The sequence below is a fragment of the Streptomyces sp. NPDC005898 genome, from assembly GCF_040629635.1.
Lineage (GTDB): Bacteria > Actinomycetota > Actinomycetes > Streptomycetales > Streptomycetaceae > Streptomyces.
The window spans coordinates 1-42259 of sequence record NZ_JBEXWC010000039.1; the positions used below are offsets into that span (position 1 = coordinate 1).

Below are 42259 nucleotides of genomic sequence, written 5' to 3' on the forward strand. Positions count from 1 at the left end.
GGTTCCCGCTCCGGCCTTTCGGCTTTCGCGTTTCCCTTTCCGGCGGTTCCGACTCTATCAGATCCTTTCGGGCCTGATTCCCGGTCAGAGCGGGTTGTCTTCGCGGCTGTTGGGCCGTTCCGACGAGTGAGACTTTAGCGGAATCCTGGCTCCCGACCTAATCGGGGGCGCCCTCTCGAACGCCGATTCCTCATTTCGCAAATACGCATGAAAACGAGCCGAAGGCGGATCCCGTGAGGGAACGCGACGTCGATCGCTTGAATGGTTGTTGCGGAATGGCCGCCCGGGGACCGACCAGCTGGTGGTCGGCGCTCACGTCGGGCAACTCGGAGAACACTACGTACCCCCTCCAGGAGTGTCAACTCCCTGCCGGGGCGCCCTCCCGGCGCTACCCTGGGGCCCATGACAACGCACGCGTGCACCCAGCTGTGGTGGGCCGCCTGACGGCGGCCGTACTCACGCGCGTGTACCCAACGGCCGCCGCCTCGGCGGCCGTTCGTGTCTCTCCCCGCGGAGGGCCCGGAGCCCGGTCGTCGGGCCGGCGGCCCGGAGCAGGAGGCGGAGAGATGACGAGGATCTTCAGCGGGGTCAAGCCGACGGGGCATCTGACCCTGGGCAACTACCTGGGGGCCGTCCGGCGGTGGGCCGAGGTCGACCAGTACCGCGCCGACGCGCTGTTCAGCGTCGTGGACCTGCACGCGCTGACCGTGGACCACGATCCCGGCCGGGTGCGCAGGCTCAGCAGGCAGGCGGCGACGCTGCTGCTCGCCTCCGGGATCGATCCCGGACGGGCCACCGTCTTCGTCCAGAGCCATGTCGACGAGCACGCCCGGCTCTCGTACCTGCTGGAGTGCGTCGCCACGGACGGCGAGATGCGGCGGATGATCCAGTACAAGGAGAAGTCCGTGCGGGAGCGGGCGCGGGGCGGGAGTGTGCGGCTTTCGCTGCTCACCTATCCCGTGCTGATGGCGGCGGACATCCTCGCGTACGGGGCCGACGAGGTGCCGGTGGGTGAGGACCAGACGCAGCACGTCGAACTCACCAGGGATCTGGCGGTGCGGTTCAACCAGCGCTACGGGCAGACCTTCGTGGTGCCGCGGGCCACGCCGCCCGAGGTCGCCGCGCGGGTCATGGACCTCCAGGATCCAGCGTCGAAGATGGGCAAGTCCCACGAGGCCGGGGCGGGGATCGTCTATCTGCTGGACGAGCCGGACGTCGTGCGGAAGAAGATCCTGCGGGCGGTCACCGACAGCGGGAGCGAGGTCGCGTTCGACCGTGCGGCCAGGCCCGGGGTCTCGAATCTCCTGGAGATCCTCGCCGCCTGCCAAGGGGCGGCCCCGGAAGCGCTCAGCGGTGCGTACACCTCGTACGGCGCGTTGAAGAAGGACACCGCCGATGCCGTGGTGGAGCTGCTCAGGCCGGTGCAGGAGCGGCACAAGGAGCTGATGGCGGACCCCTCCTATGTGGAGGGGGTGCTGCGGCAGGGGGCCGAGCGGGCCCGGGGGATGGCGCGGCCCACGGTCGACGGCGCCTATCGGGCGATCGGTCTGCTGCCCCCGGAGAACGAGGCGCGGTAGGCGCGGGGGCTGGTGGCGAGGCGCGACGCGAAGTGCTGGCGCATCGTGACCTCGCTGCCGAAGCCGGCGCGGCGGGCGACCTCCGGCATGGGCAGGTCGGTGCGTTCCAGCAGCTTCTGGGCGGCGGCGACGCGCTGGTCCAGGAGCCAGCGCAGGGGCGTCGTGCCGGTCGCCGCCGTGAAGTGGCGGGCGAAGGAGCGTGCCGACATGCCCGCGCGGGCGGCGAGGCCGGCGACCGTGAGCGGTTCGTCCAGATGCCGGAGCGCGTACTCGCGTACGGCGGCCAGGGTGTCGGCGTCGCGGTCGGCGCGCGGGGTGGGGTGCTCGATGAACTGGGCCTGCGTGCCCGTGCGGAAGGGGGCCGTGACCATGGAGCGCGCGATCGTCGCCGCCGCTTCGGAGCCGTGGGCGGTGCGGACCAGGTGCAGGCACAGGTCGATGCCGGCGGCTGTGCCCGCCGAGGTCCAGATGTTGTCGTCCTCGATGAAGAGGGCGTCGGGCTCGACGCCGACGCGGGGGTGATGGGCGCGCAGCAGGTCGACGAGGTTCCAGTGGGTGATCGCGCGGCGGCCGTCGAGGAGGCCCGCCTGGGCGAGGGCGAAGGCGCCGCCGCACAGCGCCGCGACGGTGATGCCGCGCGCGTGGGCCGTGCGCAGGGCGTCGAGGACCGGCGGCGGTACGGGGGCGAGGTGCGCGTCCAGGCCCGGCACGACGACCAGATCGGCGCCGGTGAGCCGGGTCAGCCAGGCGAGGGTGCGGTCCGGGGTGAGGGTGAGGCCGCCCCGGAGGGGGACGGGCGCGGGGTCGGCGGCGACCCGGCGCAGCTCGAAGCGCGGGACGCCCCGGTCGGTGCGGTCGGTCCCCCAGACCTCGTTGATGACGGATACGTCGAAGGCGCGGATGCCGGGGAAGGCGAGGAGGGCGATGCGCTGAGCGGGGCGGGCGGTCGCCGCCGCCGTGGAGTTCGTCGGGGTTTCCGTCGGGGCGGGCACGGTGGCAGTAAACCATCGATCGCTGGCTTTTGTGGCTCTGGGGCGGCGGGGGCGGGCGCGGCAGCATCGTGGTCATGGAGATCGCGGAGAACGCAGCACTGGTCGTGGTGGACGTACAGAAGGGGTTCGAGGAGGAGGAGTTCTGGGGGCCCCGGAACAATCCGGGGGCCGATGACAACATCGCCGCGCTGATCGACGCCTGGCAGGCCGCGGGGCGCCCGGTCGTCTTCGTACGGCATGACTCGCCGAAGCCGGCGTCGCCGTTGCGGCCGGGATACGCGGGGAACGGCTTCAAGGCATATGTCGAGGAGCGGCGCGGGAAGGGCGCGGGGGCCGAGCTGCTGGTGACGAAGACGGTGAACTCGGCCTTCTACGGGACGCCGGACCTGGACGCGTGGTTCAAGGCCGAGGGGATCTCGCAGTTCGTGGTGGCCGGGATCCAGACGAACATGTGCGCGGAGACGACCGCCCGGATGGGCGGGAATCTCGGCTATGAGGTGTTGTTCGCGCTGGACGCCACCTACACCTTCGACCTGGAGGGGCCTTTCGGGTGGCGGCGCGAGGCGGAGGAGCTGGCGCAGGCCTCGGCGGTCACCCTGCACGGTGGTGGGTTCGCGCAGGTGGTGACCACCGCGGCGCTTCTCTCCTCGGAGGGCTGAGGGGGCCCTGGGCGGGCGGTGTCAGCTGTTGTTGCCGGAGGCCAGTTCGCGGCTGCGGTCGCGGGCCGCTTCCAGGGCCGCGATGAGGGCGGCGCGCACGCCGTGGTTCTCCAGTTCGCGGATCGCGTTGATCGTCGTGCCCGCCGGGGAGGTGACGGCCTCGCGGAGTTTCACCGGGTGCTCGCCGCTGTCGCGGAGCATGACGGAGGCGCCGACCGCCGCCTGGACGATCAGGTCGTGGGCCTTGTCGCGGGGCAGGCCGAGCAGGATGCCGGCGTCCGTCATGGCCTCGACGAGGAAGTAGAAGTAGGCCGGTCCCGAGCCGGACAGGGCGGTGCAGGCGTCCTGCTGCGTCTCGGGCACCCGCAGCGTCTTGCCGACGGCGCCGAAGATGCCCTCGGTGAGGGCGAGCGCGTCGGCGCTGGCGTGGCTGCCGGCCGAGATGACGGACATGCCCTCGTCCACGAGGACGGGGGTGTTCGGCATGACGCGCACGACGGGCGTCCCGTCGGCCAGGCGCTCCTCGATGAACGCGGTGGTGATGCCGGCGGCGGCGCTGATGACGAGGCGGTCGGGGGTGACGTGCGGGGCCAGTTCGTCGAGCAGCTTCGCCATGTCCTGCGGCTTGCAGGCGAGGATCAGGGTGTCGGCCCGCGTGGCGGCCTCGGCGTTGCTGACGGGGGCGACGCCGTAGCGGGTGCGCAGCTCGTCGGCGCGTTCCTGGCGGCGGGTGGTGACCAGCAGGTCGGCCGGCGCCCAGCCGCTGCGGATCATGCCGCTGAGCAGGGCTTCACCGATCTTTCCGGTGCCGAGGACTGCGACTTTCTGGCTCGTGGTGCGGCTCATGGGCGGGGCCTTCCGGGGTTGCGTCGTCCGGGGGCCATCCTCGCATCGGGCGGCGGCGGTCCGAGGGTGCGTCCGGTGGGCGGACGCGGCCCCGGGGGGCTCGGGGGAGGCGGGGGTCAGGCCGTGCGGCGGCGCAGGGTGGCGGCGCCCAGGCCGAGGACCAGGACGGCGCAGCCGGCGACGATGACGGCGTCGCGCACGAAGTCGCCGGTGACATCGGGGTGGCGGAGCACTTCGTTCATGCCGTCGACGGCGTACGACATCGGCAGCACGTCGGAGATCTTCTCCAGGACCGGCTGCATGGCGTCCCGGGGTGCGAACAGGCCGCAGAGCAGGAGTTGGGGGAAGATCACCGCCGGCATGAACTGGACGGCCTGGAACTCGGACGCGGCGAACGCGGAGACGAACAGGCCGAGGGCGGTGCCCAGCAGGGCGTCGAGCAGGGCGACCAGGAGCAGCAGCCAGGCGGAGCCGGTGACGTCCAGGCCGAGGGCCCACAGGGCGAGGCCGGTGGCGAGGGCGGACTGGACGACGGCGAGGGCGCCGAAGGCGAGGGCGTAGCCGGCGATGAGGTCGCCCTTGCCGAGGGGCATGGCGAGGAGGCGTTCGAGGGTGCCGGAGGTGCGTTCGCGCAGGGTGGCGATCGAGGTCACCAGGAACATGGTGATGAGCGGGAAGATGCCGAGGAGCGAGGCGCCGATGGAGTCGAAGGTGCGCGGGGCGCCGTCGAACACGTAGCGCAGGAGCAGCAGCATCACGCAGGGGACCAGGACCATCAGGGCGATGGAGCGGGGGTCGTGGCGCAGCTGGCGCAGGACGCGGGCGGCGGTGGCGAGGGTGCGGTGGGTGTTCATCGGGGGCTCCTTGCCGTGTCCTGGTCGACGAGGTGGAGGAACGCCGCCTCGACCGTGTCGGATCCGGTGCGGGCGCGCAGCGCCTCGGGGGTGTCCTCGGCGAGGATGCGGCCCTCGCGCATGAGGAGGAGGCGGTGGCAGCGTTCCGCTTCGTCCATGACGTGGGAGGAGACGAGGATGGCGGCGCCCCGTTCGGCGGCGATGGCGTGGAAGAGGTGCCACAGGTCGCGGCGGAGCACGGGGTCGAGGCCGACGGTCGGTTCGTCCAGTACGAGCAGTTCGGGGGTGCCGAGCAGGGCGACGGCGAGGGAGACGCGGCTGCGCTGGCCGCCGGAGAGCCGGCCGGCGAGGGCGTCGGCGTGGGTGGTCAGGTCGACGTCCTCGATGGCGCGGGTGACGTGTGCGCGGCGGCGTTCGGCCGCGGGGCCGCGGCCGGGGTCGAGGACGGCGGCGAAGTAGTCCAGGTTCTGGCGGACGGTCAGGTCGTCGTAGACGGACGGGGCCTGGGTGACGTAGCCGATGCGGGAGCGCAGGGCGGGGGCGCCGGCGGGCCTGCCGAGGACGCGCAGGGTGCCGGTGACCCTGGCCTGGGTGCCGACGATCGCGCGCATGAGGGTGGACTTGCCGCAGCCGGAGGGGCCGAGGAGGCCGGTGATCCTGCCTCGGGGGACCGTGAAGTCGAGGCCGCGCAGGACGGTGCGGGGGCCCCTGGTGACGGTGAGGCCTTCGGCCTGGATGGCGGGGCCGTGCGGGGTGTCGTCGGCGGACGGCGGGTCGGCCGACGGGGGCTTTTTATTCATCATGCGATGAATACTCCTCCGGGCGGGGCGGCTCGTCAAGGGTTATTCACCGGGCGATGAATAAAGCGCCCGGTTGGGTCTGCCGGAGGGGTGTCGGGGGCGGAGGCCCGGCGGGGCGGGGGCCTGGGTCTGCTGGCGCCGGGGGGTCTGGCGGGGCCGGGGGTTGCCGGAGCCAGGGCTCTGCCGGGCCGGGGGCCTGCCGGGGCTGGGGGTCTGGCGGGGCCGGGGCTCTGCCGGGGCCGGAGGCCTGCCGGAGCCGGGGGTCTGCCGGGGCCGGAGGCCTGCCGGAGCCGGGGGTCTGCCGGGGCCGGAGGCCTGCCGGAGCCGGAGGCCTGCCGGAGCCGGGGCTCTGCAAGAGCCGGGGGCCCGCCGGGGCCGGGGCTCTGCCGGGGCCGGGGGCCTGCCGGGCCCGGCCTGCCGGGCCGGGGCGTCTGTCGGAGCCGGGGCTCTGCCGGGGCCGGGGGCCTGCTGGCTCCGGGGGGCTTGCGAGGCCGGGAGCCTGCCGGGCCGGGGGCCCGCCAGGCCAGGGGCCCGCCAGGGTGAGCGGACCCGGTCAGGGGCTCGCCCAGGCCGGGCGGCCGGTTCAGGGCTTGCGCTTTTTGCGGGACGGGTTGCCCGCGCGGCGTGCGGCGCGCTTCTCGTACTGGGCGAGTGCCGCCTCGTACTCCTCGCGGTGCAGGCGCTCGCCCGGGGCCTCGGTCAGGGCGCGGAAGAAGTACGCGAGGAGGCCGCCGATGAAGCCGATGGTGAGCAGGCCCCGCAGCTGCGCCTGGGACGCCGGGTCGTGCCGCTTGGTGAAACCCTCCCAGGTGCGGCGGAAGGCGATCGCGCTGCAGATCGCGAACATCACGACGACGAGGAGATTGACGACCGTCCCCACCTCCGCGATGACCAGCCCCTCGTAGGCGAAGCGCAGCACGAGGCAGCCGGCGGCGGCCGCGAGCAGCGAGCCGGCGGCGGCACCGGCCCGGCGCGCGCCGTAGCCGCCGTCGTGGGCGACCCACGTCGTGCCGAAGAAGCGGAGGGGCTCGGGGCGCGGGCCGGGGGCGGTGGTGTCTTCGCTCACCGTTTGATTATCGCCCCGCCCGTCACACAGCGGCGCGCCCTATTCGTCCCCCTCCTTGTCCTGCCCCTGTACCCGGCCGCTAGTTTGGGCGGCGTAAGCCGTAACGGGGGATCACGGGGAGGTCGGACCATGTCACTCCGTGGAGGAGATCCCGAGGAGATCGGCGGGTATCCGCTGGAGGCGCGGCTCGGCTCCGGCGGCATGGGCACGGTGTTCCTGGGGCGTACGGCTTCGGGGCGGCCGGTCGCGATCAAGCTGATCCACCAGCAGTTCGCGGATGACGAGGAGTTCCGGATCCGCTTCCGGCAGGAGGTGGCCGCCGCCCGGCGCGTCAGCGGCGCCTTCACCGCGGCCGTGATCGACGCCGACCCGGAGGCCGCCCACCCGTGGATGGCCACGACGTACATCGAGGGCCCCACGCTCGCCCAGCGCATCGCCCGGCACGGCCCGATCGGCGGCGCCGACCTGCGCAGGCTGGCCATCGGGCTCACGGAGGCGCTGCGGGACATCCACCGCGCGGGGGTCGTGCACCGGGACCTGAAGCCGTCGAACGTGGTCCTCTCCCCCGAGGGGCCGCGGGTCATCGACTTCGGCATCTCGCGCGCCGCGGACCAGCAGACACTGACGATGACGGGGCGGGTCATCGGGACGCCGCCGTTCATGTCGCCCGAGCAGTTGCAGGCGCCGCGCGGGGTCGGGCCGCGCTCCGACGTGTTCTCGCTGGGCACGCTGCTCGTCTACGCGGCGACGGGGCAGGGGCCCTTCGACGCGGACAGCCCGTACATGACGGCGTATCAAGTCGTGCACGAGCCGCCGTCCCTGGGCTCGGTGCCGGCCGCGCTGCGCGAGGTGGTCGAGCCGTGTCTGGCGAAGGACCCCAAGGACCGGCCCTCGGCGGACGAACTGCTGGTACCGCTGCGGGACCTGCCGGCGGACCTCGGGGGCGCGGCGGTCCCGGGCGGGCCGCGCCGCACCCGGGAGACGGACACCCAGCACCATCTGGCCACGGACGACGCGACCCCGCCGCCGACCACTGCCCAGTCGTCCGGCGACGGTGCGCCCGGCGCCGAGCCGGGCGCCGTGCGGCGGCCCGCCGGTGGCCGGCGCCGGCTGCGGACCGTGCTGGCCGCCGTGGTCGCCGTCGCGGCGATCGGTACGGGCGCCGCGCTGATGCGGGCCGACGACACCGACAAGCCGGAGAGTGCGAACGGCCAGGGCGGGGGCCGCGCTGTCGCGGCGACCGGGGCGCCGCTGCCGGACGGGTTCCGGCCGTGGCTCGAGAAGGTGCCGGGCGGGCGGGCCGACATCCCTGACGAGCTGCGGTGCGAGGCGCGCGGCGACGCGCTGTTCTGCGGGGGCGGCGGGGTCGTCGCGACCCGGATCGACGCCTCCGACGGCTCCCGGGTGTGGACGGAGAAGAGCCCGGGCGTCCCGGTCCAGGGCATGCACCTGGTGGGCGTCGCCGGTGACACGGTGCTCGGCTACCGCTTCGCGGCCGAGGGCGCGCCCGGCCCCGCCACCGAAGTGGTCGCCCTCGACGCGGACAAGGGCGAGGAGCTGTGGTCCGTGCCGTCCGGCGCGCAGTCGACGGCCGTGACGGGGCAGACGCGGGACGCCGTGGTGGTGGGCTCGGCCGTCGTGACGGTCGACGCGGACAACTCCCGCTTCGAGGCCCGGCGGGCGCGCAGCGGCAAGGTGCTCTGGCGGCAGCCGTTCCCCTCCGGCACGCGGTGCGCCCCGCTCGCGTCGGGCGCCCGGCTGTACGCGATGTGCGCGTCGGACGCCGAACTGGCCGAGGGCCCGGTGCGCCGGCCCGCGCTGCGGACCATGGACCCGGCCTCCGGAGGCCTCGGCGGGGCCGTCGCCGTCAAGGGGCCCGTGCTGCCGGCCGGTACGGCGGGCGACAGCCTCGTCTTCCTCCACCAGCGGATGGAGGGGCCGGCCTCGGTCGGCTTCGACGGCGTGACCCGCGTGGACCGGTCGCTGCGCAAGGTGACGTACGCGCGCCTGGCGAAGGCGTACGAGGGGACGCCCGGGATGGCGGGCGGCACCGTCTATGTGAGCGGGCGGACCGGGCTCGTCACGGCCCTCGACCCGGTGAGCGGTCGCGAGAAGTGGGACCGGCAGACGGGCGTCGAAGGGGCGTCGGGGCCGGTGGCGGGCGGCGACGGCGGGGCCCTGTACTTCAGCTCGGCCGGCGGTCGCGTCGTCGCGCTCTCCGCGCGCGGGGGCGAGCCGCTGTGGACGACGGACCCGCGGGCGGACGGTGTCGCGGGCGAGGTGAACGCCGCGCCGCGCGTCACCGTCGCCGGGCGCGTCCTGGTCGTCGCGGCGGCCGAGAACACGGTGTTCGCCTTCGACGCGACGAGACCCCCGAAGCCCGGGTGACGGGCCCCCGGTCTCCGGCTGCTCCTGCGTCGGGGCCCGAGCACAGGTCCGCCGCTGTCCCCCGTAAGGCCTCAGCAGCGCGGCGCCACGTAGCCGTTGCTGCCCGTGCGGACGTAGGTGTCCGAGACGTACCGGCCGCTGCCGATGCGGTCCCAGAGCTTGGAGGTGCCGGTCGGGCCCGTGACCGTCTCGCCCGGCTTCTGGCAGGCGATGGCGACCTGCGAGCCCGCCCTGAGGCGGCCCACCTTGGCGTACGAGGAGCCGGGTCCCGAACGGACGTTGACGTCCGCGGCGATCGTGTAGGTCCTGGCGGCCAGGATGGTCTCGACGGGCTCCGCCGTCCCGGCCAGACCCTCGGGTGTGATGACGTTCTCGCTCACAGTTCTCTCCCCCGTTGACGGACGGCGCGGGCCGTCCCTGGCATGTTCCTCACACCAAGGACGCGCCCGCGCCGCGAAAGGTTTCGGGGGGTCCGCCCGGGTTCAGCCGAGCTTCGACACGTCCCGCACCGCGCCCTTGTCGGCGCTGGTCGCCATCGCCGCGTACGCGCGCAGGGCCGCCGAGACCTTGCGCTCGCGCGCCTTGGGTTCGTACACGCCGCCCAGTGCCTCCCGGCGGCGCGCCAGCTCGGCGTCGTCGACGAGCAGCTCGATCGAGCGGTTCGGGATGTCGATGCGGATGCGGTCGCCGTCCTCGACCAGCGCGATCGTGCCGCCGGACGCCGCTTCGGGCGAGGCGTGGCCGATCGAGAGGCCGGAGGTGCCGCCGGAGAAGCGGCCGTCGGTGACCAGGGCGCAGACCTTGCCGAGGCCGCGGCCCTTCAGGAAGGAGGTGGGGTAGAGCATCTCCTGCATGCCGGGGCCGCCCTTGGGGCCCTCGTAGCGGATGACGACGACGTCGCCCGCAGTGACCGCCTTGTTGAGGATCTTCTCGACGGCCTCTTCCTGCGAGTCGCAGACGACCGCGGGGCCCTCGAAGGTCCAGATCGACTCGTCGACACCGGCGGTCTTCACGACGCAGCCGTCCACGGCGATGTTGCCCTTGAGGACGCCCAGGCCGCCGTCCTTGGAGTAGGCGTGGGCGACGTCGCGGATGCAGCCGTTCGCGGCGTCCGTGTCGAGGGTGTCCCAGCGCTCGGACTGGGAGAAGGCCTCGGCGGAGCGCTTGCAGCCGGGCGCCGCGTGCCACAGCTCCAGGGCCTCCTCCGAGGCGGAGCCGGAGCGGATGTCCCAGGTGTCCAGCCACTCCTTGATGGAGGGCGAGTGGACGGTGTGCACGTCCTCGTTGAGGAGGCCGCCGCGGTACAGCTCGCCGAGGAGCGCGGGGATGCCGCCGGCGCGGTGCACGTCCTCCATGTAGTACGTGGTGGTGGGCGCGGCGTTCGGGGCGACCTTGGCCAGGCAGGGGACGCGGCGCGAGACGGCGTCGATGTCGGACAGGTCGTAGTCGACCTCGGCCTCGCGGGCGGCGGCGAGCAGGTGCAGGATCGTGTTGGTGGAGCCGCCCATGGCGATGTCCAGGGCCATGGCGTTCTCGAACGCGGCGTGCGTGGCGATGTTGCGGGGCAGGACGGAGGCGTCGTCGCCGTCGTAGTACCGCTTGGTGATGTCCACGACCGTGGCGCCCGCGCGCTGGTACAGCTCCTTGCGGGCGGTGTGCGTGGCGAGGACCGAGCCGTTGCCCGGCAGGGAGAGGCCGATGGCCTCGGTCAGGCAGTTCATGGAGTTGGCGGTGAACATGCCGGAACAGGAGCCGCAGGTCGGGCAGGCGTTCTCCTCGATGCGGAGGATGTCCTCGTCCGAGATGCTCTCGTCCACCGCGTCGCTGATCGCGTTGACCAGGTCGAGTTTGCGGACCGTGCCGTCGACGAGGGTGGCCTTGCCGGCCTCCATGGGGCCGCCGGAGACGAAGACCGTCGGGATGTTGAGGCGCAGGGCGGCCATCAGCATGCCGGGGGTGATCTTGTCGCAGTTGGAGATGCAGATCAGGGCGTCGGCGCAGTGCGCCTCGACCATGTACTCCACGGAGTCGGCGATGAGGTCGCGCGAGGGCAGGGAGTACAGCATCCCGCCGTGTCCCATGGCGATGCCGTCGTCCACCGCGATGGTGTTGAACTCGCGGGCGATGCCGCCCGCCTCGCGGATCGCCTCCGACACGATGCGGCCGACCGGCTGGAGGTGGGTGTGGCCGGGGACGAACTCCGTGAAGGAGTTGGCGACCGCGATGATCGGCTTGCGCCCGATGTCGGCCCCCGGTACACCGGAGGCGCGCATCAGGGCGCGGGCGCCCGCCATGTTGCGGCCGTGGGTGACTGTGCGGGACCTGAGCTCGGGCATCGTCGCTCGCTCCTTCGGCAGGGATGGGGCTGCTGTCGAGCGTACGCCGCGGCTCCGGGCTCCGGACAGCGTGTCCGAATGGCGGGACGGCCGTCTCACGGCTCAGGCGTCGGCCGTACGAACACTGGGGTGTCGGCCGTACGAACGTCGGGGCGTCGCCCGTACGAACGTCGGGGCGTCGCCCGTACGAACGTCGGGGCGTCGGCCGTACGAAGGCGGGGTGCCGGTCGTACGAAGGCGGGCCCCAGGGGTCGTACGAGCGGTCAGGCGCCGGTCAGGTGGCCCTGCACCACGGGGGCCACCCGGGCCACGATCTGCTCCATGTCCGCCGAGGCCAGCGGCTCGACCTTGATCACGTACCGCAGCATGGCGACGCCCACCAGCTGGGCGGCGGCCAGTTCGGCGCGCAGCTCCGCGTCCGGCAGTTCGAGCCGGCGCGCGATGCGGCCGAGCAGCTGGGCGGCGACGAGGCGGCGGAAGACCGCGGCGGCCGTCTCGTTGTTCAGCGCGGAGCGCACGACGGCCAGCAGCGGGGTGCGGGTGGCGGGGTTCTCCCAGACGCCGAGCAGGAAGCGGGTCAGGCGCTCGCCGACCCCGTCGAGCGGGCCCTCCTCGACGGCGGCGGGCGCCTCCAGGGCGGGCGCGAAGGCCACGGCGACGGCCGCCTCGAAGACCTGCTCCTTGGTGCCGAAGTAGTGGTGCACGAGCGCGGGGTCCACCCCGGCGGCCTTGGCGATGCCGCGCACGGAGGTCTTCTCGTACCCCCGTTCGGAGAATTCGTCGCGGGCCGCCTGGAGGATGCGGTCGCGCGTGGCGGGCCCGGCCTCCGACTGCGTACGGGAGGGGCGCCCCCGGCGGCGCGGGGCGGCGGGCTCCGACGGCGCGCCGGAGGTCATGAGCGGGGCACCCGCACCGCCGACGCCAGGTGCAGCCGGGTGAAGGCGAGCGCCTCGGCGAGGTCGGCCTCGCGTTCGGCGCCGGACATCGCGCGCCGGGTGTTGACCTCGATGACGACGTGCCCGTCGAAGCCGGTGGCCGCCAGGCGTTCGAGCAGCTCGGCGCAGGGCTGGGTGCCGCGGCCGGGGACGAGGTGCTCGTCCTTCGCGGAGCCCTTGCCGTCGGCGAGGTGGACGTGCCCGAGCCGGTCGCCCATGCGGTCGATCATGTCCATCGCGTCCGTGCGGGCGGTCGCGGTGTGCGAGAGGTCGACGGTGAAGTGGCGGTAGTCGTCCTTGGTGACGTCCCAGTCGGGGGCGTACGCGAGCATCTCGCGGTCGCGGTAGCGCCAGGGGTACATGTTCTCCACGGCGAAGCGCACGTCCGTCTCGCCGGCCATCCGCCAGATGCCCTCGACGAAGTCGCGCGCGTAGGTGCGCTGCCAGCGGAAGGGCGGGTGCACCACGACGGTGGAGGCGCCGAGCTTCTCGGCGGCGGCCCTGGCGCGCTGGAGCTTGACCCACGGGTCGGTGGACCAGACGCGCTGCGTGATCAGCAGGCAGGGCGCGTGGACGGCAAGGATCGGGATCCGGTGGTAGTCGCTCAGCCGGCGCAGGGCCTCGATGTCCTGGCTGACGGGGTCGGTCCACACCATGACCTCGACACCGTCGTACCCGAGGCGCGCGGCGATCTCGAAGGCCGTCGCCGTCGACTCCGGATAGACCGAGGCCGTCGACAGGGCGACCTTCGCATCCGGGATGCGCACCACTGGATCTGCCACGAGGAACAGGGTACGGGCCGCGCCCGCACACCGGGGAGGCGGCCTCGCGCCGCTCGCTCAGGGGGTCGGGGGCAGGTGGTCGAGCCGCCGCAGGATCACGCCCTCGCGCAGCGCCCACGGGCAGATCTCCACGGACTCGCACCCGAAGAGGTCCAGCGCGCCCTCCGCCACCAGCGCCCCGGCGAGCAGTTGTCCGGCCCGCCCCTCGGAGACGCCGGGCAGCTCCGCGCGCTCGCTCGTGGTCATCGCGGCGAGCTGCGGCACCCAGTCCTCCAGGGACTTCCGCTTCAGTTCGCGCTGTACGTAAAGGCCGTCCGCCGAGCGCGCCGCGCCCGCCAGCCGGGCGAGCTGCTTGAACGTCTTGGACGTCGCCACGATGTGGTCGGGGGTGCCGAAGCGGGCGAACTCCCCCACCGTACGGGCGATCTGGGCGCGCACGTGCCGCCGCAGCGCCTTCACGTCCGAGGGGTCGGGCGGGTCGGCGGGGAGCCAGGCGGAGGTGAGACGGCCCGCGCCGAGCGGCAGGCTGACCGCGCAGTCCGGCTCCTCGTCCAGGCCGTAGGCGATCTCGAGGGAGCCGCCGCCGATGTCCAGGACGAGCAGCTTGCCCGCGGACCAGCCGAACCAGCGCCGGGCGGCCAGGAACGTGAGCCTCGCCTCCTCCTCGCCGGACAGCACCTGGAGGTCGACGCCGGTCTCCTGTCTGACCCGGGTCAGGACGGCGTCGGCGTTGGTCGCCTCGCGCACCGCGGAGGTGGCGAACGGCAGCACTTCCTCCACGCCCTTGTCCTCGGCGGCCTCCATCGCCGCGCGGACGGTGGCGACCAGGCGGTCGACGCCCTCGGGGCCGATCGCCCCCGCCGGGTCGAGGAGTTGGGCCAGCCGCAGGTCGGCCTTGTGGGAGTGCGCGGGCAGCGGGCGCGCGCCGGGATGGGCGTCGACCACGAGCAGATGCACCGTGTTCGACCCCACGTCGAGGACACCGAGTCTCATGCACGGAACGCTACGCCGGATCGGGCGCTCTGCTGGCCCCGGGCGGCCCACCGCCCGCATACCCTGGAGATGTGCCAAAGACGAAAAAGACGAAGGCCGACAAATCGAAGTCGGGGAAGCCGGAGAAGGCCGGAAAGGCGGAGAAGGAAGGCGCGGCCGGCCGGTCCGGGGAACCCGCGAAGTCCAAGAAACCCGCGGTGTCCGCCAAGCCCGCGAAGTCCGCCGAGGAGTCCACCAAGGCCGGTGGGTCCGGGGTGCTCGGCAGGGCGGAGAAGAACGAGGAGGTCGGGAAGTCCGGGAAGCAGGCGAAGGTCGCCAGGGCCGAGCCGGACGAGAAGGGCCTGGACTTCGCCCGGGCCTGGGTGGAGTTCCCCGACCCCGCGGACGACGAGCAGGTCTTCCGCTGCGACCTGACCTGGCTGACCTCGCGCTGGAACTGCGTCTTCGGGAGCGGCTGCCAGGGCATCCAGGCGGGCCGCGCCGACGACGGCTGCTGCACGCTGGGCGCGCACTTCTCGGACGAGGACGACGAGAAGCGCGTCGCCGGGTACGTGGAGCGGCTCACGCCCGACATCTGGCAGCACCACGACGTGGGCCGGGAGACCGGCTGGGTCTCCACGGACGAGGACGGCGACCGCCAGACCCGCCCCTTCAACGGCTCCTGCATCTTCCAGAACCGCCCCGGTTTCGCGGGCGGCGCGGGCTGCTCGCTGCACATCCTGGCGCTCCGGGAGGGCCGCGAGCCCCTGGAGACGAAGCCGGACGTCTGCTGGCAGCTGCCGGTGCGCCGGACGTACGACTGGATCGACCGGCCCGACGACACGCGCGTGCTGCAGGTCTCCATCGGTGAGTACGACCGGCGGGGCTGGGGCCCGGGCGGCCACGACCTGCACTGGTGGTGCACGTCGGCGACCTCGGCGCACGGCGCGGGCGACCCGGTGTACGTCTCCTACCGCCCCGAGCTGATCGAGCTGATGGGCAAGGAGGGCTACGACCGTCTCGTGGAGCTGTGCGAGGAGCGGCTGCGCTCCCAACTCCCGCTGTTCGCCCCGCATCCGGCGGATCCCGCCCGCTAGGCGGCGGACCCCGCCGGGGTGGCCGACAGGTTCCGTGCGGGTGGCCGCCGGTGGGGCGGGGCGGATCGGTCAGCCGGGGCCCGTGTCCCCGTCGCCGGGAGGCGATGAGGGGCCTCCCGGCCCGGGGTCCGAGGGCGTGGGGTCGGGATCCGTCGGTGTCGGCGTCGGGTCGGGGCCGGGGTCGGAGGGGCCGGGGTCCGAGGGGCCGGGATCGGACGGGCCGGGGTCGGAGGGCCTCGGGTCCACGGGGCCGGGATCGGTGGGGCGCGGCTTCGGCCCTGGGCCGGGATGGGACGGCGGCCGTCCGTCGCCGTGCCCGTCGATGGAGATGACCGCCCCCGAGGGGGCGACGGCCACCCGGGCGCGCCATGGCCCGTACGGCTCGCGGCTGTGGTCGACGTACACCTGGATGGTGACCGACTCTCCCGGTGCGAGCGTGCCCGACGAGCGGCTCAGGTAGAGCCAGTAGACGTCCTCGGCCGCCGACCAGGCGACCGGTGCGCCACCGGACGCCGTCAGCGTGATGAGCGTCGTGTCGCCGATGGGCCGGGCCGTGACGGTCAGGCGCCCGGGGCCCGTCCGGGAGCCGGACGGGGAGCCGCCGCTGATGACCTCGACGGAGACGTCCGGTGAGCGGCCGCCCGTGGTGAAACGGGTGTGGGGTCCCTTGCGGGCGTTGCCCGCGTTCTCGTAGTCGCGGGTGCGGTCGCTGCCGAGTCCGGCGCTGTCGCCCTCGCTCGCGGTGACGGGGTTGCCGTCATGGCCCTCTCCGGTGAGGGGCGCTCCCCGGTAGGCGGCCCACAGGGCGAGCACCGGGGCGGCCACGACGGTGGCGACGACGGTCGTCGTGACGGCACGCGCGCGCAGGCGGTCGCGGCGCGCGGCGTGGTCCTTGGGGTCCATCGGGAAACCGCGCCGGTCGTAGCGGGGGTGGGCGCCGCGCGCGCGGGCGACGTGCGCCATGGCGAGCGGCAGGGCGTCGCGCGGGGCCGCCACGAGGGGGAGCGTGGCCGGGCTCACGGCCGTGCCGGGCCAGGCGCCCGCCCCGGCGCGCTCGGCGGTGCGGCGGCAGCTCGGGCAGTCGTCGACGTGCCGGACCAGCTCGCGGCGCAGGGCGGCGCCGAGCAGCAGCTGATTGTCGCCGGTCAGGCGGGCGACGATGGGGCAGCTGCCGCTCTCCACGACGGCGAGGGCGGCGCGGGTGCGCTCCACCTCGCAGGCCGCGGAGGCGAGCAGGCCGCGGGCCTTGGCGAGGTCCATGCCGAGGACGGCAGCGACCTCGGCCGGGGTGAGCTGGTGGCGTACGGCCAGTTCGAGGGCCTCGCGCTGCTCGGGGGTGGTGCCGGCCGCCTCCGGCCAGGCGAGCTGCGCCAGCTCCCGGTGCCGCCGCCGGGCGGTCTCCTCCGGGAGGGCGGCGGGGTCCTGGGCGGAGCCGCCGGACGCGCCGGACGTGGCGGGGGTGGCGGGCCGGCTCCGGTTCGGTGCGCCGGGTGCGCCGGGTGCGTCCGGTGCGACACACGCGACCGGTGAGGCGCCCGCGCCGAGTGGGACGGAGGAGCCCCTCGCGGCGGACGAGCCCGGTGCGGCGGAGGAGCCCGCCGCGGCAGCCGCGCCCGGAGTCGCCATCGCGTCGGCCGAGACGCCCGCGCCCCTTGAGACACTCGCGTCGGCCGGCGCGGACGCACCCGGCGAGGCAGACGCCCCCGATGAGGCGGACCCGGCGGACCGCGCGGCCCGGGTGGCGGCGGCCGCGTCCCGGCCCGCCCTGCGGCCGGCGCCCGCACCCCGGGCCGCGTGCGCGCCCTGGCGGTTGCGCTTGGCCTCGGCGAGCCGGCGCAGGCAGACCCAGCGCGCGAGGGCGTAGAGCCAGGGGCGCAGCAGCTCGCCCTCGGCGCCGGGGCCCCGCGAGCCCCTGCGCTCGGCGAGCTGGAGCACGTCGCCCAGCGCCGCGGTGGCCGCGTCGTGATCGCACAGGACGGAGAGGCAGTAGGTGAAAAGGCCGTCCAGGCACGGTTCGTAGCGCGCGGGCGGCGCCGTCCGGGACGCCTGACGGGGCGCCGAACGCTTGCGCGAGTCACGGTGCGCCCGGTGTGCGCCGGTTGCGTTCGCGGGAGTTTCCGGCCTGCTGCTCATCACCCGTGCGAAGGTAGGCGGATGATGCAGGCCCCTTCCTCCGTCTCGGGCACATTTAATCCTTACGGGTGAACAGATCCCTCAAAAGGGGACAGGAACCCACCCTTCCGAAACCTCGTTCCCCACCCGGGGCGGGCGCTCGGCGCCCCGGGCCGGGTTGTCAGTGGGCTCGGCTACGGTTCGAGCATGGCTGCCCGTACGAAATCCACCAAGGACCGTCCGTCCTACCGCTGCACCGAATGCGGCTGGCAGACGGCCAAGTGGCTCGGCCGCTGCCCCGAGTGCCACGCCTGGGGGACGGTCGAGGAGTACGGCGCGCCCGCGGTCCGCACCACCGCCCCCGGCCGGGTCACCTCCTCCGCCGTCCCGATCGGCGAGGTCGACGGCCGCACGGCCACCGCGCGCTCCACCGGCGTGCCCGAGCTGGACCGGGTCCTCGGCGGCGGTCTGGTGCCGGGCGCCGTCGTGCTGCTCGCGGGCGAGCCGGGCGTCGGCAAGTCCACGCTGCTGCTCGACGTCTCGGCGAAGGCCGCGAGCGAGCAGCACCGCACGCTCTATGTGACGGGCGAGGAGTCGGCGAGCCAGGTCCGGCTGCGCGCCGACCGCATCGGCGCCATCGACGACCACCTGTATCTGGCGGCGGAGACCGATCTGTCCGCCGTCCTCGGCCACTTGGACGCCGTCAAGCCCTCCCTGCTGGTCCTCGACTCGGTGCAGACGATCGCCTCGCCGGAGATCGACGGCGCACCCGGCGGCATGGCGCAGGTCCGCGAGGTCGCGGGCGCCCTGATCCGCGCCTCCAAGGAGCGCGGCATGTCCACGCTCCTGGTCGGCCACGTCACCAAGGACGGCGCGATCGCGGGACCGCGCCTGCTGGAGCATCTCGTCGACGTGGTCCTCCAGTTCGAGGGCGACCGGCACGCGCGCCTGCGCCTGGTCCGCGGCGTCAAGAACCGGTACGGCACGACGGACGAGGTCGGCTGCTTCGAGCTGCACGACGAGGGCATCACCGGCCTCACCGACCCCAGCGGCCTCTTCCTGACCCGCCGCGCCGAGCCCGTGCCGGGCACCTGTCTGACCGTCACCCTGGAGGGCCGCCGCCCCCTGGTCGCCGAGGTCCAGGCGCTCACGGTCGACTCGCAGATCCCGAGCCCCCGGCGCACCACCTCCGGCCTGGAGACCTCGCGCGTGTCGATGATGCTGGCCGTCCTGGAGCAGCGCGGCCGGATCACGGCCCTCGGCAAGCGGGACATCTACAGCGCGACGGTCGGCGGAGTGAAGCTCTCCGAGCCCGCCGCGGACCTCGCCATCGCCCTCGCCCTGGCCAGCGCGGCGAGCGACACCCCGCTGCCGAAGAACCTCGTGGCGATCGGGGAAGTCGGCCTGGCGGGCGAGGTCAGACGGGTCACGGGGGTGCAGCGCAGGCTGTCCGAGGCGCACCGGCTCGGCTTCACCCACGCGCTCGTACCGGCCGATCCGGGCAGGATTCCCGCCGGTATGAAGGTCATCGAAGTCGCCGACATGGGTGAGGCGCTCCGCGTCCTTCCGCGATCCCGTCGCCGAGAGGCCCCACGGGAGGAGGAAGAGCGCCGGTAGACTTTGCCCTGGTCTCGCCCATCCGTACGAAGACAGACGTACGGAGGAGGCTTGGAGTACGTGCGACCGAGGGAGTGCAGTGGCAGCCAACGACCGGGCAGCGAGTCCCGGCAAGCCCGGCGGAAGCACCGCTGCCGAAGTGCTGATGCGCGCCTCCCTGAGCGCCGTCGCCCCCGGCACGGCCCTGCGTGACGGCCTCGAACGCATCCTGCGCGGCAACACCGGCGGTCTGATCGTCCTCGGCTGGGACAAGACGGTCGAGTCGATGTGCACGGGCGGTTTCATCCTGGACGTCGAGTTCACCGCGACGCGCCTGCGCGAGCTGTGCAAGCTCGACGGCGGCATCGTCCTCGACAAGGACATCACCAAGATCCTGCGCGCCGGTGTGCAGCTGGTGCCGGACCCGAAGATCCCCACCGAGGAGACGGGCACCCGGCACCGCACGGCGGACCGCGTCTCCAAGCAGGTCGGTTTCCCCGTCGTCTCCGTCTCCCAGTCCATGCGCCTGATCGCGCTGTACGTGGACGGTCAGCGCCGCGTCCTGGAGGACTCGGCGGCGATCCTCTCCCGCGCCAACCAGGCCCTCGCGACGCTGGAGCGGTACAAGCTGCGCCTCGACGAGGTCGCGGGCACGCTCTCCGCCCTGGAGATCGAGGACCTGGTGACGGTGCGGGACGTCACGGCGGTCGCCCAGCGCCTGGAGATGGTGCGCCGCATCGCCACGGAGATCGCCGAGTACGTGGTGGAGCTGGGCACGGACGGGCGTCTTCTCGCCCTCCAGCTGGACGAGTTGATCGCGGGCGTCGAGCCCGAGCGCGAGCTGGTCGTCCGGGACTACGTGCCCGAGCCGACCGCCAGGCGCTCCCGCACGGTGGACGAGGCGCTCCAGGAGCTGGACGCCCTCTCCCACGCGGAGCTGCTCGAACTGTCCACCGTCGCCCGCGCCTTGGGCTACACCGGTTCTCCGGAGGCCCTGGACTCGGCCGTCTCGCCGCGGGGCTTCCGCCTCCTGGCCAAGGTCCCCCGGCTGCCCGGCGCCATCATCGACCGTCTCGTGGAGCACTTCGGGGGTTTGCAGAAGCTGCTCGCCGCCAGCGTGGACGACCTGCAGACGGTGGACGGCGTGGGCGAGGCCCGCGCGCGCAGCGTCCGCGAGGGCCTCTCCCGCCTCGCGGAGTCCTCGATCCTGGAGCGGTACGTCTAGCCGCTGGCCGGACAAGGCCCTGGAGGAGCCGGCGGCGGCCGGCCCTCCCGGAATCATCGACCCTTCTTTGGGTCAGTCCTTCTCCAGCACGAACGAGGCGCGGGCGGTGCCAAGTCCGGGCGTCTTCGCCTCGATGAGATAGGTACCGGCCTTCGCCGTCGCCCCCGAAGGCGTGGCGCAGCGCGGCTCGCTGCCCCGCCGGTCCCACTGCACGGTGTGCGTCACGTGCCCCTCGGCCGGCACGCGCAGCAGCAGACTGCCGCCACCGGAGGGGCAGTCGGCCGAGGACCAGAACTCCTCGTCGCCGTCGGCCCGGGTGATCGTCACGACCGTGCCCTTGCCGCCCAGGTCGACCTTGCAGGCCTTGCCGCCGCGGTTCTCGGCGATCAGCTCGAACTTCGGCTTCTCGCCGCGCTCGTACGCGTTCTTGACGCTGCGCAGCTTCAACTTCGCGCTGCTGCCGGTGCAGTTGGGCACCTTCGTACCGGCCGGGAGCCGGTCGCCGGAGCCGCCGCCCCCCTTGGCGTCGTCGGCCGAGCCGCCGCCACCGCCGGAACCCGCCGCCCCTCCGGAGCCCGCGGCGCCCCCGGAACCGCCGGCGCCACCCGAGCCCCCCGACCCGCCCGAACCGGAACCGGAGTCCGAGCCGTCGTCCGACTCGTCGCGTCCGCCCGGGTGTTCGGTGATCGCGGACCCCGATTCGGAGGGGCCCGGCGTGATGGACGTCGCTGGGCCGTTGCCGTTCGGCCCGTCGGCGCCGTTCTCGCCGCCACCACCACCGGAGGTGGCGACCCAGACGGCGAGGAGCACCAGCAGACCGAACACGGACAGCAGGACGGCCCTCCGACGCCAGTAGATGGTGGAGGGAAGCGGCCCGACCGGATTGCGCAGAGATCCCACGCCCAAACCTTACGAGAGATCCGGCGCTTGTCCCGCCCCACCCGCCGCCCTGAGCGACAAAGTTTGCCGATCATCATCCCGGAGAGCCGTTCCGGACCCTTCCGGCACTGTCCATCGTCAGGGGTGCGCACGGAACGATCGCCGGATGTGACGATTCGGACTCACTCCGTACCGTCCGTAATCATGGACACCATGGACGACGATCTCTACCGCGACATCACCGACTTCGCCCACGACACACCGTCGTGGTTCCAGCACCTCGCGGAGGTGTGGACGGAACTCGGGCTGCTTCTCTTCGGCGTGCTCTTCGTCGTCGCCTGGTGGCGTGCCCGGCGCGGTGATCCCCGCGCCCTGGCCGTCGCGGTGCTCGCTCCCCTGGCCACCGCGGTGGCCTATGTGTGCAGCGAGTTGGCCAAGTCCGCCATCGACGAGGAGCGGCCCTGCCGGGCCGTGTCCGGCGCGTTGAAGCCGCTCGTCGAGTGCCCCGCGTACGGCGACTGGTCCTTTCCCAGCAACCACTCGACCATCGCGGGTGCCGCCGCCATCGGCCTCGCGCTCGCCTGGCCGCGGCTGGCGGCGCTGACGGTTCCGATGGCCGTGCTCATGGCCTTCTCGCGGGTCTTCGTCGGCGTGCACTACCCGCACGACGTGGCGGTCGGCCTGGTCTTCGGCGCGTTGATCACGTACGCGGTCGTCCGGCTCGCCACGCGGCCCGTGGCGCGGGTCGCGCAGACGATGCGCGGGTCCTCGACGGGCGTGGTGCGCTGGTTCGCCGGTCCCGGCCCGGCGCTCGCCCCCTCCCCGGCGACGGATCCGGCGGCGTACGACACCCCGACGATGACGTTCCGCCGCCAGGACCCGCACGGGCATGACCCGTACGCAGATGGCTCCCCCACGCACGGCTCGCGTCGCCGCAACTCGCATCGCCGCTGAACCGGGCCCCGTTCGGGGCGATTCGGGGCGCTCGGTGGCAGGGCGGGGCTCAGTCCGGGTCCGGGACGAGCCCCGCCTCGTACGCGACGATCGCCGCCCGCACGCGGTTCTTGACCCCGAGCCGTTCGAGGACCGCGCTCACATAGGCCTTGACGGTGCCTTCCACGAGGTGGAGCCGGGCGGCGATCTCGGGGTTGGACAGGCCGGCGCCGACCAGGGCGAGGACCTCGCGTTCGCGGGGTGTGAGGGCCTCGACGCGGGTGCGCGCGGCGGCGCCTCGGCCGAGCCGGCGCACGCCCGAGCGGTCGATGACGTGCCGGGCCACTTTGGGCGAGAGGAACGCGGCGCCGCCCGCCACGGCCCGGACGCCCGCGATGAGTTCGTACGGATCACCGGACTTCAGGAGGAAGCCGGTGGCCCCGCCGCCGAGGGCGCGGGCCACGTACGCGTCCTCGGAGAACGTCGTCAGCATGGCCACCGCGGTGCCCGGCACCGTACGGACGATCTCCTCGGCCGCCGCGAGGCCGTCCAGGCGCGGCATGCGGATGTCGAGCAGCGCCACGTCGGGCCGGTGGGCCTGGGCCAGGGAGACGGCCTCGCGCCCGTCGGCGGCCTCCGCGACGACCTCGATGTCCCCGCCCGCGGCGAGGATGGCCCGCACGCCCGCGCGGAGCATGGCCTCGTCGTCGGCCAGCAGAACCCGGATGGCCTTGGCCTGATCCACCGCACACACTCCTTGTCGCTCGCGTTCTTCGCTCATCCGTCGGCCGTGGGGATCACGGTCTTGTCCACGAGTCGGCCGCCGTCGCCGCCGAAGCAGATCCTGAAGTAGGGGACGGCGGTGAAGAGTTCACCGCTCGCGCGGTAGTACGCGCAGTCGGCGCCGTCCGGCGGGGGGCCCGGCGCGCGTTCCACGGGCGGGTCCGAGGCGGCCCGGTCCGGCAGCACGGACTCGACGGCGGCGCGGGGCGCCCCGACGCGCAGGCGCGCGTAGTCGGCGGGGTCGAGCACGGAGTGCGTCCGTGAGTACGCGTACCAGGCGAACGCCCCGCCGACGAGCAGGACGCCGGCGGTGACGGCGCCGCCGAAGGCCAGCACGGTCCGGCGGCGCGCGGAGGCGAGGCGGGCGCCGGAGTGCGGGGGCGGCGCGGGGGCGCTCCCCGCGACCGGCAGCCGGGCGGCCACCCGGAAGCCGTCCGCGTGCGGCCCCGCGTCGAAGGTGCCGCCCAGGTCGGTGACCCGGGCCCGCAGACCGCGCAGCCCGGTACCGCCCTCCGAGGGCCGAGCGGGCTGCCGGGGGCGGCCGTTGACGACGGTGACCGTCGTCGCGTCCTCGCCGCGCCGCACGGTGACGGTGACGGGGGCACCGGGCGCGTGCCGGGCGGCGTTGGTCAGCGCTTCCTGGACGACGCGGTGGACGGCGGGGTCGGTCGGGCGCGCCGGCGCGTCGTCGTCGTACGTGATGTCCAGGCCGGACTCCGCGGCGCGTGCGACGAGGTCGGCGGTGCTCTCGCCGGTGGGTGCGAGCGGGGCCCGCTCGTCGTCGTCCTCGCGGAGCAGGCCGATGATCGCGTGCAGGCGGTCCGTGGCCTGCGAGGCGGCGGCGCGCAGGTCGGCGGCGGCCGCGCGGTGCCGGTCCGCCAGGTCGGGGGCGACCTGGAGGGCGCCCGCGCGGACGGCGATGAGGCTCAGTTCGTGGCCCAGGGAGTCGTGCGTGTCCTGGGCGATGCGGGCGCGTTCGCGCAGCCGCGCGCGGTCGGCGACGATGCGCTGCTCGCGCTCCAGCTGCTCGGCCCGCGCCCAGCCGGCGGCGGCCAGCTCGCGGCCCTGGCGCCAGTAGCGGCCGCCGAGCCAGGGGAAGACGGCGCCGAACACGAGCGTCCCCACGAGGACGAGCCACTCGACCACGGGATCGACGTCCCGCACGGCGATCTTGACCGTGCCGACGACGGCGACGCCCGCGAAGGCGAGCAGCGCCGGCCCGGTGCGGGGCGCGCGGCGGCCGAGGAGCAGCGCGAAGAGGGCGAGGGCGGGGCCGTGGGAGAGCGTGAAGAGGGAGGGGGCGGTAACGAGGCCGAGGGCGGCCGCGGCGAGGAAGGCGAGCAGCGGGCGGGCGCGGCGGACGCCGACGGCGGCGGCCAGCACGGCCGACGCGGCGAGCCACGCGCCGACGGACCGGGGCTCCTCCACCCCCAGCCACCCCACCACCACCCCGGGCAACACAAGCCCCACCCACACCCCGACCCCCCACACCCACCTCTCCACACCCCGACGCTACTTCCCCACCCCCCACCCCACCCCTGCCGATAGTCAGTACCGACCCACTTACCGAGCCCCGAACTCCGTGCCCCGACCCCCGAGACCCGGGGTATCGGGTGGGTGGGTGGGAAAACAACCCGCGCGAAGCGCGGGAAAAACCGACGCACCCGCAGACAAAAGACGACCCCACCCCGAGCCACCCCGGAGAACCGCCGAGGCCATGGCAGGATCGACCCTGCCATGACTGCTCCCACCAAGCCCACGCCGAACAGCCCGGCCCCGGGGGACTCCCCCGAGTACGCCGGGGACGCCCTCCACACCCCCGTCATCGCCTGGTTCGACGCACACGCCCGCGACCTGCCGTGGCGGCGCGAGGACGCCGGGCCGTGGGGCGTGATGGTCAGTGAGTTCATGCTCCAGCAGACGCCGGTCAGCCGTGTCCTGCCCGTGTACGAGCAGTGGCTGGCCCGCTGGCCCCGCCCCGCCGACCTCGCCGCGGAGGCCCCCGGCGAGGCGGTCCGCGCCTGGGGGCGGCTCGGTTACCCGCGCCGCGCCCTGCGGCTGCACGGCGCCGCCGTGGCCATAACGGAACGGCACGGTGGCGACGTACCGGCGCAGCACGCGCAGTTGCTCGCCCTGCCCGGCATCGGGGAGTACACCGCGGCGGCCGTGGCGTCCTTCGCGTACGGGCAGCGCCACGCCGTCCTGGACACGAACGTGCGCCGGGTCTTCGCGCGGGCCGTGACCGGCGTGCAGTACCCGCCGAACGCCACCACCGCCGCCGAGCGCAGGCTGGCCCGCGCCCTGCTCCCCGAGGACGAGCGCACGGCGTCGCGCTGGGCCGCCGCCTCCATGGAGCTGGGCGCCCTGGTGTGCACCGCCAAGAACGAGGCCTGCGGGCGTTGCCCGATCGCCGACCGGTGCGCCTGGCTCTCGGCGGGCAAACCGGCGCACGACGGCCCGGCCCGGCGCGGCCAGACGTACGCGGGCACGGACCGCCAGGTGCGGGGCAAGCTGCTCGCGGTGCTCCGCGAGGCCCTGACCCCCGTGCCGCAGGCCGCCCTCGACCGGGTGTGGGACGAGCCGGTGCAGCGGGCGCGCGCGCTGGACGGCCTGGTCGCCGACGGTCTGGTCGAGCCGCTGCCGGACGGTCTGTACCGCCTGCCGCTGACCTGACGGGCGGGGCGCCGCGACCCGCGCCCCGCGCCCCGCGTAACCGAGGACCCGGCAGGGCCCCCGCTTTACGCGCGCCCTACTTCTGTTACACAACCTACGCACAGCCGTGCGCCCGCCGCTGGCTGCTCCGCACAACCCCGTGACACGGCCTCCGTAGCTTCATACCCGTACCGCACGAGCAGGGACGGCGGTCGGCATCGGGGATGGAACGGAGGCGGTTTGATATGGCGCACGGCGAGGTGCTCGAGTTCGAAGAGTACGTCCGCACTCGGCAGGATGCCCTGCTGCGCAGTGCCCGGCGCCTGGTTCCGGACCCCGTGGACGCCCAGGACCTGCTGCAGACCGCGCTCGTGCGCACGTACGGCCGCTGGGACGGCATAGCCGACAAGCGGCTCGCGGACGCCTATCTGCGCCGCGTCATGATCAACACCCGTACGGAGTGGTGGCGGGCCCGCAAGCTCGAAGAGGTGCCCACCGAGCAGCTGCCCGACTGCTCCGTGGACGACTCCACGGAGCAGCACGCGGACCGCGCCCTGCTGATGGACATCCTGAAGGTGCTCGCACCCAAGCAGCGCAGCGTCGTCGTGCTGCGACACTGGGAGCAGATGTCCACAGAGGAGACGGCCGCCGCACTCGGCATGTCGGCCGGAACGGTCAAGAGCACGCTGCACCGGGCACTCGCCCGGCTCCGCCAGGAGCTGGAGAACCGGGATCGCGAGGAACTCCTCGCACGCGCGCTCGAACGTGAGGAGCGGGAGCGTTGCGCGGCCTAGGCCCCCGGGCCACCAGAAACGTGAAGGCGGTGAGCACGGCGGTGGCCGGGCTCACCGCCGTCGGCCTTTCCCTCTCCGCCTGCTCGACGGGCGGTTCCGGCGCCCGTGACGAGGGCCCGGCCCGCAGCGAGCCGGTGGTGTCCGCGTCCCCGTCGCCCTCCGCCTCCACGGTGGAGAAGAAGATCGACGCGGTGCGGCTGGTCAAGAGCGACCCGAAGGTCAGCACGGCGATCAAGCGGGACCTCAAGCCCTGCGCCGGTGAGTCGTATCCGGTGGACGTGTCGTACGGGAACCTCACCGGAGGAACTGCCTCCGATGTCGTGGTGAACGTGCTGACCTGCGCGGACGCCGTGGGCATCGGCAGTTACGTGTACCGCGCCGAGGGCGGCCGGTACGAGAATGTCTTCGCGGCCGAGGAGCCCGCCTCGGTCTACGCCGAGATCGACCGGGGCGACCTGGTCGTGACCAAGCAGCTCTACGAGAAGGGTGACGAGGTGCCCTACCCGTCCGGCGAGGAAGTGATCACCTATCACTGGTCCTCGCGCCACTTCGCCGAGACCGGGCGCACCCGCAACGACTTCAGCAGCGCGGTGAGCGCGGAGTCGCCCCCCGCGCCGTCGGCGTAGCCCCGTACAGCACCCCCAGGCACGAAACGCACCGAGAAGGACTGAGAGCAGCCGATGGCAGAACAGACCCATGTCCTGTTCGTCGAGGACGACGACGTCATCCGTGAGGCCACCCAGCTCGCCCTGGAGCGCGACGGCTTCGTGGTGACGGCCATGCCCGACGGACTGGCGGGCCTGGAGGCGTTCCGCGCGGACCAGCCGGACATCGCGCTGCTCGACGTCATGGTGCCGGGCCTGGACGGCGTCTCGCTGTGCCGGCGCATCCGCGACGAGTCGACCGTCCCGGTGATCATGCTGTCGGCGCGCGCCGACTCCATCGACGTCGTCCTCGGCCTGGAGGCGGGCGCCGACGACTACGTGACCAAGCCGTTCGACGGAGCCGTCCTGGTGGCCCGCATCCGCGCCGTCCTGCGCCGGTTCGGGCACGCGAGCGGCTCCGGCTCGGCCACGGGCGCCGGCGACGACCGGTCGTCGGCGGACGGCGGGGTGCTGCAGTTCGGCGAACTGGAGATCGACACGGAGGGCATGGAGGTCCGCAGGGACGGCACCCCGGTCGCGCTGACACCGACCGAGATGCGGCTGCTGCTCGAATTCTCCTCCGCGCCCGGCACCGTGCTCTCCCGCGACAAGCTCCTGGAGCGTGTCTGGGACTACGGCTGGGGCGGTGACACCCGCGTCGTCGACGTCCATGTGCAGCGGCTGCGCACGAAGGTGGGCCAGGACCGCATCGAGACGGTCCGTGGCTTCGGCTACAAGCTCAAGGCGTGAGCGGGCCCGTGAACGGCTTCCGTGGGGCCACGGACCGGGTACGCGGGGCCCGCGGGGTCCGTGGGGCGGCCGGGCGCGTGCGTGAGGCGCTGCGCTCCCGCCTTCGCACCGGCGGGCGCGCGAACCCGCGCGGGAGTGCGCGCGCGGCCCTGCGCACCGGCGTGCGCTGGAAGATCAGCGCGGCGATCGCGCTGGTCGGCGCGCTGGTCGCGGTGGCGCTGAGCCTGGTCGTGCACAACGCGGCGCGCGTCTCGATGCTCGACAACGCCCGGGACGTGCAGGACGAGCGCATCCAGTTCGCCCTGCGGCTGTACTCCGCCTCGCAGCGCCAGACGCTCCAGTTCGGCACGAAGGTCGACGATCCGGCGCTCCCCGAGGAGCTGCGGCAGACGGTCCTCAAGGGCCGCCGTGCCACCTTCGTGGAGGACAAGCCCGACGGGGTGCCGGACATCTGGGCGGCCGTGCCGCTCGCCGACGGGCATGTCCTGTCGCTGCACTCCCGGTTCACCGACCGCAGCGCCACCGTCATGAAGGACCTCGACCAGGCCCTGGTCATCGGCTCCATCGCGGTCGTCTTCGGCGGCTGTGCGCTGGGCGTCCTGATCGGCGGGCAGCTGTCGCGGCGCCTGCGCAAGGCGGCCACGGCGGCGAGCGAGGTCGCCCAGGGCCAGACGGACGTCAGCGTCCGCGACGCCATCGGCGGCGTGGTGAAGGACGAGACCGATGACCTGGCGAGCGCCGTGGACGCCATGGCCGACGCCCTCAAGCAGCGCCTGGAGGCCGAGCGGCGGGTCACCGCCGACATCGCGCACGAGCTGCGCACGCCGGTCACCGGACTGCTGACGGCGGCCGAGTTGCTGCCGCCGGGCCGGCCGAGCGAGCTGGTCAAGGACCGCGCGCAGGCCATGCGCACGCTCGTGGAGGACGTCCTCGAAGTGGCCCGCCTGGACTCGGCGGCCGAGCGGGCCGAGCTGCAGGACATCACCCTCGGCGAGTTTGTGACGCGGCGGATGGCGTCCCTGACCACGGAGGTGACGGTCACGGTGGTGCACGAGTCGGAGGTCACCACCGACCCGCGCCGCCTCGAGCGCATCCTCGGCAATCTCGTCGCCAACGCCGCCAAGCACGGCAAGCCGCCCATCGAGGTCAGCGTCGAGGGCCGCGTGGTCCGGGTGCGCGACCACGGGCCCGGCTTCCCCGAGGCGCTGCTGCACGAGGGCCCGAGCCGCTTCCGCACCGGCAGCGCCGACCGGGCGGGGCACGGCCACGGCCTCGGCCTGACGATCGCCGCCGGCCAGGCCCGCGTCCTCGGCGCCCGGCTCACCTTCCGCAATGTGCGCCCGGCGGGGGCCGCGCCCCACGCGAGGTCCGAGGGCGCGGTGGCCGTGCTGTGGCTGCCGGAGCACGCGCCGACCAACACGGGCAGCTTCCCGATGCTTCAGCTCCCGGACAACCTCTGACGCGCCGCTAGCAGCTCCACTCCTTGTCGAGGTCGAGGCCGCCTTCGCGGCGCTGGCAACATCAACGCACCGACAACGGCCCCCCGGCGCGAGAGCGCCGAGGGGCCGCTACCGAGAGGCCGTGGGCCCGCCGAGAAACGGCGTGCCGGATCAGGCGATGACGCCCGTGACCGGCTCCTCGGCCGCCCGCGCCGCCGGGTTCGCGTCGCCGTCGCCCGCGGGCTTCTTGTCGGCGGGGCCCGCGCCGCGCAGCGGGATCTCCTTCACGAAGAGGGAGGCCAGCAGCGCGATGACGGCGACGGCCGTGCCGAGCAGGAAGGCCGAGTGCGTCCCGGAGGCCACCGCGAACTTGTAGGCGTCGCTCACCTGCTCCGGGAGCTTCGCGAGGCTGTCCGCGTCGAGCTGGGCCGACTTCTCGGTGACCTTGCCGCCCAGTTCGCCGGCGCGCTCGGCCATCACGTCCTGGACGCGGTCGTTGAAGAGGGCGCCCATGATCGCGACGCCGAACGAGGAGCCGAGCGTACGGAAGAGGGTGGCCGAGGACGAGGCGACGCCCATGTCCTTCAGCTCGACGCTGTTCTGCGCGACGAGCATGGTGACCTGCATCAGGAAGCCCATGCCGGCGCCGAGCACCGCCATGTAGAGGCCCGAGGTGAGCCGCGTCGTCCCCGTGTCCATCTGGGCCAGCAGGAAGAAGCCGACGATCATCAGGACGGTGCCGGCGATCGGGAAGACCTTGTACTTGCCGGTCGCCGTGGTGAACCGGCCGGCGAACATGGAGACGGCCATCATCGACAGCAGCATCGGGAGCAGCAGCAGCCCGGAGTTGGTCGCCGAGGCGCCCTGCACCGACTGCTGGAAGAGCGGCAGGAAGAGCATCGCGCCGAACATCACGAAGCCGGTGATGAAGCCGATGACGGCCATCAGCGAGAAGTTGCGGCTGCGGAAGATGTGCAGCGGCATGATCGGCTCGGCGGCCTTCTTCTGTACGAGGAGGAAGCCGATGAGCGAGACGACGCCGATCGCGATGAGCTCCATGATGACGGCCGAGCTCCAGGCGTACTCCGTGCCGCCCCAGGTGGTGACCAGGACGAGCGCGCTGATGCCGACGGTGAGCAGGGCCGCGCCGAGATAGTCGATCCGCCCCTCGGCCTTCTTCTTCGGCAGGTGCAGGACGGCGGTCACCATGGCGAGCGCGACGGCGCCCAGCGGCAGGTTGATGTAGAACGCCCAGCGCCAGCCGAGGTGGTCGGTGATGGTGCCGCCGACGAGCGGGCCGCCGATCATCGCGACCGCCATGACACCGGTCATCATGCCCATGTACTTGCCGCGCTCCCGCGGCGGCACCAGGTCGCCGATGATCGCCATGACGCCGACCATCAGGCCGCCCGCGCCCAGTCCCTGGACGGCGCGGAAGCCGATGAGCTGCTGCATGTCCTGCGCCATGCCGCTGAGCGCGGAGCCGGCGAGGAAGATGACTATGGAGGTGAGGAAGGCGCCCTTGCGGCCGTACATGTCGCCGACCTTGCCCCAGATGGGGGTGGAGGCGGCGGTGGCCAGCGTGTAGCCGGTGACGACCCACGACAGGTGCTCCAGGCCGCCGAGGTCGCCGACGATCGTCGGCATGGCGGGGCTCACGATCATGTTGTCGAGCATCGCGAGCAGCATCGCGATCATCAGGGCCATCAGCACGACGCGCACACTGCGCTGTCGGGGTTCGCCCTGCGCGGCCGGTCCGGCCTTGTCCGGCTCCGGTTCGGCTCGCGCCGTGGTCTTGTCGTTCATGGTCCCCATTCCCCGCACTTCCCCAGGTCCGCCCTGGCCCCACCGGCGCCTTACTTGCCGACCGGCTAGCTGACTACACTGAGGGAAGGTAGACCCCCAACTAGCCGGGCGTCAAGTAAGTTAACCGGAGTCGAGGAGCACCCGATGGGCACGGGCACAGACAAGCAGCAGCGCCGCGGGAACACCCGCCAGCGCATTCAGGACGTGGCCCTCGAACTCTTCGCCGAACAGGGGTACGAGAAGACGTCACTGCGCGAGATCGCGGAGCGGCTGGAGGTCACGAAGGCGGCGCTGTACTACCACTTCAAGACCAAGGAGGCCATCCTCACCAGCATCTTCGACGACCTCACACGGCCCATCGACGAGCTGATCGCCTGGGGTCACGAGCAGCCCCAGCCGCCGTCCCTGGAGGTCCGCCAGCAGGTCCTGCGCCGCTACAGCGACATCCTGGTCGACGCGGCGCCGCTCTTCCGCTTCATGCAGGAGAACCAGGCCACCATGCGGGACCTGAAGACGGGCGAGAGCTTCAAGGACCGCATGTTCGGGCTCTACGAGATCCTCAAGGACCCCGGGGCGCCGATGACCGACCAGGTGCGGTGCTTCAGCGCGCTGTTCACCATGCACGGCGGGATGTTCGTCCTCAAGGACGTCGAAGGCGACCCCGAGGAGAAGCGCAGGGCCATCCTCGAAGTCGCCATCGACCTGGTCACGCAGGCCCACTCGGGCGGCTGAGCCGCCCCCGGGTCAGACGCGCACGCCGACCGAGCGCAGGAAGGCGACGGGGTCGACGGCCGAGCCGTAGTTGGGGGTCGTGCGGATCTCGAAGTGCAGGTGCGGGCCGCTGGAGTTGCCGGTGTTGCCGGACAGGGCGACGCGCTGGCCGGTGGCGACGTTCTGGCCCACCCGGACGTCGACGCGCGAGAGGTGCGCGTACTGCGAGTACGTGCCGTTGCCGTGCCTGATCACCACGGCGTTGCCGTAGGCCGGACCGTCACCGGCGCCGTTGGGGCCGGCCTTGACGACCGTACCGCCGTGCACGGCGGCGACCGGGGTGCCGACCGGGACGGCGAAGTCCTGGCCGGAGTGCTTGTGGGCCCACATGCTGCCGCCGCGGCCGAAGGTCGCGGAGAGCGTGTAGCGCTCGACCGGGTGGATCCAGGAGGCGGCCTTCGCGGCGGCGGCCTTCTTGATGCCGGCGGCCTTCTTGGCCGCGTCCTGCTGGGCCTTCTCGGCGGCCTTGGCCTGGGCGGCGGCCTGCGCGTGCACCGAGTTCACGGTGACGCCGGGCAGGACACCGCCGCTCCTGGCGCTGTCCGCAGCGACCGAGACCCCGGCTCCGAGCACCGCCGACGCGCCGAGACCGACGGCGAGAACGGCCGCCCGCGTACGGAGCGTGGACGGGCGGGGATGGTGGGACCTGGTGCGCTTCGACATGGGGACGTCCTTCGGGTGACGGGGAGGGGGCGTGCGACGACCCGGCGGACGGGAGCGGGAACGGGCCCCGCACCACCGCGCTTCACCGGGTCGGTCATCCCTTGGTAACCCGTGCTCGAACCCCTGCCAAACCCCCCATCTACTACCGAAAGCCGTAGCGACCCATGATGATTTTGGACCCTTGACACCGCCAAATCCGGACAATTCCCTCGTTGCGTGGCATGTGAATCCTTGGCCCCTCACGCGTTTGACCCCACGGGGGACAGCCTCGCGCCCCGCGCCACCCCTGGATCCCCACCCCGCGCCCCGCGACGCGCTGAAGGTCCCGGGGGTTGCGGGCCGAAGGTCCCGAACCGTTCGCCCCGGGCGCCCACTATCGGGCGTAGTACCGCGCAAACCCCCTGTGCGGCATGTCACCGGCGCCGAGGATCCGCCCCACCGCCGGTGTGGCGCCCACTACGCTCACGCCCATGGATCCCGCGGTCGTAGGCACCCGCCTCGCGTCGAGCGTCGTCACCCCGCTGATCAAGAAGCTGTTCGCCCGTGAGGGCCCCGGCGCCGGGCTCGTGGGCCGGCCCGTGCGGGTGTCCGCGCTCGTGTCCTTCCGGGGCGAGAAGCGGACCCTGACCGAGCCGGACGTACGCCGCATCGCGGAGCGGCTCGTGGCCCGGTCCCTGTCCTCACCGGGCGAGCGGCCCTTCCCGCCGGACGAGGCCGTGGCGGTCACCGACGCCCTGACCCGCGTGCTCCTGGCCCTCGGCGACCTCGACATGGACGACGTCCAGGCGGTCGGCCTCGGCCACCAGAAGCTGGCCCGCCTGCTCCTGCGCGCGGCGCGGGACGCCGACGCATGGCTGTCCGAGGACGCCGCCCGCCACCTCCACTCGGTCACCGAGTGGGCCTGCCTGCACATCCTCCAGTTCTTCACGCAGCGCTCCACCTTCGTGGCGGCCACGCTGGTCGCCCAGCGGCGGAGCCAGGACGAACTCACCGCCAAGGCCGACGCGCTGATCGCCCGCAGCCCGCTCCCCGGGGCGCGGGACGCCGCCTTCGAAGAGCGCTACCTCGCGTACGTGGCGAAGAAGCACGGCAAGCTGACGATCTTCGGGATCGACCTGACGGACACCCCGGGCAAGTGGCCGCTGGACGCGGCCTACATGTCCCTGGAGGCGACCGCGCCCTCCGGCACCGCCGACATCGTGTTGCGCCTCGGGGAGATCTGGGTGGAGGCCCTGAAGGAGAGCCACGCCGCCCGCCCGGCCGACCAGGCCCTCGCCGCCCACGACCGGGTCCTGCTGCGCGGCGAGGCCGGTTCCGGCAAGACGACCCTCGTGCAGTGGCTCGCGGTCAGCGCCGCCCGCCAGGACCTGGCCGAGGGCCCCATGACGTACCTCGCCGACCGCGTCCCCTACGTCCTGCCCCTGCGTGCCCTCACCCGGCACGGCGAACGCCTGCCCGCCCCCGCCGACTTCCTCTCCGCCGTCGGCTGCCCGCTCGCCGGTTCGCAGCCCGCCGGCTGGGAGGCGCGTGTCCTGGCGGCGGGCCGCGCCCTGGTCCTGGTCGACGGCATCGACGAGGTCCCGGACACCGAACGCGCCGCCACGCGCGCGTGGCTCACCGACCTCCTCGACGCCTACCCCGGCAACCGCTGGCTGGTGACCTCGCGCCCGGCGGCCGTACGGGCCGACTGGCTGGCGGACGAGGGCTTCACGGAGCTGACGCTCTCCGCGATGAACGAGAGGGAGGTGAGCGCCTTCATCGAACGCTGGCACGCGGCGGCGGCCACGGGCGCGCCCGACGAGGACGCGGCCCTCACCGCGTACGAGAGTCAGCTGCTCGCGGCGGTGAAGGCGAAGCCGGACCTGGGCCGCCTGGCCACCAACCCCCTGATGTGCGGCCTGATCTGTGCCCTGCACCGCGACCGCAGGGGCTTCCTGCCGCTGGGCCGCAAGGACCTCTACAGCGCCGCCCTGTCCATGCTGCTGGTCCGCAGGGACCGGGAACGCCACATGGCCGTCCCCGAGTTGCGGGAGGAGCCGCAGCTCCAGCTGCTCCAACGCCTCGCGTACTGGCTGATCCGCAACGGCCGCACGGTCCTCGACCGGACACGGGCGGAGACGATCATCGCGGACGCGCTGCCGGCCGTACCGGAGCTGGCCGCACTCGGCGACGCCCGCGCCGTCTACACGCACTTCCTGCACCGCAGCGGCCTGCTGCGCGAACCGGGCCCGGACACCGTCGACTTCGTCCACCGCACCTTCCAGGACTTCCTCGGCGCCCGCGCCGCCGTCGACGAGGGCGACTTCGGCGTCCTCGCCCGGCACGCGGCGGACGACCAGTGGCAGGACGTCATCCGCATGGCGGTGGCCCAGGCCCGCCCCCGCGAACGGGCGGAGCTCCTGCGGGACCTGCTGGCCCACGGCGACGCCCACACCGACGAGCGCTCCCGCAAGCGCGTCCACCTCCTCGCCGCGGCCTGCCTCGAACACGCGGCGGAACTGGCCCCGGCGGTACGCGAAGAGGTGGAGCGCAGGACCGCCGGGCTCATCCCGCCCCGGGACGCCGACGACGCCCGCGCCCTCGCGCAGGTCGGCCCCATGGTCCTCGACCTGCTGCCGGGCCCGGAGTCGCTGACCGCCGAGGAGGCCCGCCTGGTGACGGTCACCGCGACCCACGTGCGCTCCGACGCGGCCATCCCCTTCCTGGCCCGCTTCGCCCGCCACCCCGACCTCATGGTCCGCAGCCAGCTGATGTGGGGGTGGCACCGCTTCGACTGCCGCGCGTACGCGGACCAGGTCATCGCCCATCTCGACGCCACCGCCCTGCACTTCACGCTCCGGGACGACGTACAGATCGCGGAGCTGGAGCGGCTGGGGCTGTTTCCGAGGCGGCTGGACATGCGGGTCGGCGTCTCCCCCGAGGTCGCCTCCCGCTTCCTCGTCGCCTGCGAGCCGGCCTTCCTGCTGCTCTCCTACTCCCCGGCCCACCTCACCCCCGAGGCCCTGGCCGCCCTGCACGGCCTGGACGGGCTGAATGTCTTCAGCGTCGGCGACACCGACGAGCCCTGGAGCCTCACCCTGATCCCCGCCGAGGCCCCGCTGACGTTCCTCGGGTTCACGGGCTCCCGCTCCTCCGTGCGGGACCTGGAGCTGCTGCCCCGCTGGCCGCTCCTTGAGCGCGTCACCTTCGGGGAGAGCGGTCCGGACTCGGCCGCCGACTGGGAGACACTCGCCCGCCTGCCCCGGCTCGCCCGGCTGCACTGCGGCTCCCGCAACCTCGCGTACGCGCCCGAGGGGCTGAGCCTGCCGCGCCTCACCGAGCTCTGGCTCTCCCCCGACGGCGACTGGGAGGCGGCGACGGCCCGCATCGCCACCTTGATGCCGGGCCTTCAGCGCCTCCACGTGGAACCTCCCACCGACAGGGGAACGGTAGGGGAGCCGAGGCGGCACCTCGACGTCTCCGCCCTGCCCGACCACATCGACGTACAGGTGTGGGAGCCGTCCAAGCTCTGAGCGCCCGCTCCCCGCCGCACGGGGCACGGGGCACGGGGCACGAAAAATGGGACTGCCCCGGAACCGTACGAAACGGTCCGGGGCAGCCCCTTTAAGCGCACCCTGGGAGGGCTACGCCTCCTTGCTCAGGTTCGGGCCAGCGCCGCCACCGGCGGCCGACTCGATCGGCGGCACGTCGGGCAGTGCCGCCTTCTCCTCGCCGCGGAAGGTGAAGGTCTTGGTCTCGCCCTCGCCCTCCGTGCCGACGACCACGATGTGGCCGGGGCGCAGCTCGCCGAAGAGGATCTTCTCGGAGAGGGTGTCCTCGACCTCGCGCTGGATCGTGCGCCGCAGCGGACGCGCGCCGAGCACCGGGTCGTAACCCTTCTTCGCGAGCAGCTCCTTCGCGGACTGGGAGAGTTCCAGGCCCATGTCCCGGTCCTTCAGGCGCTCGTCCACCTTGGTGATCATCAGGTCGACGATCTGGAGGATGTCGCCCTGGCTGAGCTGCGGGAAGACGACGACGTCGTCCACGCGGTTCAGGAACTCCGGACGGAAGTGCTGCTTCAGCTCGTCGCTGACCTTGTTCTTCATGCGCTCGTAGTTGGACTTCGTGTCGCCCTGGGCGGCGAAGCCCAGGTTGAAGCCCTTGGAGATGTCACGGGTTCCAAGGTTGGTCGTCATGATGATGACCGTGTTCTTGAAGTCCACGACGCGGCCCTGGGAGTCGGTCAGGCGACCGTCCTCCAGGATCTGCAGGAGCGAGTTGAAGATGTCCGGGTGGGCCTTTTCGACCTCGTCGAAAAGGACGACGGAGAACGGCTTGCGGCGGACCTTCTCGGTCAGCTGACCGCCCTCTTCGTAACCCACGTAACCGGGGGGCGAACCGAAGAGCCGCGAGACCGTGTGCTTCTCGCTGAACTCCGACATGTCGAGGGAGATCAGCGCGTCCTCGTCACCGAAGAGGAACTCGGCGAGCGCCTTGGACAGCTCGGTCTTACCGACACCGGACGGGCCGGCGAAGATGAACGAACCGCCGGGCCGCTTCGGGTCCTTCAGACCCGCACGCGTACGCCGGATCGCCTTCGAGAGCGCCTTGACGGCATCCGTCTGGCCGATGACGCGCTTGTGGAGCTCGTCCTCCATGCGCAGCAGCCGGGAGGACTCCTCCTCCGTGAGCTTGAAGACCGGAATGCCGGTGGCGGTCGCGAGGACCTCGGCGATCAGCTCGCCGTCGACCTCGGCGACGACGTCCATGTCGCCGGCCTTCCACTCCTTCTCGCGCTTGGCCTTCGCCGCCAGCAGCTGCTTCTCCTTGTCACGGAGAGACGCCGCCTTCTCGAAGTCCTGGGAGTCGATGGCCGACTCCTTGTCGCGACGGACGCCCGCGATCTTCTCGTCGAACTCGCGGAGGTCCGGCGGCGCGGTCATCCGGCGGATGCGCATCCGGGAACCGGCCTCGTCGATCAGGTCGATCGCCTTGTCCGGCAGGAAGCGGTCCGAGATGTACCGGTCGGCCAGGGTGGCGGCCTGGACGAGCGCCTCGTCGGTGATCGACACGCGGTGGTGCGCCTCGTACCGGTCGCGCAGACCCTTGAGGATCTCGATGGTGTGCGGCAGCGACGGCTCCGCGACCTGGATGGGCTGGAAGCGGCGCTCCAGCGCGGCGTCCTTCTCCAGGTGCTTGCGGTACTCGTCGAGCGTGGTGGCACCGATGGTCTGGAGCTCACCGCGGGCCAGCATCGGCTTCAGGATCGAAGCGGCGTCGATGGCGCCCTCGGCGGCACCCGCACCGACCAGCGTGTGCAGCTCGTCGATGAACAGGATGATGTCGCCGCGGGTGCGGATCTCCTTGAGCACCTTCTTCAGGCGCTCCTCGAAGTCACCGCGGTAGCGGGAACCGGCGACCAGCGCGCCGAGGTCGAGGGTGTAGAGGTGCTTGTCCTTGAGGGTCTCGGGCACCTCGCCCTTGACGATGGCCTGCGCGAGGCCCTCGACGACGGCGGTCTTGCCGACGCCGGGCTCACCGATCAGGACCGGGTTGTTCTTCGTGCGGCGGGACAGCACCTGCATGACCCGCTCGATCTCCTTCTCGCGCCCGATGACCGGGTCGAGCTTGGACTCACGGGCGGCCTGCGTCAGGTTCCGGCCGAACTGGTCGAGCACCAGGGACGTGGAGGGCGTGCCCTCGGCAGGACCGCCGGCGGTGGCGGTCTCCTTGCCCTGGTAACCGGAGAGCAGCTGGATGACCTGCTGCCGCACCCGGTTGAGGTCGGCGCCCAGCTTGACCAGGACCTGGGCGGCGACGCCCTCGCCCTCGCGGATCAGGCCGAGCAGGATGTGCTCCGTGCCGATGTAGTTGTGGCCCAGCTGAAGGGCCTCGCGGAGCGAGAGCTCCAGGACCTTCTTGGCACGGGGGGTGAAGGGGATGTGCCCGGACGGGGCCTGCTGGCCCTGGCCGATGATCTCCTCCACCTGCTGGCGGACCGCCTCGAGCGAAATCCCGAGGCTCTCCAGGGCCTTAGCGGCGACACCCTCGCCCTCGTGGATCAAGCCCAGGAGGATGTGCTCGGTGCCGATGTAGTTGTGGTTGAGCATCCGGGCTTCTTCCTGAGCCAGGACGACAACCCGCCGCGCGCGGTCGGTGAACCTCTCGAACATCGTTAATCGCTCCTCAGAGCGGTCAGGCAGTAAGGGGTCGGTCCCCTCCCTGTCCTTCCGCAGCTTAGTCCCGCAAGCGGGGACCGCTCATTCCAACTGCCGACACCCGGCCCCCATCTCGGGGGATCTCCTGACCGCGAACGCCGACAATTGCTCCAACCCGATGGTGCGAGACGATGTTCCCGCAGGCCAGGCAGTTACCCCCACCATCAGTACGCCGATGGCGAACGTGAGACGCCCCGAACCGCGTGTCGCCCCTCCCCACTAGGGATGTCTTACCCGTGAAGCCCGGCAGTCCATGCGGCGCACCCCCATTTCCTCCGCTACGGGCGAACACCCTTGCGCCGCCGAGTGCGCTCTTGCGCCCCGCCTCCCGCCACCGAACGCATCCGGGCGGCCACCCTGCGTAACCCGGAAGGCCTTCGGACTGTTGCTGGGACATGGCCCCCACAGTTCCTCAGCCCCGGACGCCGGTCGAGCGACGCGACCCGGTGCGGCAGTGGTACGAGAACGGACTCGGCTGGGCGACCGTGCCCGGCCCCGGCCCGGTCCGGCTGGTGACGGGGCTGCGCTTCGACGTCCTCGAACTGCCCGCGGAGGCGGGCTTCGCCGCGCTGCGCCACCTCGGGCCGAAGGCACCCGTGGCGCTGTGCGGGGAAACGATGCGGCTGCTGGTGGGCGCGGGGAGCGCCGACGAGCTGCCGGGACTGCTCGACTGGCTGGAGTGGGGGGACATCCCCCTCGGCCTCACCGCCGTCGGGGCGGGCGGACGGATCGACGCGCCCACGCCTCCGGGGTGGTCCGGCTCACGGGGGGCCGCCGTGTGGCTGCGACCCCCGGAACCCGGGTGCGAGGTGGAGCCGACGCTGCCGGCGCTCGTGTCCCTGGCCTCGGTGGGGCGAGGCGGGACCGCGCACCACAGCGACCCCGCCGTGGGCTCCGATCTCGTACGGCTCGTGGACACGGCGGCGACGCAGTGCCACCGGGTCCGGCTGCGTCGTCGCAGCCGTCAGCCGTTGGCCTTCTCGTAGGCCTCACGGATCGAGGCGGGAACACGGCCGCGGTCGTTGACCTCGAAACCGTTCTCCTTCGCCCAGGCGCGGATCGCGGCGGTGTCCTGACCACCGCTCGCCGCCGACGCGCGGGCCTTGCCGCGGCCGCCCGAACTCCGGCCGCCGGTACGCCGACCGGCCTTGACGAAGTCCTCCAGGGCGCCACGGAGCTTGTCCGCGTTGGCCGTGGTGAGGTCGATCTCGTAGGACTTGCCGTCCAACGCAAACGTCACGGTCTCGTCCGCCTCGCCACCGTCGAGGTCATCGACAAGAAGGACCTGAACCTTCTGTGCCACCGGATTTCCTTTCATCGATAACTTTGAGGCCGGCCCGCACGGCGTCGCCGCCGATTCACCGGCCCCTGTTATATGCAGTACTGCAGTACGTCGGAAAGCAAACCGCTTTTGCCGGGAAAACACAAACCCTTGGCAGAGACCAGGGGGCCGGGGAAGCCCGGAAACATGCGCGTTTCGGACATAGGCCACCGGGGCAGCCGGTCGGATCGGAATACCACAGAGGCGATCACAGATGCAGAAGCATCCGACTGTTGCCCAAGGTGTTCGGTTTCACTCGTTCGAGGTCGAGGAACTCCGCGACGCCCTCGTCATAGGAACGCAGCAGCTCGCTGTAGACATCTCCGTCGACCGGAGTCTCGCCGATCTCCACGAAGCCGTGCTTGGCGAAGAAGTGGACTTCGAAGGTGAGGCAGAAAACCTTGCGCACGCCGAGCCACCGGGCGGTCTGCAGCAACTTCCCGAGCAGCTGATGCCCCACCCCTGCCCCCTTCATCGCCGGATTCACCGCGAGGGTGCGGACTTCCGCGAGGTCTTCCCACATCACGTGCAGGGCGCCGCAGCCGACCAACTCGGCGTTGTCGTCGCGTTCCGCCACCCAGAACTCCTGGATGTCCTCGTAAAGCGTCACCGTCGCTTTGTCCAGGAGGATGCGCTCGCGGACGTAGGAGTCCAGGAGCCGACGCACGGCCGGCACATCGGAGGTGCGCGCCCGGCGGACGGAAACCGCTTTTGCGCTGAGTTCGCTGAGTTCGGGGACCTCTGCTGCCATGACGCGGACGCTACCGCTCCGCGGCGCGCTCCGCGGCGCCGGGGTTCTCCGGGCCCTGGACGATACGCATGGCGTCGGTCAGGGCTTCCCGCTGTTCCGACGACATCATGCCGAAGAAGGCGACGAGAGCGGCGGCGGGGTTGTCGCTGCGCGACCAGGCTTCGTTCATCAGTGCGGCCGCGTAGGCGGCGCGGGTGGAGACCGCCTCATATCGATAGGCGCGGCCTTCCGCTTCGCGACGCACCCAGCCCTTCTGATGGAGATTGTCCAAAACGGTCATCACGGTCGTGTACGCGATGGACCGTTCCTGCTGAAGGTCTTCCAGGACTTCTCGAACGGTCACGGGGCGGTTCCACTTCCACACCCGTGTCATGACGGCGTCTTCGAGTTCTCCCAATGGACGAGGCACAGCTGAACAATAGTGGGAGACGTCCCCGATTACGGGACATTACGGGATGTTGCCCAGCAAAAAGGGCGTACGACTCGGGGGATCCGTGAGTCGTACGCCCTGCGGGGAGCCCGGGCCGGCCGGAACGGGCCTCAGGCGTTGCTCGTGTCGGGGCGCTGGCGGAGCGCTTCGGCGCGGGAGATCGCGGCGTCCGCGGCCGCGTCCTCCTTGGCCTTGTTGGCACCGCCCTGGGTCTTCACGATCGTCACGATGAGACCGCCGAAGAACACGGCCATCACTACGGGGGGCACGAGCGCGGAAACGTAGTCCATGCCCCCCAGGGTAGCTAGCCCGCGGCGAGCTGGTGCGGGGGGCCCGCCGGCGCGGGGGGCGCGGGAGGCGGGGGCGGGCCGGGGGCCGTGGGGGCCGGCGAGGGCGCCGGGCGGCGCTTGGGCGGGAAGACCTCGGCCGGGGTGGGGACCGGGCGGGGGCGCTCCTGGTCCGCGGAGGTGCGGCCGCCCGGCAGGGCCAGCAGGTGGGTGCGGGACGCGGGGACCGTGGCGGTGGCCGTGGCCGTGGCGGCGGGCAGGGGGGAGCGGGTCGGGGCCGGGACGGAGCGGCCCGCGAGGCGGGCGCGCAGGGCCCGCTCGGCCAGGACCCGGCAGCGGTCGAGCAGGGTGGCCGCGAGGGCGTTGCCGCGCAGCGCGCGCAGGGCGGCGAGGTCGTCGGGGCCCGGCTGGTAGCCGGCACCGAGCGCGTCTTCGAGGAGGGCGAGGTAGCCGGACGCGGTGCCGGGCAGGGACGCCCGGTAACGGGCGAGATCGGCCATCAGGAAGGCGCGGAGCCTGGCGCCCTCCCGCACGGCCTCGTCCACCGACTCCGCGAGGCGGAGACAGTCCTGGACGTCCTCGTCATGGGCGGGGCTGCGGTGCGGGCTGGGGTGGAGGGCAAGGGCCAGAGCGCGGCGGAGCACACGCAGCTCCTCCGCACTGAAGGCCATGCCGCCACGGGATCCGTATGGCGTGGGCATGAATTGACAATACGCGCTAAACGGACAAAATCGGGTTAACGCCAATGAAGTCGTTCCGCGCGTCTTCTGGCGGGGGCGCCTTGGGGGGTGGGGGGAGCGCCGCGTCGCGGGGGGGTTTTTGGCCCCCCCCCCCCCCCGGACGCCGGCGGCACCCCGCGGGGCGCCCCCGCCCCCCCGGCGGGGGTGGTTGGGGCCCCCGCGGGCGGTCGGCGGGCGCGCGC

At 72.8% G+C, this 42259-nt stretch carries 37 protein-coding genes; 15 read left to right on the forward strand and 22 right to left on the reverse strand.

Annotated elements, in window-relative coordinates:
• The first annotated feature begins 566 nt into the window (after positions 1-566).
• Positions 567-1577, forward strand: a complete 1011-nt coding sequence (trpS, locus tag ABZ385_RS31535; protein ID WP_358699124.1) for a tryptophan--tRNA ligase — start codon at positions 567-569, stop codon at positions 1575-1577.
• Here trpS and ABZ385_RS31540 read toward each other — a convergent pair.
• Positions 1532-2503 (reverse strand): helix-turn-helix domain-containing protein, encoded by a 972-nt coding sequence (locus ABZ385_RS31540; protein ID WP_358590270.1) that lies wholly within the window; start codon positions 2501-2503, stop codon positions 1532-1534. The two genes, trpS and ABZ385_RS31540, sit on opposite strands and share 46 nt — an antisense overlap.
• Positions 2504-2643: 140 nt before the next feature.
• Here ABZ385_RS31540 and ABZ385_RS31545 point away from each other — a divergent pair, with 140 nt between their 5' ends.
• Positions 2644-3228 (forward strand): cysteine hydrolase family protein, encoded by a 585-nt coding sequence (locus tag ABZ385_RS31545; protein WP_358590262.1) that lies wholly within the window; start codon positions 2644-2646, stop codon positions 3226-3228.
• Positions 3229-3249: 21 nt separating this feature from the next.
• On the opposite strand, the gene proC is transcribed toward ABZ385_RS31545, so the two are convergent.
• The 4 genes from proC to ABZ385_RS31565 all read right to left on the reverse strand — a co-directional run bounded on the left by proC (position 3250) and on the right by ABZ385_RS31565 (position 6794).
• Positions 3250-4074: a pyrroline-5-carboxylate reductase gene (gene proC / locus ABZ385_RS31550; RefSeq protein ID WP_358590264.1), complete on the reverse strand. Its 825-nt coding sequence runs from the start codon at positions 4072-4074 to the stop codon at positions 3250-3252.
• 116 nt (positions 4075-4190) lie between these two features.
• A complete protein-coding gene (locus ABZ385_RS31555; RefSeq protein ID WP_358699127.1) occupies positions 4191-4928 on the reverse strand; it encodes an ABC transporter permease in 738 nt (245 codons plus the stop codon).
• Entirely contained in the window at positions 4925-5731 is an 807-nt protein-coding gene (locus ABZ385_RS31560) for an ABC transporter ATP-binding protein (RefSeq protein ID WP_358914022.1), read from the reverse strand. Before ABZ385_RS31560 ends, ABZ385_RS31555 begins: the two co-directional genes overlap by 4 nt.
• A 580-nt stretch (positions 5732-6311) precedes the next feature.
• Positions 6312-6794 carry an EamA/RhaT family transporter gene (locus tag ABZ385_RS31565; RefSeq protein WP_358589459.1) on the reverse strand — a complete coding sequence of 161 codons (483 nt, stop codon included), beginning with the start codon at positions 6792-6794 and terminating at the stop codon, positions 6312-6314.
• A gap of 129 nt (positions 6795-6923) precedes the next feature.
• Between ABZ385_RS31565 and ABZ385_RS31570 the strand changes: the two genes are divergently transcribed.
• Entirely contained in the window at positions 6924-9182 is a 2259-nt protein-coding gene (locus ABZ385_RS31570) for a protein kinase (protein WP_358914023.1), read from the forward strand.
• 71 nt (positions 9183-9253) lie between these two features.
• Here the strand turns inward: ABZ385_RS31570 and ABZ385_RS31575 are convergent, their stop codons facing one another.
• The 5 genes from ABZ385_RS31575 to ABZ385_RS31595 all read right to left on the reverse strand — a co-directional run bounded on the left by ABZ385_RS31575 (position 9254) and on the right by ABZ385_RS31595 (position 14228).
• Positions 9254-9502, reverse strand: coding sequence for an SH3 domain-containing protein (locus ABZ385_RS31575; protein WP_358589464.1), 249 nt, complete (start codon positions 9500-9502; stop codon positions 9254-9256).
• Positions 9503-9664: 162 nt separating this feature from the next.
• Complete coding sequence (gene ilvD / locus ABZ385_RS31580; RefSeq protein ID WP_358589454.1) at positions 9665-11518, reverse strand: dihydroxy-acid dehydratase; 1854 nt, start codon at positions 11516-11518, stop codon at positions 9665-9667.
• A 263-nt stretch (positions 11519-11781) separates the two neighbouring features.
• A complete protein-coding gene (locus tag ABZ385_RS31585) occupies positions 11782-12414 on the reverse strand; it encodes a TetR family transcriptional regulator (protein ID WP_358914024.1) in 633 nt (210 codons plus the stop codon).
• Positions 12411-13235, reverse strand: a complete 825-nt coding sequence (locus tag ABZ385_RS31590) for a sugar phosphate isomerase/epimerase (RefSeq protein ID WP_358914025.1) — start codon at positions 13233-13235, stop codon at positions 12411-12413. The genes ABZ385_RS31585 and ABZ385_RS31590 overlap by 4 nt, the downstream gene beginning before the upstream one ends.
• A gap of 57 nt (positions 13236-13292) precedes the next feature.
• Positions 13293-14228, reverse strand: coding sequence for a Ppx/GppA phosphatase family protein (locus tag ABZ385_RS31595; protein ID WP_358589447.1), 936 nt, complete (start codon positions 14226-14228; stop codon positions 13293-13295).
• A 71-nt stretch (positions 14229-14299) separates the two neighbouring features.
• On the opposite strand from ABZ385_RS31595, the gene ABZ385_RS31600 reads away from it, so the two are divergent.
• Positions 14300-15304 (forward strand): hypothetical protein, encoded by a 1005-nt coding sequence (locus ABZ385_RS31600; RefSeq protein WP_358699877.1) that lies wholly within the window; start codon positions 14300-14302, stop codon positions 15302-15304.
• Positions 15305-15373: 69 nt separating this feature from the next.
• Here the strand turns inward: ABZ385_RS31600 and ABZ385_RS31605 are convergent, their stop codons facing one another.
• Positions 15374-17437: a hypothetical protein gene (locus tag ABZ385_RS31605; protein ID WP_358914026.1), complete on the reverse strand. Its 2064-nt coding sequence runs from the start codon at positions 17435-17437 to the stop codon at positions 15374-15376.
• Between the two features lie 186 nt (positions 17438-17623).
• Here ABZ385_RS31605 and radA point away from each other — a divergent pair, with 186 nt between their 5' ends.
• Positions 17624-19033 (forward strand): DNA repair protein RadA, encoded by a 1410-nt coding sequence (gene radA, locus ABZ385_RS31610; RefSeq protein ID WP_358586120.1) that lies wholly within the window; start codon positions 17624-17626, stop codon positions 19031-19033.
• A gap of 79 nt (positions 19034-19112) precedes the next feature.
• A complete protein-coding gene (disA, locus tag ABZ385_RS31615; RefSeq protein ID WP_358586119.1) occupies positions 19113-20237 on the forward strand; it encodes a DNA integrity scanning diadenylate cyclase DisA in 1125 nt (374 codons plus the stop codon).
• 72 nt (positions 20238-20309) lie between these two features.
• Here the strand turns inward: disA and ABZ385_RS31620 are convergent, their stop codons facing one another.
• Positions 20310-21137, reverse strand: coding sequence for a hypothetical protein (locus tag ABZ385_RS31620; RefSeq protein WP_358586118.1), 828 nt, complete (start codon positions 21135-21137; stop codon positions 20310-20312).
• Between the two features lie 183 nt (positions 21138-21320).
• Here ABZ385_RS31620 and ABZ385_RS31625 point away from each other — a divergent pair, with 183 nt between their 5' ends.
• Positions 21321-22070, forward strand: a complete 750-nt coding sequence (locus ABZ385_RS31625) for a phosphatase PAP2 family protein (RefSeq protein WP_358586117.1) — start codon at positions 21321-21323, stop codon at positions 22068-22070.
• A 49-nt stretch (positions 22071-22119) separates the two neighbouring features.
• On the opposite strand, the gene ABZ385_RS31630 is transcribed toward ABZ385_RS31625, so the two are convergent.
• Positions 22120-22794 (reverse strand): response regulator transcription factor, encoded by a 675-nt coding sequence (locus ABZ385_RS31630; protein WP_358586115.1) that lies wholly within the window; start codon positions 22792-22794, stop codon positions 22120-22122.
• 32 nt (positions 22795-22826) lie between these two features.
• Positions 22827-24260 carry a histidine kinase gene (locus ABZ385_RS31635; protein WP_358586113.1) on the reverse strand — a complete coding sequence of 478 codons (1434 nt, stop codon included), beginning with the start codon at positions 24258-24260 and terminating at the stop codon, positions 22827-22829.
• Between the two features lie 309 nt (positions 24261-24569).
• Here ABZ385_RS31635 and ABZ385_RS31640 point away from each other — a divergent pair, with 309 nt between their 5' ends.
• The 5 genes from ABZ385_RS31640 to cseC all read left to right on the forward strand — a co-directional run bounded on the left by ABZ385_RS31640 (position 24570) and on the right by cseC (position 29132).
• Entirely contained in the window at positions 24570-25505 is a 936-nt protein-coding gene (locus tag ABZ385_RS31640; protein WP_358586112.1) for an A/G-specific adenine glycosylase, read from the forward strand.
• 224 nt (positions 25506-25729) lie between these two features.
• On the forward strand, positions 25730-26278 hold the full coding sequence (locus ABZ385_RS31645) for a SigE family RNA polymerase sigma factor (protein ID WP_358586110.1): 549 nt from the start codon (positions 25730-25732) through the stop codon (positions 26276-26278).
• Between the two features lie 20 nt (positions 26279-26298).
• Positions 26299-26904 (forward strand): hypothetical protein, encoded by a 606-nt coding sequence (locus ABZ385_RS31650; protein WP_358586108.1) that lies wholly within the window; start codon positions 26299-26301, stop codon positions 26902-26904.
• A 54-nt stretch (positions 26905-26958) separates the two neighbouring features.
• Entirely contained in the window at positions 26959-27672 is a 714-nt protein-coding gene (gene cseB, locus ABZ385_RS31655) for a two-component system response regulator CseB (protein ID WP_358586106.1), read from the forward strand.
• A gap of 149 nt (positions 27673-27821) precedes the next feature.
• Complete coding sequence (cseC, locus tag ABZ385_RS31660) at positions 27822-29132, forward strand: two-component system sensor histidine kinase CseC (protein WP_358914030.1); 1311 nt, start codon at positions 27822-27824, stop codon at positions 29130-29132.
• 150 nt (positions 29133-29282) lie between these two features.
• Here cseC and ABZ385_RS31665 read toward each other — a convergent pair whose 3' ends face one another.
• Complete coding sequence (locus ABZ385_RS31665) at positions 29283-30917, reverse strand: MDR family MFS transporter (protein WP_358586104.1); 1635 nt, start codon at positions 30915-30917, stop codon at positions 29283-29285.
• 144 nt (positions 30918-31061) lie between these two features.
• Here ABZ385_RS31665 and ABZ385_RS31670 point away from each other — a divergent pair, with 144 nt between their 5' ends.
• Positions 31062-31649 (forward strand): TetR/AcrR family transcriptional regulator, encoded by a 588-nt coding sequence (locus ABZ385_RS31670; protein ID WP_358586102.1) that lies wholly within the window; start codon positions 31062-31064, stop codon positions 31647-31649.
• A 12-nt stretch (positions 31650-31661) separates the two neighbouring features.
• Here the strand turns inward: ABZ385_RS31670 and ABZ385_RS31675 are convergent, their stop codons facing one another.
• Positions 31662-32351 (reverse strand): M23 family metallopeptidase, encoded by a 690-nt coding sequence (locus tag ABZ385_RS31675; protein WP_358586100.1) that lies wholly within the window; start codon positions 32349-32351, stop codon positions 31662-31664.
• A gap of 470 nt (positions 32352-32821) precedes the next feature.
• Here ABZ385_RS31675 and ABZ385_RS31680 point away from each other — a divergent pair, with 470 nt between their 5' ends.
• Positions 32822-35863: an NACHT domain-containing protein gene (locus ABZ385_RS31680; RefSeq protein WP_358586098.1), complete on the forward strand. Its 3042-nt coding sequence runs from the start codon at positions 32822-32824 to the stop codon at positions 35861-35863.
• A gap of 111 nt (positions 35864-35974) precedes the next feature.
• Here the strand turns inward: ABZ385_RS31680 and ABZ385_RS31685 are convergent, their stop codons facing one another.
• Positions 35975-38503: an ATP-dependent Clp protease ATP-binding subunit gene (locus tag ABZ385_RS31685; RefSeq protein ID WP_358586096.1), complete on the reverse strand. Its 2529-nt coding sequence runs from the start codon at positions 38501-38503 to the stop codon at positions 35975-35977.
• A 440-nt stretch (positions 38504-38943) separates the two neighbouring features.
• Between ABZ385_RS31685 and ABZ385_RS31690 the strand changes: the two genes are divergently transcribed.
• Positions 38944-39534, forward strand: a complete 591-nt coding sequence (locus ABZ385_RS31690) for an SCO3374 family protein (protein WP_358914027.1) — start codon at positions 38944-38946, stop codon at positions 39532-39534.
• Here the strand turns inward: ABZ385_RS31690 and ABZ385_RS31695 are convergent.
• The 5 genes from ABZ385_RS31695 to ABZ385_RS31715 all read right to left on the reverse strand — a co-directional run bounded on the left by ABZ385_RS31695 (position 39513) and on the right by ABZ385_RS31715 (position 42008).
• The gene (locus ABZ385_RS31695) at positions 39513-39851 is read right to left on the reverse strand and encodes an Lsr2 family protein (RefSeq protein WP_358586093.1); all 339 of its coding nucleotides are present in this window, start codon (positions 39849-39851) and stop codon (positions 39513-39515) included. The two genes, ABZ385_RS31690 and ABZ385_RS31695, sit on opposite strands and share 22 nt — an antisense overlap.
• A 226-nt stretch (positions 39852-40077) precedes the next feature.
• Positions 40078-40620, reverse strand: coding sequence for an amino-acid N-acetyltransferase (locus ABZ385_RS31700; protein WP_358914028.1), 543 nt, complete (start codon positions 40618-40620; stop codon positions 40078-40080).
• Positions 40621-40630: 10 nt separating this feature from the next.
• Positions 40631-41029: a BlaI/MecI/CopY family transcriptional regulator gene (locus tag ABZ385_RS31705; protein ID WP_358586090.1), complete on the reverse strand. Its 399-nt coding sequence runs from the start codon at positions 41027-41029 to the stop codon at positions 40631-40633.
• 131 nt (positions 41030-41160) lie between these two features.
• Positions 41161-41340 (reverse strand): hypothetical protein, encoded by a 180-nt coding sequence (locus ABZ385_RS31710; protein WP_358586088.1) that lies wholly within the window; start codon positions 41338-41340, stop codon positions 41161-41163.
• Positions 41341-41354: 14 nt separating this feature from the next.
• A complete protein-coding gene (locus ABZ385_RS31715; protein ID WP_358914029.1) occupies positions 41355-42008 on the reverse strand; it encodes a hypothetical protein in 654 nt (217 codons plus the stop codon).
• Positions 42009-42259: the final 251 nt, after the last annotated feature.

What these genes read in the sequence shown, in the direction of transcription:
- trpS (WP_358699124.1), top strand. Translation starts at nt 567, where the DNA reads ATGACGAGGATCTTCAGCGGGGTCAAGCCGACGGGGCATCTGACCCTG.
- ABZ385_RS31545 (WP_358590262.1), top strand. Translation starts at nt 2,644, where the DNA reads ATGGAGATCGCGGAGAACGCAGCACTGGTCGTGGTGGACGTACAGAAG.
- proC (WP_358590264.1), bottom strand. Translation starts at nt 4,074, where the DNA reads ATGAGCCGCACCACGAGCCAGAAAGTCGCAGTCCTCGGCACCGGAAAG.
- ABZ385_RS31555 (WP_358699127.1), bottom strand. Translation starts at nt 4,928, where the DNA reads ATGAACACCCACCGCACCCTCGCCACCGCCGCCCGCGTCCTGCGCCAG.
- ABZ385_RS31560 (WP_358914022.1), bottom strand. Translation starts at nt 5,731, where the DNA reads ATGATGAATAAAAAGCCCCCGTCGGCCGACCCGCCGTCCGCCGACGAC.
- ABZ385_RS31570 (WP_358914023.1), top strand. Translation starts at nt 6,924, where the DNA reads ATGTCACTCCGTGGAGGAGATCCCGAGGAGATCGGCGGGTATCCGCTG.
- ilvD (WP_358589454.1), bottom strand. Translation starts at nt 11,518, where the DNA reads ATGCCCGAGCTCAGGTCCCGCACAGTCACCCACGGCCGCAACATGGCG.
- ABZ385_RS31585 (WP_358914024.1), bottom strand. Translation starts at nt 12,414, where the DNA reads ATGACCTCCGGCGCGCCGTCGGAGCCCGCCGCCCCGCGCCGCCGGGGG.
- ABZ385_RS31595 (WP_358589447.1), bottom strand. Translation starts at nt 14,228, where the DNA reads ATGAGACTCGGTGTCCTCGACGTGGGGTCGAACACGGTGCATCTGCTC.
- ABZ385_RS31605 (WP_358914026.1), bottom strand. Translation starts at nt 17,437, where the DNA reads ATGAGCAGCAGGCCGGAAACTCCCGCGAACGCAACCGGCGCACACCGG.
- radA (WP_358586120.1), top strand. Translation starts at nt 17,624, where the DNA reads ATGGCTGCCCGTACGAAATCCACCAAGGACCGTCCGTCCTACCGCTGC.
- ABZ385_RS31625 (WP_358586117.1), top strand. Translation starts at nt 21,321, where the DNA reads ATGGACACCATGGACGACGATCTCTACCGCGACATCACCGACTTCGCC.
- ABZ385_RS31640 (WP_358586112.1), top strand. Translation starts at nt 24,570, where the DNA reads ATGACTGCTCCCACCAAGCCCACGCCGAACAGCCCGGCCCCGGGGGAC.
- ABZ385_RS31645 (WP_358586110.1), top strand. Translation starts at nt 25,730, where the DNA reads ATGGCGCACGGCGAGGTGCTCGAGTTCGAAGAGTACGTCCGCACTCGG.
- cseB (WP_358586106.1), top strand. Translation starts at nt 26,959, where the DNA reads ATGGCAGAACAGACCCATGTCCTGTTCGTCGAGGACGACGACGTCATC.
- ABZ385_RS31665 (WP_358586104.1), bottom strand. Translation starts at nt 30,917, where the DNA reads ATGAACGACAAGACCACGGCGCGAGCCGAACCGGAGCCGGACAAGGCC.
- ABZ385_RS31670 (WP_358586102.1), top strand. Translation starts at nt 31,062, where the DNA reads ATGGGCACGGGCACAGACAAGCAGCAGCGCCGCGGGAACACCCGCCAG.
- ABZ385_RS31675 (WP_358586100.1), bottom strand. Translation starts at nt 32,351, where the DNA reads ATGTCGAAGCGCACCAGGTCCCACCATCCCCGCCCGTCCACGCTCCGT.
- ABZ385_RS31680 (WP_358586098.1), top strand. Translation starts at nt 32,822, where the DNA reads ATGGATCCCGCGGTCGTAGGCACCCGCCTCGCGTCGAGCGTCGTCACC.
- ABZ385_RS31685 (WP_358586096.1), bottom strand. Translation starts at nt 38,503, where the DNA reads ATGTTCGAGAGGTTCACCGACCGCGCGCGGCGGGTTGTCGTCCTGGCT.
- ABZ385_RS31690 (WP_358914027.1), top strand. Translation starts at nt 38,944, where the DNA reads ATGGCCCCCACAGTTCCTCAGCCCCGGACGCCGGTCGAGCGACGCGAC.
- ABZ385_RS31700 (WP_358914028.1), bottom strand. Translation starts at nt 40,620, where the DNA reads ATGGCAGCAGAGGTCCCCGAACTCAGCGAACTCAGCGCAAAAGCGGTT.
- ABZ385_RS31710 (WP_358586088.1), bottom strand. Translation starts at nt 41,340, where the DNA reads ATGGACTACGTTTCCGCGCTCGTGCCCCCCGTAGTGATGGCCGTGTTC.
- ABZ385_RS31715 (WP_358914029.1), bottom strand. Translation starts at nt 42,008, where the DNA reads ATGGCCTTCAGTGCGGAGGAGCTGCGTGTGCTCCGCCGCGCTCTGGCC.